General features: G+C 35.6%; 60 protein-coding genes and 1 other annotated feature (1 of these 61 running past the window's edge). Of the genes, 14 read left to right on the forward strand and 46 right to left on the reverse strand.

Annotation, left to right across the window (positions count from 1 at the left end; translation table 11 throughout):
* The 6 genes from LDM90_RS04080 to rpsU all read right to left on the reverse strand — a co-directional run.
* A partial coding sequence (locus tag LDM90_RS04080; protein WP_223898703.1) for a recombination protein O N-terminal domain-containing protein occupies positions 1–135 on the reverse strand: 135 nt, incomplete at its 3' end.
* Between the two features lies 1 nt (position 136).
* Complete coding sequence (era, locus tag LDM90_RS04085) at positions 137–1045, reverse strand: GTPase Era (protein ID WP_223896547.1); 909 nt, start codon at positions 1043–1045, stop codon at positions 137–139.
* Positions 1045–1566 carry an rRNA maturation RNase YbeY gene (ybeY, locus tag LDM90_RS04090; protein ID WP_223896546.1) on the reverse strand — a complete coding sequence of 174 codons (522 nt, stop codon included), beginning with the start codon at positions 1564–1566 and terminating at the stop codon, positions 1045–1047. Before ybeY ends, era begins: the two co-directional genes overlap by 1 nt.
* A 5-nt stretch (positions 1567–1571) precedes the next feature.
* Entirely contained in the window at positions 1572–2522 is a 951-nt protein-coding gene (locus LDM90_RS04095; RefSeq protein WP_223896545.1) for a PhoH family protein, read from the reverse strand.
* A gap of 24 nt (positions 2523–2546) precedes the next feature.
* Positions 2547–2990, reverse strand: coding sequence for a GatB/YqeY domain-containing protein (locus LDM90_RS04100; RefSeq protein ID WP_034979771.1), 444 nt, complete (start codon positions 2988–2990; stop codon positions 2547–2549).
* Between the two features lie 138 nt (positions 2991–3128).
* A complete protein-coding gene (rpsU, locus tag LDM90_RS04105) occupies positions 3129–3305 on the reverse strand; it encodes a 30S ribosomal protein S21 (protein WP_009560161.1) in 177 nt (58 codons plus the stop codon).
* A 174-nt stretch (positions 3306–3479) separates the two neighbouring features.
* Between rpsU and LDM90_RS04110 the strand changes: the two genes are divergently transcribed.
* From LDM90_RS04110 to LDM90_RS04130, 5 genes are all read left to right on the forward strand, one after another.
* Positions 3480–4307, forward strand: a complete 828-nt coding sequence (locus tag LDM90_RS04110; RefSeq protein ID WP_034979765.1) for a pyruvate, water dikinase regulatory protein — start codon at positions 3480–3482, stop codon at positions 4305–4307.
* Positions 4308–4402: 95 nt separating this feature from the next.
* A complete protein-coding gene (locus LDM90_RS04115; protein WP_223896544.1) occupies positions 4403–5386 on the forward strand; it encodes an ABC transporter transmembrane domain-containing protein in 984 nt (327 codons plus the stop codon).
* On the forward strand, positions 5353–5553 hold the full coding sequence (locus tag LDM90_RS04120) for a P-loop NTPase family protein (RefSeq protein ID WP_223898696.1): 201 nt from the start codon (positions 5353–5355) through the stop codon (positions 5551–5553). The genes LDM90_RS04115 and LDM90_RS04120 overlap by 34 nt, the downstream gene beginning before the upstream one ends.
* 131 nt (positions 5554–5684) lie before the next feature.
* Positions 5685–6221, forward strand: coding sequence for a peptide-methionine (S)-S-oxide reductase MsrA (gene msrA / locus LDM90_RS04125; protein WP_223896542.1), 537 nt, complete (start codon positions 5685–5687; stop codon positions 6219–6221).
* A gap of 134 nt (positions 6222–6355) precedes the next feature.
* The gene (locus tag LDM90_RS04130; RefSeq protein ID WP_187160172.1) at positions 6356–7234 is read left to right on the forward strand and encodes a YitT family protein; all 879 of its coding nucleotides are present in this window, start codon (positions 6356–6358) and stop codon (positions 7232–7234) included.
* A 57-nt stretch (positions 7235–7291) separates the two neighbouring features.
* Here the strand turns inward: LDM90_RS04130 and msrB are convergent, their stop codons facing one another.
* Positions 7292–7723 carry a peptide-methionine (R)-S-oxide reductase MsrB gene (msrB, locus tag LDM90_RS04135; protein ID WP_034979756.1) on the reverse strand — a complete coding sequence of 144 codons (432 nt, stop codon included), beginning with the start codon at positions 7721–7723 and terminating at the stop codon, positions 7292–7294.
* A gap of 160 nt (positions 7724–7883) precedes the next feature.
* Between msrB and LDM90_RS04140 the strand changes: the two genes are divergently transcribed.
* A complete protein-coding gene (locus tag LDM90_RS04140; RefSeq protein ID WP_223896541.1) occupies positions 7884–9068 on the forward strand; it encodes a pyridoxal phosphate-dependent aminotransferase in 1185 nt (394 codons plus the stop codon).
* Between the two features lie 90 nt (positions 9069–9158).
* The gene (gene tpx, locus LDM90_RS04145; protein WP_034979750.1) at positions 9159–9653 is read left to right on the forward strand and encodes a thiol peroxidase; all 495 of its coding nucleotides are present in this window, start codon (positions 9159–9161) and stop codon (positions 9651–9653) included.
* 50 nt (positions 9654–9703) lie between these two features.
* On the opposite strand, the gene LDM90_RS04150 is transcribed toward tpx, so the two are convergent.
* From LDM90_RS04150 to prmA, 6 genes are all read right to left on the reverse strand, one after another.
* On the reverse strand, positions 9704–10204 hold the full coding sequence (locus LDM90_RS04150) for an NUDIX hydrolase (protein ID WP_223896540.1): 501 nt from the start codon (positions 10202–10204) through the stop codon (positions 9704–9706).
* Positions 10205–10302: 98 nt separating this feature from the next.
* Positions 10303–12144 (reverse strand): aspartate--tRNA ligase, encoded by a 1842-nt coding sequence (gene aspS / locus LDM90_RS04155; protein ID WP_223896539.1) that lies wholly within the window; start codon positions 12142–12144, stop codon positions 10303–10305.
* A 3-nt stretch (positions 12145–12147) separates the two neighbouring features.
* Positions 12148–13434, reverse strand: coding sequence for a histidine--tRNA ligase (gene hisS / locus LDM90_RS04160; RefSeq protein WP_223896538.1), 1287 nt, complete (start codon positions 13432–13434; stop codon positions 12148–12150).
* A gap of 270 nt (positions 13435–13704) precedes the next feature.
* A complete protein-coding gene (gene dtd, locus LDM90_RS04165; RefSeq protein WP_034979714.1) occupies positions 13705–14142 on the reverse strand; it encodes a D-aminoacyl-tRNA deacylase in 438 nt (145 codons plus the stop codon).
* Entirely contained in the window at positions 14142–16382 is a 2241-nt protein-coding gene (locus tag LDM90_RS04170; RefSeq protein ID WP_198211890.1) for a RelA/SpoT family protein, read from the reverse strand. Before LDM90_RS04170 ends, dtd begins: the two co-directional genes overlap by 1 nt.
* Positions 16383–16800: 418 nt before the next feature.
* Positions 16801–17745 (reverse strand): 50S ribosomal protein L11 methyltransferase, encoded by a 945-nt coding sequence (prmA, locus tag LDM90_RS04175; protein WP_223896537.1) that lies wholly within the window; start codon positions 17743–17745, stop codon positions 16801–16803.
* A 63-nt stretch (positions 17746–17808) separates the two neighbouring features.
* Here prmA and ybaK point away from each other — a divergent pair, with 63 nt between their 5' ends.
* Positions 17809–18309: a Cys-tRNA(Pro) deacylase gene (gene ybaK / locus LDM90_RS04180; RefSeq protein ID WP_223896536.1), complete on the forward strand. Its 501-nt coding sequence runs from the start codon at positions 17809–17811 to the stop codon at positions 18307–18309.
* Between the two features lie 132 nt (positions 18310–18441).
* The gene (locus tag LDM90_RS04185; RefSeq protein WP_198211895.1) at positions 18442–19386 is read left to right on the forward strand and encodes a sugar-binding transcriptional regulator; all 945 of its coding nucleotides are present in this window, start codon (positions 18442–18444) and stop codon (positions 19384–19386) included.
* Positions 19387–19388: 2 nt separating this feature from the next.
* Here LDM90_RS04185 and citX read toward each other — a convergent pair whose 3' ends face one another.
* The 18 genes from citX to LDM90_RS04275 all read right to left on the reverse strand — a co-directional run bounded on the left by citX (position 19389) and on the right by LDM90_RS04275 (position 41908).
* Positions 19389–19937, reverse strand: a complete 549-nt coding sequence (gene citX / locus LDM90_RS04190) for a citrate lyase holo-[acyl-carrier protein] synthase (protein WP_223896535.1) — start codon at positions 19935–19937, stop codon at positions 19389–19391.
* Positions 19938–20022: 85 nt separating this feature from the next.
* Positions 20023–21561 carry a citrate lyase subunit alpha gene (citF, locus tag LDM90_RS04195; protein ID WP_308443169.1) on the reverse strand — a complete coding sequence of 513 codons (1539 nt, stop codon included), beginning with the start codon at positions 21559–21561 and terminating at the stop codon, positions 20023–20025.
* Positions 21551–22465, reverse strand: a complete 915-nt coding sequence (locus LDM90_RS04200) for an aldolase/citrate lyase family protein (protein WP_109586341.1) — start codon at positions 22463–22465, stop codon at positions 21551–21553. The genes citF and LDM90_RS04200 overlap by 11 nt, the downstream gene beginning before the upstream one ends.
* Positions 22466–22762 carry a citrate lyase acyl carrier protein gene (gene citD / locus LDM90_RS04205; protein ID WP_034979687.1) on the reverse strand — a complete coding sequence of 99 codons (297 nt, stop codon included), beginning with the start codon at positions 22760–22762 and terminating at the stop codon, positions 22466–22468.
* Complete coding sequence (citC, locus tag LDM90_RS04210; protein WP_223896533.1) at positions 22752–23807, reverse strand: [citrate (pro-3S)-lyase] ligase; 1056 nt, start codon at positions 23805–23807, stop codon at positions 22752–22754. The genes citD and citC overlap by 11 nt, the downstream gene beginning before the upstream one ends.
* 21 nt (positions 23808–23828) lie before the next feature.
* Entirely contained in the window at positions 23829–24623 is a 795-nt protein-coding gene (locus tag LDM90_RS04215) for an alpha/beta fold hydrolase (RefSeq protein ID WP_223896532.1), read from the reverse strand.
* Positions 24624–26090 carry a DASS family sodium-coupled anion symporter gene (locus tag LDM90_RS04220; protein WP_223896531.1) on the reverse strand — a complete coding sequence of 489 codons (1467 nt, stop codon included), beginning with the start codon at positions 26088–26090 and terminating at the stop codon, positions 24624–24626.
* A 5-nt stretch (positions 26091–26095) separates the two neighbouring features.
* Positions 26096–26806, reverse strand: coding sequence for an RraA family protein (locus tag LDM90_RS04225; RefSeq protein WP_223896530.1), 711 nt, complete (start codon positions 26804–26806; stop codon positions 26096–26098).
* Between the two features lie 20 nt (positions 26807–26826).
* The gene (locus LDM90_RS04230; protein ID WP_223896529.1) at positions 26827–27756 is read right to left on the reverse strand and encodes an L-lactate dehydrogenase; all 930 of its coding nucleotides are present in this window, start codon (positions 27754–27756) and stop codon (positions 26827–26829) included.
* A 182-nt stretch (positions 27757–27938) separates the two neighbouring features.
* Positions 27939–29336: a flavocytochrome c gene (locus LDM90_RS04235; RefSeq protein ID WP_034979670.1), complete on the reverse strand. Its 1398-nt coding sequence runs from the start codon at positions 29334–29336 to the stop codon at positions 27939–27941.
* 31 nt (positions 29337–29367) lie between these two features.
* On the reverse strand, positions 29368–30771 hold the full coding sequence (locus LDM90_RS04240; protein ID WP_223896524.1) for a class II fumarate hydratase: 1404 nt from the start codon (positions 30769–30771) through the stop codon (positions 29368–29370).
* A 183-nt stretch (positions 30772–30954) separates the two neighbouring features.
* Positions 30955–33012: a copper-translocating P-type ATPase gene (locus tag LDM90_RS04245; RefSeq protein ID WP_223896522.1), complete on the reverse strand. Its 2058-nt coding sequence runs from the start codon at positions 33010–33012 to the stop codon at positions 30955–30957.
* Between the two features lie 97 nt (positions 33013–33109).
* A complete protein-coding gene (brnQ, locus tag LDM90_RS04250) occupies positions 33110–34483 on the reverse strand; it encodes a branched-chain amino acid transport system II carrier protein (RefSeq protein WP_223896520.1) in 1374 nt (457 codons plus the stop codon).
* Between the two features lie 623 nt (positions 34484–35106).
* A complete protein-coding gene (locus tag LDM90_RS04255) occupies positions 35107–35742 on the reverse strand; it encodes a copper homeostasis protein CutC (protein ID WP_223896518.1) in 636 nt (211 codons plus the stop codon).
* Between the two features lie 26 nt (positions 35743–35768).
* Entirely contained in the window at positions 35769–36725 is a 957-nt protein-coding gene (locus LDM90_RS04260) for a glycosylasparaginase (protein ID WP_223896516.1), read from the reverse strand.
* Positions 36726–36855: 130 nt separating this feature from the next.
* Complete coding sequence (locus LDM90_RS04265) at positions 36856–38271, reverse strand: DASS family sodium-coupled anion symporter (protein WP_223896515.1); 1416 nt, start codon at positions 38269–38271, stop codon at positions 36856–36858.
* A 4-nt stretch (positions 38272–38275) separates the two neighbouring features.
* Entirely contained in the window at positions 38276–40111 is a 1836-nt protein-coding gene (locus LDM90_RS04270; protein WP_223896511.1) for an FAD-binding protein, read from the reverse strand.
* Between the two features lie 12 nt (positions 40112–40123).
* Complete coding sequence (locus tag LDM90_RS04275; RefSeq protein ID WP_223896510.1) at positions 40124–41908, reverse strand: FAD-binding protein; 1785 nt, start codon at positions 41906–41908, stop codon at positions 40124–40126.
* A gap of 206 nt (positions 41909–42114) precedes the next feature.
* On the opposite strand from LDM90_RS04275, the gene LDM90_RS04280 reads away from it, so the two are divergent.
* Complete coding sequence (locus LDM90_RS04280) at positions 42115–43008, forward strand: LysR family transcriptional regulator (protein ID WP_223896508.1); 894 nt, start codon at positions 42115–42117, stop codon at positions 43006–43008.
* Positions 43009–44009: 1001 nt separating this feature from the next.
* Positions 44010–44231, forward strand: a complete 222-nt coding sequence (locus tag LDM90_RS09530) for a transposase (RefSeq protein ID WP_444542931.1) — start codon at positions 44010–44012, stop codon at positions 44229–44231.
* 83 nt (positions 44232–44314) lie between these two features.
* On the opposite strand, the gene LDM90_RS04290 is transcribed toward LDM90_RS09530, so the two are convergent.
* The 6 genes from LDM90_RS04290 to LDM90_RS04315 all read right to left on the reverse strand — a co-directional run bounded on the left by LDM90_RS04290 (position 44315) and on the right by LDM90_RS04315 (position 48676).
* Positions 44315–45034, reverse strand: a complete 720-nt coding sequence (locus LDM90_RS04290) for an MIP/aquaporin family protein (protein ID WP_198211922.1) — start codon at positions 45032–45034, stop codon at positions 44315–44317.
* Between the two features lie 261 nt (positions 45035–45295).
* Positions 45296–45667, reverse strand: a complete 372-nt coding sequence (dhaM, locus tag LDM90_RS04295; protein ID WP_198211924.1) for a dihydroxyacetone kinase phosphoryl donor subunit DhaM — start codon at positions 45665–45667, stop codon at positions 45296–45298.
* A complete protein-coding gene (dhaL, locus tag LDM90_RS04300) occupies positions 45664–46248 on the reverse strand; it encodes a dihydroxyacetone kinase subunit DhaL (protein WP_223896506.1) in 585 nt (194 codons plus the stop codon). Before dhaL ends, dhaM begins: the two co-directional genes overlap by 4 nt.
* Positions 46249–46264: 16 nt before the next feature.
* On the reverse strand, positions 46265–47260 hold the full coding sequence (gene dhaK, locus LDM90_RS04305) for a dihydroxyacetone kinase subunit DhaK (RefSeq protein ID WP_223896505.1): 996 nt from the start codon (positions 47258–47260) through the stop codon (positions 46265–46267).
* A 175-nt stretch (positions 47261–47435) separates the two neighbouring features.
* Positions 47436–47918, reverse strand: coding sequence for a nitroreductase family protein (locus LDM90_RS04310; protein WP_223896504.1), 483 nt, complete (start codon positions 47916–47918; stop codon positions 47436–47438).
* A gap of 32 nt (positions 47919–47950) precedes the next feature.
* Complete coding sequence (locus tag LDM90_RS04315) at positions 47951–48676, reverse strand: SLAP domain-containing protein (RefSeq protein ID WP_223896502.1); 726 nt, start codon at positions 48674–48676, stop codon at positions 47951–47953.
* Positions 48677–48882: 206 nt separating this feature from the next.
* On the opposite strand from LDM90_RS04315, the gene LDM90_RS04320 reads away from it, so the two are divergent.
* Positions 48883–49743 carry a glycosyltransferase family 8 protein gene (locus LDM90_RS04320; protein WP_223896501.1) on the forward strand — a complete coding sequence of 287 codons (861 nt, stop codon included), beginning with the start codon at positions 48883–48885 and terminating at the stop codon, positions 49741–49743.
* 161 nt (positions 49744–49904) lie between these two features.
* Positions 49905–50186, forward strand: a complete 282-nt coding sequence (hbs, locus tag LDM90_RS04325; RefSeq protein WP_034979630.1) for a non-specific DNA-binding protein Hbs — start codon at positions 49905–49907, stop codon at positions 50184–50186.
* Positions 50187–50252: 66 nt separating this feature from the next.
* On the opposite strand, the gene LDM90_RS04330 is transcribed toward hbs, so the two are convergent.
* The 5 genes from LDM90_RS04330 to LDM90_RS04350 form a co-directional block, all read right to left on the reverse strand.
* A complete protein-coding gene (locus LDM90_RS04330; protein ID WP_223896499.1) occupies positions 50253–50954 on the reverse strand; it encodes a methionine ABC transporter permease in 702 nt (233 codons plus the stop codon).
* The gene (locus LDM90_RS04335) at positions 50947–52011 is read right to left on the reverse strand and encodes a methionine ABC transporter ATP-binding protein (protein ID WP_223896498.1); all 1065 of its coding nucleotides are present in this window, start codon (positions 52009–52011) and stop codon (positions 50947–50949) included. The genes LDM90_RS04330 and LDM90_RS04335 overlap by 8 nt, the downstream gene beginning before the upstream one ends.
* Positions 52012–52038: 27 nt before the next feature.
* Complete coding sequence (locus LDM90_RS04340) at positions 52039–52890, reverse strand: MetQ/NlpA family ABC transporter substrate-binding protein (RefSeq protein WP_198211933.1); 852 nt, start codon at positions 52888–52890, stop codon at positions 52039–52041.
* A 45-nt stretch (positions 52891–52935) separates the two neighbouring features.
* Positions 52936–53175 (reverse strand) — a binding site (T-box leader).
* Between the two features lie 58 nt (positions 53176–53233).
* Positions 53234–53422, reverse strand: a complete 189-nt coding sequence (locus LDM90_RS04345) for a hypothetical protein (protein WP_223896496.1) — start codon at positions 53420–53422, stop codon at positions 53234–53236.
* Between the two features lies 1 nt (position 53423).
* Positions 53424–53933 (reverse strand): dihydrofolate reductase, encoded by a 510-nt coding sequence (locus LDM90_RS04350; RefSeq protein WP_223896494.1) that lies wholly within the window; start codon positions 53931–53933, stop codon positions 53424–53426.
* A 178-nt stretch (positions 53934–54111) separates the two neighbouring features.
* Between LDM90_RS04350 and LDM90_RS04355 the strand changes: the two genes are divergently transcribed.
* Positions 54112–54420: a TipAS antibiotic-recognition domain-containing protein gene (locus LDM90_RS04355; RefSeq protein ID WP_198211938.1), complete on the forward strand. Its 309-nt coding sequence runs from the start codon at positions 54112–54114 to the stop codon at positions 54418–54420.
* A gap of 31 nt (positions 54421–54451) precedes the next feature.
* Here the strand turns inward: LDM90_RS04355 and pnuC are convergent, their stop codons facing one another.
* The 4 genes from pnuC to LDM90_RS04375 form a co-directional block, all read right to left on the reverse strand.
* Positions 54452–55165, reverse strand: coding sequence for a nicotinamide riboside transporter PnuC (gene pnuC / locus LDM90_RS04360; RefSeq protein ID WP_223896493.1), 714 nt, complete (start codon positions 55163–55165; stop codon positions 54452–54454).
* Between the two features lie 139 nt (positions 55166–55304).
* Positions 55305–56468: a cation:proton antiporter gene (locus LDM90_RS04365; protein ID WP_223896488.1), complete on the reverse strand. Its 1164-nt coding sequence runs from the start codon at positions 56466–56468 to the stop codon at positions 55305–55307.
* A gap of 214 nt (positions 56469–56682) precedes the next feature.
* Complete coding sequence (locus LDM90_RS04370; protein ID WP_198179105.1) at positions 56683–57009, reverse strand: AzlD domain-containing protein; 327 nt, start codon at positions 57007–57009, stop codon at positions 56683–56685.
* A protein-coding gene (locus tag LDM90_RS04375) for an AzlC family ABC transporter permease (protein WP_223896487.1) crosses the window boundary here: on the reverse strand, positions 56996–57671 show its 3' portion. The gene runs 32 nt beyond the window's last position; 676 of the gene's 708 nt are visible here — the last part of the coding sequence; its start codon lies off the right edge, out of view — the gene reads right to left on this strand; it ends in the stop codon at positions 56996–56998. Before LDM90_RS04375 ends, LDM90_RS04370 begins: the two co-directional genes overlap by 14 nt.

The raw sequence follows: 57671 nt of genomic DNA on the forward strand, positions 1-57671 counted from the left end.
TGATTTTAGAGCACCGCGGGCAAGAAGTGTAATTATGCCAATTTTTTCGGTCATTATTTTAGCCAATAAATCAGCTTCATGATACTTTTGTCTTTTAAAAATTATCCCTTGCACTTCTCTTAATTGACGAGCCATCTCAGGCAAGATCCTTAAGGTTATAACCAATTTGCCTTAAAAATTGAGGATCAGAACGCCAATTATGCTGGACTTTTACCCAAAGATGCAAGTTAACTTTTTCACCTAATAAATCTTCAATTTGTCGTCTGGAATTGATACCAATTTGCTTAAGCATCTTGCCGCCCTTACCAATGATTATTCCTTTTTGGCCACTTTTTTCTACATAAATAGTGGCCTCTATTTGTAGCTTATTGTTCTCATGCTTGTTCATTTGTTCCACCCAAACTGCAGCAGCATGAGGAACTTCTTCAGCTGTAAACTTTAAAATTTGTTCACGAATCAGTTCTGCAACCATAAAATATTCAGGACGATCTGTTATTTGATCTGTGCCATAATACTTAGGTCCTTCAGGTAAATATTGATATAAAACCTGAATTAGATCACTAATTCCAACTCCCTGAGTTGCAGATATAGGCAAAAACTCCTTAAAAATATTTAGCTTACGATATTGATCAATTATTGGTAAAAGTTCATTTGGATTAACTTGATCTACTTTATTAATAAGGAGCACAATGGGAACTTTTGACTTTTGCAATATTTCCGCAATATAAGCATCGCCTTTGCCCATTTTTTCCGGTTCTACCATAAACAAAATGAGGTCAACATCGTTCAAGCTAGATAAGCTGGCTTTATCCATGTAATTATCTAAATCAAGGTGTGGCTTAAATATCCCAGGTGTATCAATAAAAATTGCCTGCATTTCATCAGTTGTATAAATTCCAGAAATTTTATTACGCGTAGTTTGTGGCTTACTGGAAGTAATTGCTACTTTTTGCCCTACTAGATAATTCATTAAAGTAGATTTACCAACATTAGGTCTTCCTAACAAAGCAACAAATCCAGATTTTATTTTCTTGTTTTCAACCATTATTTACCTCTGCCTTCATCCAACTGATCTGGATATAATGGCAAACCATAATCTTCCAACACTTTTCCTTGTATTTTAAACATGGTTTTTGCCTCGTTTTGTTCAATATGATCATATCCGTTAAGATGCAAAAAGCCGTGAACTAAAGTATAACCGAATTCACGATCCCAACCTGTACCATATTCCTTACTGTGTCGCATAATAACGCTTGGACACATAAATAAATCACCAATATCTTCAATGAATTCAGGCTCATCAAACACACTAAAGTCGATTTGATCTCCCCCATCTTCAATAGCAAAAGAAATCACATCAGTTGGTCTGTTTTTACCGCGATATTTTTTATTAATTTCATTACTGCGTTTTTCATCAATGAAATTAATACTCATTTCTAAATTGTTCTTTTTATTTATTTCCTTTTTAGCAAGCAAAAGGAGATTGGTAATCCACTTTTGCCAATCACGTTTTTCATTTTCAAGAAAACCAACTTCATCATTAAAAGTAATATCTATTGAATCCATTAAATCTATTTTTCTTCCTTTTCGTAGGCATTAATAATTTTAGCAACAACCGGATGACGAACAACATCATTAGCTGAAAACCAGATAAATTTAATTTGTTCAATTTTCTTCAAAATACGTTCAGCATCTATTAAACCACTGTGTTGTTTACCGGGAAGATCAACCTGCGTCATATCACCATTAACGATCATTTTCGAATTAAAGCCTAACCTGGTTAAAAACATTTTCATCTGCGCATCAGTAGTATTTTGAGCTTCATCAAGAATAACAAATGCATCATCTAACGTACGTCCACGCATATATGCTAATGGAGCCACTTCAATAACTCCTCGTTCCATTAAATGATCAGTAGTATTTGTCCCTAAAATAGCATAAAGCGAATCATAAATGGGTCTCAGGTATGGATCAACTTTTTCTTTAAGATCACCAGGTAAAAATCCCAGTGACTCTCCAGCTTCAACTGCAGGTCTGGTCAAAATAATCCTTGAAACTTCACCCTTTTTAAAAGCTGCAACAGCACAAACCACGGCGATAAACGTCTTACCGGTACCAGCAGGACCGATTCCAAATACTACATCATTTTTTTCAATGGCTTCGACATATTTTTTCTGTCCCATATTTTTGACTCTAATCGGCTTGCCTTTAGCATCCCGAATTAAAATCTTTTTATATAGGTCAGGAAAATATTCAGTTGTTCCCTTATCAGCCATTTTCATTGCGCTGACAACGTCAGCAGGACCAATATTAATATTGGCACTAACAACGCTATCTAAAGCTTTCAGAACAGCTAAAACTTTTTTGATGTCATTGTCATCACCTTGAACAGCTACACTGTTGCCAGTATCAACTACACTGGCATTATATCCAGTTGATAAAAGACTTAAATTCTTATCATTAATACCAACTAATTTTTGGATGTTCTCAGGATTTTTGGGGATAAAATTGGTTTGGGCCAAATAACTCTGCTCCTTTTCTTGTGCCTATTTCAACTGTTTGCGCACCGCATTAGAAGCTGCTTTACCATCAGCTTTACCTTTAATTTTAGGCATTAAAACTTTCATTACTTTACCAAAATCCGATTTACCTTGAGCATTAACTTCGGCAATTGCCGATGAAACGGCTTGATTGAGCTCTTCTTCCGTCATTTGTTTAGGCAGATAGCTTTCAACAATTGCCAATTCCTGTTTGGTTTCATCCGCCAAGTCTTTACGATCAGCCTTGGTAAATTCATCAATTGATTCTTCACGCTGCTTTTTTTCTCGGCTAAGAACCGTCAATTCTTCTTCAGCGGTCAAATCATGACCTGCTTTAATTTTTTCATTCATTAAAGCAGACTTGATCATACGAACAGTGTTCAGTCTAACCTTGTCGCGAGCTTTCATCGCTTCTTTCATGTCTGACATTATTTGCTCAGATAAACTCAAATGAATTCCCTCTTTCTTCACAAAATCTAGGTAAATTATAACAAATTTACACCCTAGTTTAAATTAAATAAAACATTAAACTTTAATTATTGTTAATAAAAAACGACTTCTACCTGCTTGATAAAAGTCGTTTATAAATTAATAATGTCTGCGCTTCCGAGCAGCTTCAGATTTAAGCTTCCTACGAACGCTAGGTTTTTCATAAAACTCGCGCTTGCGGTATTCTTGTAGTGTACCGCTTCTAGAAACGGAACGTTTAAAACGACGAAGAGCATCATCAATAGACTCGTTTTCGTGAACGACTGTCTTTGCCATATGTGATCCCTCCTTCCATTTCTTGACGTTACCGTCATACATTTAACTAAATTATATCAAACATCACCGGTGGGTCAATACAAACGTACAATATTTTTAAAATTTTTCATAGAAAAAACTTAACCTGTTAATGATTTTTGTTAAATTGTATAATTGAAGAAAAAGGAGTAAATAATGGCTGAAGAAACAACAAAAAAAGAAGTCAACATAATAATAATTTCAGATTCTGCTGGGGATACTGCTTTTAATAATGCTGTTGCCGCAGCTGCCCAGTTTCCTGATGCGCAAATTAATTATAGAAGATATCCGTTTATAATTAATAAGGAGAAATTAGAAGAGACCTTTGAAGAAATAGTTCAATATCCAAATTTATTGCTTATTTACAGTCTGGTAAAAGATGAAATGCAAATACCAGTTATTCGGTTTGTTAGAGAACACCATATTCAAAGTGTTGATATTTTATCTCCTGCTATCGAATCGATTCAAAAATTAACTGGTTTGAAACCGCAACAAAAAATAGGTGCTCAGCATAAAATGAATCAAAAATACTTTGATCGCATTTCAGCTATGGAGTTTGCGGTTATGTATGATGATGGCAAAGACCCTAAGGGGTTTTTAGAAGCTGATGTCGTACTTTTGGGAGTATCGCGTACGTCGAAAACTCCCTTATCATTGTTTTTAGCTAATAAAAATCTCAAGGTTGCAAATCTGCCATTAGTTCCAGATACCCATATCCCGAAAGAAATATATCAAATTGATCCTAAAAAAATTATTGGTTTGACAAATGACCTTTCTGTGTTAAATGAAATCAGACGTGAAAGAATGATTTCCTATGGTTTAAATCCCGATACCTCCTATTCTAATATCGATGCCATAAAAAAAGAATTGGATTCAGCACAAAAGCTTTATGATCAGCTTGGTTGCTTTGTAATAAATGTTGCTCACCGTTCGATCGAAGAGACTGCAGCAATTATCATGAACCACTTAGGAGTTCAAAACTAATTTTTTCTTTGTTTGCATTGTTTTCATTATTTAACTTCCATATAATTAATTTAATATTAAAAAATTAAACTATTGAAGCCAACTGAGGAAAAATAATGACAAACAAACAAGCTAATAAATCAATCAGAAGAGTGGTTGTTCTCAGACTGATCTTAATCGCTATTTTTGGCGGAATCACAGCATTAGATGGCATCATTAGCCCAATCCTAATTGGTAAATTAATGGATAATATCAGTAAAAAAGAATTTTCTACTTCGTTCGTCCTATTAGTAGTATTTTTACTGTGTTTTGTTTTAGTTAACACTTCTTTTTGGATTTGGCGCCTATTAAGCCTGAATATCAGAAGAATTATTAACAAATGGCTGAGAAGTCAGGCAGTTGCAAACTACAATGATCATCCACAACTACAGTCGAGTAAAATTTTAAATTTTATCAATGTCACTATCAAACAATTTGAAAACCAGATCATTGATTCTGTAATTATGCTCATTTATTGCATTGAGCAAGCAGTAATAACTTTATTCTTCGTAATTAGGATCAACCCTATTTTAGGCCTTACCTATTTAGCATTAGGTCTTATACCAGCATTAGTTCTCTTTGTTTTTAAAAAATGGCTAAGTAAATCAACTGACCGTTGGAACAAGTCATACCAGCGTTATTCACTGCACACCACTGAATATTTTAACGGCTTTTATACCATCAAAAGATTTGAAAGCTTGTTAATCTTTAAGGATAAACTGAGCAATCTCTTAAATGATGCGGAAAATAAATATTATCAAATGGATGCGGACAAGGAACATTCACGATTTGTTTCTAACTTGCTCTATTCGTTATCTACCATTCTTTCTTTGGGTTTGGGCGTGTACTTTGTCAGCATTGGTCAATTAACTGCTGGTGCATTAATGTCCTTTTATTTAGCAGCAGACAGGGTTACAAGTCCCATAATTAGTTCTATTCAATTCACTAACCAGTTACTTTCTAGCCGACCATTAATTGATTCATGCAAAAATATTATTTCTAACAAAGAAAAACCAATTAACATATCGTGTCTCAAAAATTTACAGATGATACTGTGCTAGAAATTGATGATGAAGCATTATCAGGTTTAGATAAAGAAAGCTACAGGCAATTTTTTGACTTGATTCTCAATTTCCCGGGCACAGTGATTGATATTGAACACAATGTTCAGCCCGCATTTGCTAAAAAATATGATAAAGTAATAGAACTTGATCAGTATGCTTTATGATAAAGAAAAGATTTAAGTTAATTATTTACTAAGTTTAATAATTTTAAGCTCATCAATTGCAGTAAATTACTATACAAAATAAAATGGAGTAAAGCAGTAATCTGATCTAGCAATAGAAAGCGTGTAGTTTTATGTATGAAAATAAAGAAAAATTAGATACAGCTATTTTCGCCGGTGGTTGCTTTTGGTGTATGGTAAAACCTTTCGATTCCCTTCCCGGCATTAAAAAAGTAATTTCGGGTTATACCGGTGGACATGTGCCAAATCCAACCTATGAAGAAGTGTGTACGGGTGAAACGGGACACACTGAAGCAGTAGAAATCACTTATGATCCTAAAATTTTGCCTTATGAAAAGTTGCTTGACTATTATTGGCAAGTAACTGATCCCACTGATGCATCAGGACAATTTCAAGATCGTGGCGATAATTATCGCCCCGTAATTTTTTATAATTCAGATGCGCAAAAAGAAGCAGCAGAAAAGTCCAGAGCAGATTTGCAAATTAGTGGCAGATTTGATGAGCCAATAGTTACTAAAATTGAACCTGCGAAGCCATTTTATCCTGCTGAAGATTATCATCAAGATTTTTACAAAAAAAATCCCCTACGTTATAGTATAGAAGAATCTGGTGGCAGAGAAGATTTCATCAAGAAACATTGGCAAAATTAATCAAAGATAAATTAAAAACCTCTTTAAATTTCACGTAAATGTGTTAGTATACTTAAGAAAAATACTAGTTTTTATATAAAAACTAGTATTTATTATTTTTAATTAGCATTTTTTCAAAAAGGAATAATTGAATAATGGACCAGCTTGACGCATTTAATCGGCGCTATAATCTACTCTCTAAAATTTCTGCCTCATTTTTCTATTCTTTAGCCGTAGCTGTGGCTTTAAATTTCTTTTGGACACCAGGACACATGTATTCTTCTGGAATAACTGGTTTTGCCCAATTAATCAATACTATGAGCGAACGTTATTTACCTGTTACTTTATCAACTTCGGCTTTATATTTTGTTTTGAACTTACCTTTGCTTTTGCTTGCCTGGATAAAAATTGGACATAAATTTACGTTTTTTACAGTCATTACAGTCATACTCGGATCAATTATGATGCGAGTAGTGCAACCAATTAACATGCACATTGATCCACTTGTCTGTGCAATTTTTGGTGGTATGATCAATGGTTTGGGAACAGGCTTTGCACTTAAGAACGGGATATCTACAGGTGGACTTGATATTATAGGCATAGTCATTCAGAGAAAAACAGGAACCAGTTACGGTAAAATCAGTATCTTAATTAATTTAATAATTATAGCTGCTGCTGGATTTGCTTTCGGCTGGACGCGTGCATTATATTCTGCCCTGACAATTTTTATCAACGGACGCGTAATTGATGCCGTTTATACTCAACACCAAAAGCTGCAGGTAACCATCGTTACAGAACAGCCCCATGCTATTATTGATGGAATTCAGGAAAAAATGCACCGTGGCATCACTATTTTTCATGATGTTGAAGGAGCTTACAGTCATAATGAGAAAAAAGTTTTGATAACTGTGATTGATCGCTATGATATGTACGATGTCTTACACATCGTGAAAAAAAGTGACCCTTATGCGTTTATGAGTGTAACAGAAGTAGAACGTGTTTATGGCAGTTTTAAGGAACAAGAAATAGTTTAATGGATATTAAAAAAGGACATGACTAGGTTTAGCATGTTCTTTTTTACATAATTTTTATTATTTAAAGAGCTTTTTATATTCTCCATAGCCTTTTTGCTCTAACTGATCATAAGGTATAAAATCTAAAGCTGACGAATTAATGCAATATCTAAGTCCTCCTTTATCAGTTGGACCATCATCAAAAACGTGTCCTAAATGAGAGTCACCTTCAGGACTCTTGACCTCTGTTCGTTCCATGTTATGAGATTGATCACGGTGATAAACTAACTTTTTTATAGGTCGTGTAAAACTAGGCCAGCCACACCCTGCATCATATTTGTCTTCACTTGAAAAGAGTGGTTCACCTGATACAATATCAATATAAATTCCTTTTTGATAAAAATCATCGTATTTTCCTTTGAATGGATAATCAGTTGCAGCTTGTTGAGTCACTTGGTACTGATCTGGAGTTAACTGCTTTAGTCTCTTATCTTTCTCATTTTGATCCATATATCACACACTCCTTACTTTGATATATTCAATATAACAAAAATAAACAAGCATGTACTAATTTTAAACTCAGTAAAATAATACTTTTTCTTAATTTTATTTACGTTCAGGCTGGGTTATAATATGGTTTCAAGAAAAATAGGAAGGATCTTATTATGTTATGCCACATTTAGCAAAAAACTTATCTGCAAAAATAAATTCTAGAATTAGAAACTTGCCTAATTCTGAAATCAGATCTTTTAGTCAAAAAATTTCTCAAATTCCTGGAATAATAAAATTAACTATTGGTGAGCCCGATTTAAATACTCCCGAACATATAAAACGAGCGGCAATTAATGATATTAATAGCAATGACTCTCATTATGCTCCAGAAGCTGGAAAGGAAAAATACTTAAGTTCCGTCAGCAAATATTTAAAAAAGAGTTTGGGTGTAAGCTATGATCCTAAAAGTGAAATTTGTGCTATTGTAGGTGTTTCAGAAGGACTGAATATTGCCGCCATGTCTTTGCTAAATCCTGGTGAGAAAATCATTGTTCCTACTCCTGTTTGGGAAGTTTATTTTGGTATTATAAAAATGGCCGGTGGAATACCTATTCAAGTTGATACTTCTGCTGATAATTTTCTTTTAACAGCCAAAAAGCTGACTGAAACGCTTGAAAATGAAGGCAAAGGAGCAAAGGCCGTTGTAATAACTGACCCCTCTAACCCAACAGGTCGAGTATACTCAGAGCAAAACTTACAAGAGTTGGCAGACGTTATCACTAAATACGATATATTTGCAGTAAGTGATGAAATTTATGCGGAATTAATTTACGGTGAAAAAAAGCATTACTCTCTTACACAGATTATTCCTGAAAGAACTGTTTTGTTATCGGGGCTGTCAAAAAGCGTTGCAATGACTGGTTGGAGAATTGGTTATATCGCTGGTCCTGCTGAGTTAATGAAGTCAATGATCAAAATACATTCATTCATGATTTCTTCTGTAACTGATAATGTTCAAATTGCAGCTTCAGAGGCATTAGAACATGGTGATCAAGACTATATTGAAGCCAGGGAAAAATACCAAAAGCGTTTGTATCTTCTTCAGGATGGTCTAAAGAAGAACGGCTATACCATGGCTACACCAGAAGGAGCTTTTTATATTTTTGCTAAAATACCAAGCAAATTCGGCTGCGATGATGTCGCATTTGCTGAAGATTTGGCTGAAAAAGCAAAAGTTGGGGTAACACCTGGAAGTTATTTTGGTGCTGGAGGTCATGGATACGTTCGCTTTTCATATGCATCTTCTGAAGAAAAGCTCAAAGAGGCTATTAAGCGCATTACTGATTACACTAATAATAACTAAAAAAGCTAATTTCTTGGGGTATTCAACTCTAGTAGTTTAAAATTTATAGTGTAGTCGTTTATATTTTTAACAAGAGAAAGGGTTAAGATTATGCAAGTAACAATGAAAAGTCAACCTCTGTCAACAAATGGCGAACCACCAAAAGTGGGAGAAGAATTACCAAGTTTCAAGGTAAAGCAGGCAGACGGTTCTATTGTTTCAATGGAAGAATTAGTTGACAAGCCTACTTTAATCAGTGTAGTACCTAATATTAATACCAGCGTCTGCAGTATTTCTACTAAACGTTTTAACGGTGAAGTTGATAAGTTTAACGGTATCAATTTTTATACTATTTCTACCAATACTCCAGAAGAGCAGAAAAACTGGTGTGCAGCTGAAGGCGTTTCAAAGATGAAACTCTTGTCTGATGATTCTTTTGATTTTGGTAAAAACATGGGCTTATTTATTGAAGCTAATAACTTAGATTCCAGAAGCGTTTGGATCGTTGATGCAGATAAAAAAGTTTTGTACCAAGAACTTATTCAGGAATTAACTAACGAGCCCAATTACGATAAGGCTTTAGATTTTTTACAAAGTTTAAAATAATCTAGTTAAAAGCGGTTAAGGAAATGATTTCCTTAACCGCTTTTTTTACTTTAAAAAACAGGTTTATCAAGTACAATCCACTTATCAAAAGTTTGATCTGCTAAATCAAAATTATCTGGGTTTAATAAAAATTGCTTGGCTTTAACTACTAAAGGCGAAGAATTTGCAATACTTATCTTTGCTAATGGTATGCTGATTGCTCCTAAAGAGTCTTGACCGGCAAATTGTTTAACTTCTCCTTGAACTTTACCAATAGTTTTCTTTATTTCATAAAAAACGCAAATATGTTGATTAAAATGCCATTGTTCATAATCCCAAGGGTATTTAAACGAAGTAACACCAATTTGTCTGTAATCTTGAACTATTAGGCCTGTTTCTTCATTTACTTCACGCTTAACTGTATGGTTTAATGATTCCCCTTCTTCTAAACTACCTCCTGGTAAGTCGTAGCGATTAATATAAGGACCACCATGTTTTTTAATCACTACCAACATTTTTGAATCGCCAATAATGCCATAACAACCAAAAGCTCGATGAAATTGATTAGTCATATGAATTCCTCCTAATTCAGGTCATTTTTTTAACAATAAGTGAACAAAATAGCATGAAGAGCATAATTCTTCATGCTATTTTTATTTTTGTCTTCTCTTTAATCCCAACTGGTATTTTGTGCAGCATCTTTTTCGGCTTGTACTTTCAAGTTTGCTTCAATTTTAGCTACATCGTCTTGATACTTATCTTCGACCTCAATACCCAAATCAGTTAATTGTTGTTCAGATACAGGAGCAGGTGCATGCATCATTGGTTCTGAAGCATTGGCATTTTTCGGGAATGCCAATACATCACGGATATTATCTTTTTCAGCAAGCAGCATTGCAAAACGGTCAAGCCCGATGGCAAGTCCAGCATGTGGTGGAAAGCCCATATCCAAAGCTTCAAGAAGGTAGCCAAATTGTTCATAGGCACGTTTTTTGGTAAAACCGAGTGCTTTAAACATTTTTTCCTGAATTGAACGCTTATGAATACGTATTGAACCTCCACCCAATTCATCACCGTTCATAACTATATCATAGCTGCGAGCGTGAGCCTTGTGCGGTTCAGTATCCAATAATTTAATACCTTCATCATCGGGCATAGTGAATGGATGGTGCGCTGCAATCCATCTACCGAATCCTTCATCATATTCAAATAATGGCCAATCAACCACCCACACAAAGTTAAATACATGTTTTGGAATAATATTTGTTTCTTTAGCGAATTCACGACGCAAATGGTCAAGCGAGTCGCAGCAAACTTTCCATTTGTCAGCAATAAATACGACTAATTCGCCGCCTTGCAAGTTAAATTCATTGATTAAAGAAGCTTTATTTTCATCAGTTAAGAATCGAGAAATTGGACCAGAGAACTCACCATCTTCAAATTTGACCCAAGCCAAACCTTTTGCATGGTAGCGCTTAATATAGTCCTGCTTTTTCTCAATTTGTTTGCGAGAGTATTTTTGAGCAGCATCTTTAACTGCAATCCCTTTAACAAAGCCACCATTGGCAATAGCACCAGAGAAGACTTTAAAAGCACTATCCTTAAAGATTGGACTTAAGTCGTGAATCAACATGCCAAAACGAGTGTCTGGTTTATCTGTTCCGTAATTATTCATTGAATCTGTCCAAGAAATGCGGTCAATTGGAGTTTTCAGATCAATTCCCATTACGTCTTTCATGATTTTCTTGAGCAAGCCTTCAGTGTAGTCTTGTACCTGCTGTTCATCGGTAAAAGAAGTTTCCATATCAATCTGAGTGAATTCAGGTTGCCTGTCACCCCGCAAATCTTCGTCTCTAAAGCATCTAGCTAACTGATAATATTTATCAAATCCCGCTCCCATCAATAGCTGCTTGAAAAGCTGGGGAGATTGTGGCAGAGCGTAAAAACTGCCAGGATAAATTCTAGATGGTACCAAATAATCACGAGCACCTTCAGGTGAAGACTTTCCTAAAATTGGTGTTTCAATGTCAATGAAACCATTTTGATCAAAAAATTCATGTGTTGCTCGTAAAATTTTTGACCGTAAAATGATAGCATTTTGCAAGTTGGGTCTACGCAAATCCAAATAGCGATACTTTAGCCGAGTCTGTTCGGCAACTTCAACATTATCTTTAACTTCAAACGGCGGATTCTTGGCTTTGTTCAGCACATTGATTTCTTTAGCCTCGACTTCGACTTCTCCCGTTTTCATGTCAGGATTAATACTTGAACGCTTAACTACTTTACCTTTAACCTGAATTACATATTCATTTCCTAGTGAATCTGCAATAGCCATTAACTCTTGGCCTGAATCATGATTAACTACAACTTGGACAAGACCTTCTCGATCGCGTAAATCAATAAACACCAGATTACCTAGATTTCGCACACGTTGTACCCAGCCGTACAAATTTACACTCTGATTAATAAATTTTGATGTGATATTACCACAATAGTCAGTTCTTTTTTCCATTTTTTATTCCTTTAATTGTTTTATTACCGCATTCATATCTTCGAGATCGTTGAAATTAAACTTAAATGTTTTAGCATCAGCAAGTCTTTTAACATTTAAAACTTCGGCAGCTAACTCTTTGTCGCCAAGTGTAATGACGTATTTAGCTTTAGCTCTATCCGCTTTTTTAAATTGGGCTTTTAACTTCTTTTGATCAACATCATATTGAACTTTTAAACCTTGCTTACGCAACAAACGAGCAATTTCGACAGTTTTTACTTCGGTTCCTTGACCAATATTGGCAATAAAGAAATCAATACCCTGATCTTTAAAAAGTTCGGGATTTTGTTTTTGTAAAACCAGCATCAAGCGTTCTTCGCCTATACCAAAACCGACTGCGGGTGTTCTTGGTCCGTCAAATTCCTCTACTAAATTATCATAGCGGCCACCACCTACAATTGCAGATGCAGATTCCCAAATACTTTTATCTTCTACCATAAATTCAAAGATTACACCAGTATAATAATCAAGTCCGCGAACTAAATCATTATCAATCACATAATTAATTTTTAATTGGTCCAGTATCTTTAGAATTTGGTCAAAATTTTCTTTTGATTTTTGATCCAAATAATCAACTATTTTAGGTGCTTTAGGCAAAAATTGCTTATCCTGTTCATCTTTGGAATCTAAAATACGCAAAGGGTTCTTTTCTAACCTTCTCTTTGAGTCTTCTGAAAGCTTTTCTCTGACAGGCTTAAAATAATTGACCAGTGCATCATGATAATCTTGACGAACTTGTGCATTACCCAGCGTATTAATATGTAACTCATAATTTTTTACACCGAGTTTGGCTAATAAATCATGAGCCAGGACAATTGTTTCTACGTCAGCTAGTGGATTAGAAGAACCAAAGCTTTCAATTCCTATTTGGTGAAATTCACGTTGACGACCTGCTTGAGGTCTTTCATAACGAAAAGTTGATTCAATATAATAAACATTTAAAGGCTTCGCTACTTCTGGTGCATAAAGCTTATTTTCAACGTAAGCACGCACAACTCCAGCTGTCCCTTCAGGTCTTAAGGCAATGTGTCTGCCACCTTTATCATTAAAATCATACATTTCTTTTTCAACTACATCAGAAGTTTCACCACTTGAACGTGAAAAAACATTGTAATTTTCAAAGCTGGGTGTGCGAATTTCGCGATAATTTGCTCGTTTAAAAAAGTCACGTAAAATTTGTTCCACCTTTTCCCATGAACCAGATTCATCTGGCAAAATGTCAACTGTTCCTTTAGGTCTTTGAACTCTCATTTAATCATCCTTTTAATAAAAAAACGTCCTTGAACAAATCAAGGGCGCTCTGATTTAGCACGGTACCACCTTTTACCTGCTGCGAATAACGCTCGCGATGCGATCATTATCTGGTAAAGGGGTCACAGTTAGTTTTTTACCACCCTTCCACTAAAAACAGGTGGTCTCTGAATAAAAATACTAAACTTCAGTCTTTGTCATTGATAATTCTTTTTTAGAATATAGTTTTCCTAGCAAAAAGTCAACCTGTAGTACTACTATGCATGATATTTACAAATCCAATACAATTGTGAAAGGACCATCGTTTTGTAAATCAACCTGCATGTCAGCACCAAATTCACCTGTTTCTACAGTTAAACCCAGTTTCTCCAATTCTTCATTAAACTGTTCCCATAACTCTTTTGATTTTGGTGGTCTCATTGCATTGATAAAACTTGGTCGATTGCCTTTTTTGGTATCTGCTAACAATGTAAACTGACTGACACTTAAAATCTGTCCGTCTACGTCTTTAATTGCTAAATTAGTTTTACCATTTTCATCTTCAAATATACGCATTTTAGCAATTTTAGCTGCAGCTTTTTTAACAACGTCAGCTCCATCGCCTTCTTTTAAACCAACTAGCAGTAATAAACCCTTGGAAATTTGTCCTACTGTATTTTCAGCTATTTTTACACTAGCCCTGTTAACTCTTTGAATCACAACCCGCATTAATTATCAGCCCTCCTTGTCTGGTATACGTCTGGTATATCCCTTAACTTTGTCAAAATTCCATCTAATTGAGCTGAATTGTTGACTGCCACTGTAGCATATATATGGGCAATATTATCTTCGTTAACCTTACCAGAAATATTATTAATATTCGGTGTTAACGTATTTAACTTTGTAATAACATCAGTAAGCAGCTTTCCTCGGTTGTAACCAAAAACTTCAATATTGGCATTAAATGCCTGAGCACTGTTTTCTTCAACATTTTCCCACTGAACTTCGATCAGTCTGCCCTTGCTTTCGTCATTATTTACAATGTTGCGACAATCTGTTCTATGAATTGTCACGCCCCGACCTTTAGTAACATAGCCGACAATGTCGTCTCCTGGTACTGGGTTGCAGCACTTGGCCAAATGAAGCATCAGGTCACTTATGCCTTGTATCATGACACCATTTTTGTGCTTGATCTTCATTGCCTTAGAATCTTTTTTACTTGGTGGATTTTCAGAAACAGATTTTTGCCCAGAATTCAGAATTTCTTCTTCAAGTTGCTGTTGCTTTTTCTTTTCATTTTCGTGCCGGATATCCGCAGTTAGCCTGTTGACCACACCAATTGCCGAGAGATCACCAAAGCCGATTGAAGCATACATTTCATCAGCAGTGTGGTAATTTATTTGCTCTAAAAGAGGCTCGATATGTTCTTTAGACATAAATACTTTGGGTGAAAGTCCTTGCTCACGCAATTTGTCTGCAACCATTTGCTCGCCCTGTTCAATACTGTGGTCACGATCAAGATTTCTAAAGTAACGGCGAATTTTATTGCGTGCACGTGAGGTCTTAACCAGATCTACCCAGTCTCGTGATGGAGTGGCATTAGATTGAGTCATGATTTCAATGACATCACCATTTTTTAACTTATAATCTAATGGTACTAATTTGCCATTGACTTTAGCTCCAACTGCATGGCTACCCACTTGAGTATGGATTTCATAAGCAAAATCTAAGGTAACTGAACCTTTTGGCAGTTCATAAACTTCACCTTTAGGAGTAAAAACATAAACGCGATCAGAGAAGATCTCGCTTTTAACGCTTTTCATGAATTCATCAGCGTCTGAAGTTTCATCTTTTAATTCTAAAATTTCACGGACCATGTCCAATTTTTCATTTGAACTGGTTTGTTCTACGCCTTTAAAATTTCCCCTCTTATATGCCCAGTGAGCAGCCACACCGTATTCAGCAACTTCATGCATTTGTTCAGTTCTGATTTGTATCTCAAGAGGTCTGCCACCAGGGCCAATAATCGTAGTATGAAGTGATTGATAACCGTTAACTTTAGGTACAGCAATATAATCTTTAAAGCGACCTGGCATTGGTTTCCATTTAGTATGAACAGCACCCAAAACCGCATAACAGTCTTTAACTGTTTTAACAATCACACGTACTGCTAACAAGTCATAAATTTCATTAAAATCTTTATGCTTGTTGACCATTTTCTTATAAATAGAATAGATGTGCTTTGGACGACCATATATTTCATACTTGATTCCCAGACTATCCAAGCTTTCTTTAAGTGTCTTGATCGCATCTTGAATATATTTTTCTCTTTGACTACGTTTAAGACTCATTAAATTAACAATGCGGTAATATGCTTTTGGATTTAAATAATGAAAACTCATATCTTCGAGTTCCCATTTAACTGTTCCAATACCCAAACGATCGGCTAAAGGCGCATATATATCCATTGTCTCCGATGCAATTCTGCGTTGCTTATCAGGGCGTAAATGCTCTAGTGTATGCATATTATGCAGTCTGTCTGCCAGCTTGACCATAATCACACGAATATCTTTTGCCATTGCAATCAACATTTTTCTGTGATTTTCAGCTAGAAATTCTTGGTGTGATTTATATTGGTATTTATTTAACTTAGTAACGCCATCTACTATAAAAGCTACATCTTTACCGAAGTTTTCTTTAATATCGTCATTGGTCACTGGGGTATCTTCTACAGTATCATGTAAGAATCCCGCAGCTACTGTATCAGGGTCAAGACTTAATTGAGCAAGAGTGCCGGCAACTTGGGTAGGATGAACGATGTACGGTTGTCCAGAAGCTCTTTTTTGATCTTTATGAGCATTTTCAGCAAATTTATATGCTTTTTCAACAAATGCAATTTGATCATCATTCATATATTTTTTACAGGTATCTATCACCTGCTCATGTGTCATTTCAATATACTTTGACATAGAATATCGCCCCTTCTAGCATTAACCATAGATTTGATTATCCATTAAACCAAATATTTCCAAAATCAGGTAAATTAACCCAAATAAAAAATTGTAATTGGCATATTTCAATAAAACAATTAAGCAAAAACAGCCCGGCATAAACAATAGCCAATAGTGCCTTAAATTAAGTGCTTTAATCAATTTGCCAATGTGATAGCTGATTATGCTGTTGAGTACTATAAATAAGAGACCCACACGATAAATAGTCCCTATTGAAAACAGGCTAAATAAGAGTGGCAAAATCATGACTAATATACTCCAGCAAATTACTGGTGTTATCTTATAGCTATTTAACTTTTTAAAAAAAGGAATATTTTTTAGTTTATCAATCAACTTGTCAGTTCCTTACTAATTTAATTATCTATTATAACTCTTTTTAGTTATCTTTTCTTTCAATAATTAGCCCAATCCAACGTCCCTGCTGCATTGACAATATAATATGGAACCCATTTACGGTCAATGCCTTCTTGATTTTTTCAATCTGGTCACAATCTATCCCAGAAAAAATCACTCTTCCTTTTAAATTTAAATGTTCATTCAATTCTGGAATTAAATCAAGTAAAATTTCAGCTAAAATATTTGCTACAATAATATCATATTTACCCTTAACTTTATTTAATAAATTCGTCTTCTGTAGTTTTATATTATTTAAATTGTTTAAAGATATATTCTCATTAGCAGCAGTTATTGCCTCGTCAGATATATCCGTTGCTAAAACCGATCTCGCTCCTAAAACAGATGAAGCAATAGCTAAAATTCCAGAACCGGTGCCAACATCACAAACAGTCTCTGGCTTGATTAAAGTTTGTTCCAGTCCTAGCAATGCTAGTTGAGTGGTCTTGTGTGAACCTGTTCCAAATGCTAGGCCTGGATCAAGCTTAACTACTTTCTGGTCTTTAAATGCAGGCTCATATTCTTCCCATTCAGGTACTATTGCAAGGTGTCTAGAAAAGGCAATTGGATGATAAAATTTTTGCCATACTGTATTCCAGTCTTCATCTTTAATATAAGAAGCACTCACTTTAGCCTGGCCTATTTTCAAACCATAGCTTTTTAATTCAGACAACTTTTTTTGGTACTTTTTAACTAAATCAGCCTTATCTTGTTCTGTGTCAAAATACGCTAAGAATTGCATATCCTCAGGTAAATCTTTTATTTCGTCTAATTTAACAATAGTTGAATCAGATTCCCAACCTGCTTGTTCGAAGTCCGAACGACTTCGTGTTTCAGTGCCCAAACAGTGCAGTACATCATGACTATATATATTTAGTGCATCTTCAACTTCATGACTAGTTTCTATTTTAATAATTAATAATTTCATTATTTTTTTAACTCCCTTTTTATTTTCCCTATTATCAATGCTATCATTAAAAAGGTGATCATAATGTCAAAAAAGAAAAATAAGATTGAAAAAACACTTGTTGAAAAAATATTGGATAGAAATAAAATCTCTTATCGCCAAGCAGAATTTGCTACACATGAAGACTCAGGTGGTGTGGCAAAAATGGATACATCTATTTTAAACGAGAAAGAGCACTTGGTCTATAAAACTCTCGTGTGCTTCGGAAATAAGACACCTGCTTTAGTAGCTGTAATTCCAGTAACTGAACATTTAAGTATGAAAAAACTAGCAAAAAATTCAGGTAATAAAAAATGTGAAATGTTGCCTCTGAAAGATTTAGAAAAGACTACCGGTTATGTACATGGTGCCAATACTCCTATTGGGATTTATTTTAAACATCACTTTCCCATTTTTTTGGACAATAGTATGGTTCGTGAAGAAAATGTTGCTGTTTCAAGTGGCAAAATAGGACGTAGTGTATTTCTAAAACCTCAAGATTTGCAAAAAATTACACATGCAAAGTTTTGTGATTTACTTGAATAAAAAAGTCAAATTTAGATTTCGTCTCATTTACTAAAAATTTTTCTCCTTAAAAGTTACTTAAGTTATAGTATTAAAGCTTTTTTTCTAATATAATTAAAACAAATGTAAAGTATAAAGAATAGGAATAAGCAAATGACATTGTTAACAGATGAACAACTTGCGAATATCGCACATGACTATTTTTTGAGCAAGCTGAACATTGCAGAAATCTCGAAAAAGTATAATCTCTCTCGTTATCTTATAGCTAAAGCAATAGAAGAAGCCGAAGATAAGGGAATTGTGAAAATTAGTATTTATCAAAGTCCTAAACGGGCACAAAAACTTGAGCGTGAATTCCAAAGACTCTTTGATTTAAAAGAAATTTATATCTTAGAAGATAAAGAAACCAAAAATCAAGATAATGAAATGATTGTTAACTTTGCAGCTAAACAAATACAGAATTATATTAATTCCGCTCATGTCATTGGTTTAACTTGGGGAACTCTCTTAAGAGACATTATTGATGATTTTTCAGTAGAAACGCGTGATGATTTGACTTTTGTACAGTTGTTAGGTCAAGTGGTTAATGCAAGCAAGCGTAAACTGCCATTGATTCAACATGCTGCCAATAAGTTCAGCGCAAAATGTCTAACTTTTCCTGCCCCTCTTTATGCGATTGATCCAACTTTAGTAAAAAAGGTTCATAAAGAACCATATTATGAATACATAGAAAAATATTTCTCACAGCTCGACCTAGTATTTGCAAGTATCGGAACATTCCAGTCGTTAGAATCAGGTCAATTCTTTATGGATCATTATGCTGACAAACTTTTTGCTGGTCTGGAGAAAAATCAATTAGCAGGAATTATTTTTGGCAGGCCTTATGATATTAAAGGACGCTTTTATAGTCCCATTGAACCACATATATCTGGTATCAGCCTCTCTAATATTTTTGCAATTCCTGATCGCTTTGTAATTGTTAGAAATCGCTTTAAAGAAGATGCTCTTTTGGGAGCGTTAAGGACAGGCGTAATTACTCACTTGATCACTACTAGTGGAATAGCAGAAAGAGTTTTACATAAGAATGACACTCTTTAGTTTTAATCAGACGTTATCTCCTGTCTATACAAATTAGTGATATAATTTTGTAATTCCGTGACTGAATGTCTTCTCGAACGAGCACATTCTTTGGCAGGTCTTGAACATAAAAAACATCTGCGAACAGGCATACCCAATTCTTTGCGGGATATAGCCTGTTTTTGCTTATTAATCAACACATCAGCATCAAAAAGTCGATTTAGTTTTTGATGATCTTCAAATTCAACTGCTTTTTCTTTTACAACTCTGTAGTTACTATTAACAAGGTAAAAATTTTCTGGACCAGTTACTTTTTCCCAATGTTCATAAAGAATAAAAGGCAAATTACTGCTTTGAAAAATTTTTTCTAAATCAAAAATACCTTCGGCAAATATTTTTTCTAAATAACAATTGTTTTTAATAGGTCCGGGAATATTCAATTTAACATCCAATAGTGTAATCTTTGGAAACTTTTGCAAAATTTCTTGCTGAAGCTTGACTCGTTCATCTTTATTTTCCAGTACTTCAGCTATACTCTGAGGCTTACCTTCAGCAAAAATTGTTTTTACCATCTGACATCCTCCTCTTTTTATATTATAGCCAAAAAATGTGAGAACAAGTTAAAGCTCATTCTCACACTTTTTTTAAAATAAATAATTAGTCTTTTACTTGCTTAATAGTATCAATAATTGTGCCGTCTCGATACTGAATAAGAGCAACAGTCCGATCAGTATATGCCAGTGGTTTTGGAACTCCAACTTGTTGTTGAGCCATTTTTTGAAGTTCCCTAATATCAACTACATTAAGTTCAGGCACTTTGGCAAAAGCATCTATGAGATCCTTACGACGTGGATTAATTGCAATTCCTCTTTCAGTTACCAAAACATCAATTGAATCACCAGGAGTTACAACTGTTTCAACTGCTGGAACAACAGTCGCATTTCGTCCGCGTACCAATGGAGCAGTAATAATAGTCATTTTGGCTGCAGCTGCATCTTGGTGACCACCAACAGCACCACGGATAACACCATCAGAACCGGTCATTACGTTAACGTTGAAATCTGTATCAATCTGTAAAGCCGAAAGAATAGCAACATCTAAATTATTAACTACTGCCCCTTTATTGTGAGGATCGGCGTACCAAGATGCATCAATCTCTTGTTGATTTTTATTCTTAGCCATTGATGCAGCAGCACCTTTATCAAAATCCTGTACATCCATAATTTTTTTGACCAGGCCTTCCTCAAGTAGGTCGGTTGTGGGCTTGGTAATGCCACCTAGAGCAAACGATGCTGTGATGCCATCTTTTAACATTGATTCTCTTAAATATCTAGTCACAGCAAGAGCAGCTCCGCCAGATCCTGTCTGAAAAGAAAATCCTTGCTTATAATAAGGTGAATTAGTAATTACCTGATTAACGGTTTGCGCAATCTTCAGCTCTTTTGGATCTTTAGTAAAACGAGTCGCTCCTGAACCAATTTTATCCGCGTCACCTATTTGATCAACCTTAACAACGTAATCGACCTGAGTTTGTTTAATAGAAGCAGGAGTATTTGGATAATCAACAATGTTGTCTGTCAATAAAACTACTTTATCCGCATATTGAGAGTCAATCAATGCGTAACCTAAAGAACCGAATACAGCATCTCCTTCTTGACCATTAGCATTTCCTGCAGGATCAGAATTGGGAACACCTAAAAAAGCAACATCAATTTTGATTTCTCCTTCTTCAATTGAACGAGCCCGATTGCCGTGAGAACGGAAAATTACCGGATTCTTAAGTCCACCGTGGGAAACAAAATCCCCTAAGCTGCCTCTCATTCCAGAAGAAGTAATATTGGTAATGACACCCTTTTTAATTGCTTCAATTACTTTGTCATTCATAACACCAGTCAAAGAAGAAGGAGCTAAAGTCAGATCTTGATAACCCATTTTAATAATTAAATCCATTACTTTGTTAAAAGCAAAATCGCCATTTCTAAAGTGATGGTGAAACGAGATAGTCATACCATCTTTTAGCGTCTTTTTGATAACTTCTTCTAAAGAATCGACCACTTTTGATTCGCCGGTGGTAACTTGCACTTTGGGTGCAACTCTCTTTACTTCAGGATTGCCAACTACAACAGACTTAAATGGTTTTAGATTCATATCAGTCATCAAATCATCTGGCAAATTGCGCTTTACTTTATTCTCCAATGTAATTACCCTCCTCATCAATTAAATTCGAAGCTTTTGCTGTTTCAATAACACGATCAGCTTTTTCAACTACAGGTTTGTCAACCATCTTACCGTTCATCGAAATTACTCCAGAACCCTTTGCTTTTGCTTCCTGAATTGCATTTTGCACAGCAAGAGCATTTTCAATTTCGTCTTTAGTTGGGTTGAATACTTTATTAACCATTGGAATTTGACGGGGATTGACCAAAGACTTACCATCATAACCAAGTTCATAAATATATTTTGTCTCGCGGTAAAATCCTTCTGTGTCATTCATATTTGAAAAAACTGTATCGAAGGCATAAACATCTGCAGCTCTAGCAGCTTGTAAAACCATATTACGAGCAAATTCAAGTTCACGTCCGTCAGGATAACGGTGAGTGTGCATATCAGCAGTATAATCTTCGCCAGAAACTGCCAAGCCCATCATCAAAGGTGTTGCAGTAGCAATTTCAGGTGCATTAAGAACACCTTTGGCACTTTCAATCGCAGCCATTACTCCAATAGAACCTTTTTCAACGCCATATTCTTCTTCTGCCTTTTCCATATCTGCTACTAATTTTTTAATCATTGCAGCTGATTCTGTTTTTGGCAGACGAATAACGTCAACGCCAGCTCGAACCATTGCCTTTACATCTTCGTCATAAAAAGGAGTATCTTGACCATTAATTCTGACAACTACTTCTGCACCACCAAAGTCAACAGTTTTTATAGCATTAAATACTAACATTCTCGCTGCATCTTTTTCAGTTAGAGATACTGCATCTTCCAAATCCAACATAATAGAGTCGGCACCATAGATACCGGCATCCTTAACCATAGCTGGATTATTTCCCGGCACAAACATCATAGTTCGACGCAAACGATTTTTTACGTAAGTCATTTATTGTAGTACCTCCAATCTTGGTTTATCTGTGGTTTCGGTTGCTCTTTGAGCTGCAGCCAATGTACGTGCAGCAATTACGCAGTCAAGAGCGCCTTTATCAGTTGCTTTAACCTTTGCATTTTCAATTCCGAATTTTTTAAGTACATCTGTTATTACTTTTTTGATCTGATCCCCGTAAGATTTGGCTACTTCGGATTCCAAATCAATTTCAACGCCATTTTGACCAGCTGATACCATTATTTGAATATCTGAAGATTCTAAAGTTCCTGCCACTCCAACAGTCTTAATTTCCATTGATGTTCATTCCTTTCTTTATTCTTTCTTGTAAAATTTGATAGTTTTTATTAATAAAATCAAAAGTAGTTGGTGGAACTAAATTTGAAATTTCTTTTAAATTATTACTTTTGATCAGCTGACGGACTCGTGTAGCTGTAATTATTTGATCGTTATTGCAAAAGCGCTTAACAATTTCAACGTCAATTTTCGGACTAAGTGTGTTTTTTAAGCTTTGATTATAGAAATTAGTTGTTCTTGAAAATGGTTCAGTACCTAAATAACGCTTTTTTATTGCCAATTTCGATGCAATAGTATTTCTAAAAATTAATGCATCAATTTCTGTTTGCGTAGCGATCAGTTCATCAGGTGATTTTAAAAAGTATGCCGGAAAAGTTGATTGAGAAACTAAATAGTCCCCACCACTAACTACTAACACATTTTTGTACTCAGATGTTCCTTTTTTTACAAGTTCCATTCTTTCATTCGTTTTAAATAACGAAGCATCCGTAGCAACAACAAACACGTATACCAGATCATTCTCGCTACTAGCAAGTTTTACCAGCCCTTGATGACCTAAAGTAAATGGATTAGCGTTCATGACAATTGCTGCAACTTTTTTATGATTTTGGTCTTTTATTATGGGAATTTTTGCCAAAAAATCCTGAATATTTGGTGTGCCACTCTCTAAAAAAGCAGCCTCATCAGTATGAGCTAGTTCCTTAAAGTTTAAATGAGAAAAACTGGATGAATATTTTGACTTAGTGAATACAAACGAATGATAAATTCTTTGACTAAAAAGATATTCTTGTAGTGCCGAAACTATTTGATTAAATCTTGCTCCCTGAACAGATTCATCATTTGAAACCGCAATATATTTGAGAACATTTCCAGCAATGCTACCTGTGCCTACCAACTGACCATCTTCATCAATTAGGCCAACTGTATGATCAATCACAGCAACTTCACGAGAGCTAAAATTGTTAATTCCTTGACTAATCAGGAATTTTTGCCACCTTTTTTTGGTTTCCGGTAAAGTTAAAAAAAGTTCTACGGTTTTATCCATTTGTTTCATTCTCACTTTGAGTTAAATCTTTTTTAAGAAATTCGTAACTTCTTTATACATGCTAGGAGGCTGTTCAGCCTGAATTAAGTGTCCACAATTTTTAATAACTTTTGCGCTAATTATTGCATTTAACTTTTCCATGGCAAAGGCGAAGTGATAGTCAAAAAAGGGAGAATTCTGTCCTGCTAAAACCAGCATTGGGATTTTTAAATCAATTAAAACATCTCTCCAATCCTGCTCAGCATGATCTACACGACAAAGATAATTCTCTTCAGCATTATATGGATATTTTTGGGTTTCCATTTTGGCCTTTTTAAACATCTCATCATTAATATGAGCATAAATGCCATTGCCAAGATCCGCCTTCAAATAATCCGGGTAATTCTGCCAAGTTAAATCTTTAAAACCATACTCCCAAGAGCTATCTCTGATCATCTTGGGGGGTTGATCCAAATCGATAATTGCCTGTAGCCTGTCATAGCCAAACAATGAAACATAAGCCCAAATATTTGCTGCACCCATTGAATTTCCAATAGCAATAATATCTTTTAAGTTTAACTTGGCAATCAGTTCCTCTAAATCAGCCGCATGCCGACTGATACGCTGTCCTTTAAATGTTCTTTGTGAACGTCCTTGATTACGCGGATCTATTACGATAAAACGATAATCAGATGCAAAGAGTTTAGCAACTTCTTCCCATAATATTGCGGTGCTTCCTATACCGGGAACTGCCAATACAGGTTGTTTGCCTTTTCCAGTATCATAATATGCTATTCGTATACCATCATTAGTGATAAAACTCTTCTCATTAAGCATTTACCAGATTCCGATAACTTTCATCCATAAAGTTCCAATTACACCAAAAATCAGTAAATAGATAATTCCTAAAATAAAGTTGTATTTCCACCATTCACCTTGTTTAATGTAACCTGTAGTAGCTAAAATTGAAGCTGGTCCATTGGCATAGTGAGTGGTTGAAGCATTGAAAGCACCTGTAAATGCAAGCAGCATTGCAGAAAGTCCCAAAGGAGCACCAGTAGCTACTGCCACTGACAAGAATGGTAAATATAAGGCAGTCATATGAGCGGTTCCACTAGCAAAGAAGTAGTGGGTATAAAACATTAATATTACCAAAACCACTAATACTATTTGCCAGCTGATGCCGTGAAGACTTGTTTGAATAGTCTTTGAGAACCAGTCAATAAAGCCAAATGAAATAAGTTTACTTGCCATAAAAATTAAAATTGACAGCCAAATCAAAATATTCCAGGCACCAGTTTGGTTTAAGGCATCTTTCATGGTTAAAACACCAGTTAACAGCAACAAACCGACCGCTAGAAAAGCAACGAAAGTTGAATCTAATTGAGGAATATCAAAAACGCCAGATAAAACCCATAAAATTATGGCTAGTAAAAACACCATTGACATAATTTTTTCTGGTTTTGTAACTGGCCCCATGTCCTTTAAATGATCAGTAGCCCATTTTTCAGCATTAGGAGTTTCTTTTATCTCAGGTGGGAAAATTTTATAAATCACAATTGGAATGACAATAGTTGCAACAAGTACAGGAACTACAGCTGCTGAAAACCAGCTAATCCAGGTCATGTTATAATTTTTCTGCGCTGCCATTTGTGAAGCAACCATATTTGGTGCTGCGCCGGTAATAAAGAGGGCAGTTGAAAGAATATTGGCATGAAAGGCCATAAAGCTGAGGTAGGCACCGATTTTCTTGCGGGAAGGATCATTAGGATATGAATCATAATCTTTAGATATTGATTCGGTTACGGGCCAAACGACTCCTCCAGTTCTGGCACTGTTTGATGGAATCAAAGCTCCTAAAATTAATTCCAATCCAGTAATGGCATAGCCGATACCAATGGATTTCTTGCCGAAACGTTTAATCATCCAATAAGCTATACGGTTGCCCAGCCCAGTTTTACTAATACCATAGGCCATGATGAAAGCCATAGCAATTAGCCAAGAAGCTGAATTACTAAAGGCACTGAGAATTCCTGTTGTTACTTTACCTGTTTTAGGATCTGCAATGTCCTTGATTGGGGCTAAACCAACTAAAACCGTTACTATAAGTCCGATTAAAGTGGTGCCGCCTATTGGCAAAGGCTTAGTGATACATCCAACAATAGTTGCCACGAAAATAGCAAACATCTCCCAGGCTGGAGCTGATAAACCTGCAGGACGCAAAGGCGTGATGCACCAGAGTATAACACCAACAGCCAGGGGTAAGATAAATCCCTTGTAATTAACTTTTTCTAGTGTTTTCATTTTAATTACCTGTAATTTTCCGGGCGATAAAAATCGTCGATAATTTCATAATTTTTATTCTTCAGTTCTTCATCAAGCCAATTTATATTTCCTGTGCCATCATGAAAACTTGCTGCTTTGGCATCATCTTTTTTGTGAAAATCCTGGACAGCTGGAAGTAATTCACTTGCTTCTTCTAAAGCAATTTTTATAACACCATCGGCATCACCTAAAATCACGTCACCAGGATTAACACTCACATTCCCACAAGAAATTGGAACATTTATTTCTCCTGGGCCTTCTTTATATGGTCCATCAGGTGTCGTGCTAACCGCATAAATGGGCAAGTCCCAATCACGCAAACTATCTATGTCACGTATTGGCCCGTCAACTACGACTCCAGCAACATGTCTTTGGTCGCGTAGCCAGGTCATCATCACTTCGCCAATAACGGCCCTGGTATTGTCATTCTCATTGTCAATGACAACGATATCGCCTTCATGACAATATTTTAAAGCTGCATAAATGGTCAGATTATCACCTGGACGATTATGAACTGTAAAAGCTGGCCCACACATTTCCTCATGAGGATTGGACATAAGCTTAATTCTCGGTGCCATTGCACCTGTTCTATTCATACAATCAGCCACATTTGACGATGGCAATTTTTTGTATGCATCTATTACCTCTTTTTGTGGAAGTTTTCTTTTTAAAAAAATTCTTTTTCCAACCTGCATTCGTCATGCCTTCTTTTTGGTTAATCTAAAGCAATATTATCTAGTACTTCCTGCATTTTTGAAGCTGAGTTGAGCATCTTAGCTTTTTCAGTTTCGGAAAGCTTAGTCTCAAGCACCTGACTAATTCCGGCACCATTTATTACAGTAGGTGTTCCTAGATAAAGCTCATTTTTAATTCCATATTCACCCTTAATTGGTGCTGATAAAGGCAAGGCGATTGATTGATTAGTTAATATAGCAGAAACTATCTGGGTCAACATCATCGCAATGCCATAAAATGTAGCACCTTTATTTTCAATTATTTTTCCTCCCTTTTTACGAATACCTGATTCTACTTGATCCAGCACAGAGTTGTCAATACCGTCAAAATCTTTAAGTGGCTTGCCACTAACTGTTGACTCATCAAAGTTTTCGAAAGAAGTATCACCATGCTCTCCTAAAACCATAGAATTAACTTCAGCAACAGGAACATGTAATCTTCGTGCTAAATCTACCTTTAAACGTGCTGAATCAAGGGAAGTACCTGTCCCAATAACCTTATTTTTAGGGAAGCCAGATAATTTCTGGGTCAGCGTTGTTAAAATATCAACTGGATTAGCGGAAACAAGGAAAATGCCATTAAAGCCTGATTCAACTACAGGTTGAATTATGCTTTTTAAGATATTAACGTTTTTATTAACTAGATCCAAACGACTTTCTCCCGGCTTGCGCGGAACACCAGCGGTGATCACAACAACATCAGCGTCTTTTGCATCAGAGTATTCTCCAGAATGAATATTACATTCTCCTGTAAAAGGCAATATATCTTCCAAATCCATTGAATCACCCAGTGGACGTTTTTTTACCACATCGCAAATAACCAGCTCGTCAACTCTAGTATGTTGCAATAAATCGTTGGCAAAAGTTGAGCCTACTGCTCCATCACCAACTAGTAAAACCTTTTTATTCATAACGTCATTTCCTTTCAATTTTTATAAATGTAATCCTTTACATTTATAATTATAAAATTACTTTTTAGTTTTTTCAATATTTAAAATAAATAATTTAAATTTTAATTTTTTAAAAATATAAAATGATTTTCATCTTTCAAATAATATAAAAAATGCTTAGAATTTCTAAGCATTTTTAGTAGTTATTTATGTTGTCTGGTAAACTCTGCCATTTGTATCCCTGCCTGTCGGCCAAATATGACAGTTTCAGCTATTGAGTTTCCTCCAATTCTATTATTGCCATGCAATCCTCCTGAAACTTCACCTGCGGCATAGAGCCCTGAAATAATGTTTCCGTCTGAATCCAAAACTTCAGTTTTTGGAGTTATATGAATTCCACCCATAGTATAATGAATAGCTGGATTAATATGAATAGCAAAGAAAGGACCTTGTTCGATAGTGCGATCCATTCCAGTAGTCCGCTGATATTCACTATCATCTTTATTCTTCACAGCTTCATTCCATTTTGAAATTGTTTTCTTTAGATTATCACTGTTAACACCAATGTTTTCTGCTAATTCCTCAATGGAAGATCCTTGATTGACTAATCCTACATGATCATAAAACTCGACAGCGGTGAAATTATTACGGATCGTTTGATCAAACAGAAGATACGCTCCATCCTCATTTAACTTAGTAATTGCATCAGAAACTATTTTCCGTGTGTTGAGTTCATTAACAAATCTCTGACCAGATTTGTTAACTAAAATTGCCCCTTCGCCACGTAAACCCTCACCTATTAAATAGACGTGATCAGTATCTGTTTGGGCTGTAGGATGAACTTGGATAAATTCCATTTGTTCCAATTGAGCATCAATTTTGGCTGCTAATTTGAGTCCATCACCTGTAGCTCCAGGTTGATTAGTTGTTTTATAATTTGCGAGATCTGGACGATATTTTTGTATTAAATCTTTTGAAGAACCAAAGCCACCAGAGGCCAGTAAAATTGCTGTAGCTTGAACCTTTTTGACTCCTGAATCAGTTTCAACTTCAATTCCTACAACTTTTTTCTGCTTATCTTGTAGTAAACTAATTACACGAGAATTATTAAAAATAGGAATATTTTTTTCTTGAATTTGCTTCAAAGCCCCTGTAACTAAATAATTTCCAACGGGTGCCATTGAGGCAGGCCGGTGAGCCCTCTTTTTACTCATACCACCTGTTATTGTTAGATTTGTAAGCTCAATCCCATGGTTCATCAGCCAGTCAATTGCTACGGCAGAGTGGTCAACAAAATATCTTAAAAGGTCACGGTCATTTAATTTGCCTCCACCCTTTAAGGTTTCCTGATAAAAATCTTCTTTATTGTCTATAATCCCTTCATTAAGTTGAACTAAACTTTCAGAAGCATTCATTCCAGATGATGCCCTATTGGTATTTCCACCAAGGTCAGCATTTTTTTCAAAAACAGCAACATTGAGTCCGAGTTCTTTTGCCTGAATTGCTGCTGTTAAACCAGCTCCACCGGCTCCAACGATTACAGCATCATAACGGTCTTTAATTTCTGCACTGCCGTTAGGCGTAAAAACAAATTTACCCATTTATTTTTCTCCTCTAAAAACATTAAAATAGTTATTTCTCAGGATTAGTTTGAGATACATTGGTCATCTCCATGTAATCCATCCACTTATCATATTCTTCCTCTGTTAATTTGCCACTATCTAAAGCTGCTTCCTTAAGTGTTGTACCTTCCTTATCTGCAGTTTGGGCAATTTTCGCAGCTGCATGATAACCAATGTGTGGTGACAGAGCTGTAACAGTCATCAAAGAGCTTTCAAGCAAGTCATCCATCTTTTGAGCATTAACTGTTAGGCCCGCTATCATTTTATCAGCAAACCCCCTGATAGTACCAGCTAAAATATCACATGAATCAAGAAAAGCTGCAATCATAATAGTTTTATAGACGTTCATTTCAAAATTTCCTTGTGAACAGGCAAAAGTAATAGTAGCGTCATTGCCAAAAACTTTTGCGGCTGCCATGGTTACAGCTTCAGCTTGTGTAGGGTTAACTTTGCCTGGCATGATTGATGATCCAGGTTCATTGGCTGGAATGTTGAGCTCGTGATAGCCTGCCCTTGGACCAGAAGCTAAGAATCTAATGTCCTGTGCTATCTTGAACATATCAGCAGCTAAAGTTTTCAATGCACCATGAACAACATCAATTCCAGAATGATGAGCTAAGCCCCAAAACTTATTGGTATTAACTTTAAATTCATGTCCGTAAACTTGGGACAATTTACCGGCAATTTTTTCAGTCATCCCAGGTGCAGCATTAAGTCCAGTGCCAACAGCTGTCCCTCCAATTGCCAGTTCGTACAATGTTGGTTTAAGTTCTTGAATATAATTCAAGTCATGTTTTAATGCAGAAATATAACCCGAAACTTCTTGGCCAAAAGTAATTGGAGTGGCATCTTGCAGATGAGTACGACCTACTTTAACGGTTTTCCAATACTTATTTTGTTTTAGTATAAGTTCATCAATTAGGTGTTGCACAGCTGGTTCAAGTTTATCCAGTGCCTCAACAGCCACAATATTCATTGCTGTAGGGTAAGTATCATTAGACGATTGTCCTCTATTAACATCATCATTAGGTAAGATATGCAAATTTGGATGCAACTTATTAGCCAAATTTGCAACAACTTCATTCACATTCATATTACTTTGAGTTCCAGACCCCGTTTGCAATACATGTAGTGGAAAGTCTTTGCGTAGTTCATGGTCATCTAATTTAAGCAAATGGTCAACAGCATCCTCAATTGCTTTTCCTTTTTCTTCGGGTTCGTCTCCTACTTCTACATTTGATTCAGCGGCAGCTTTTTTTAAATGTAAAAATGCACGGATAATCGCAAGAGGCATTAATTCACCGCTGGGGAAGTTATTGCGACTGCGTTCTGTTTGCGGTCCCCATAGAGCTTCTTTTGGTATTTTGACAGGACCGATAGTATCACTTTCAACACGATATTCTTCTTCGCTCATGTTAAGTCTCCTTATTTAATGCTAACATTCTTCTAATAATAAATTTTATATTACTCTCTCACTCATGATACAGGTTTTTTGGACTTTTTTCAATATTTTTAAATAAAAGGGCTATCATTTTAAAAATTAAAAATTTGTTTAAAAATAAAAAAAGCGCTCCCAAGGAGTGCTTAATCTTAAGTGTTATATTTTCAATGTTTCTGCGTTGATAGCTACTATTACTGTTGATAGGGACATTAAAATTGCTCCAACGGCCGGAGATAATAAAATTCCCCAAGGAGCTAATACTCCAGCTGCTAAGGGCAATGCCACAATGTTATAGCCGGCTCCCCACCATAAATTTTGGACGGTTTTTCTTTGAGTATGCTGGGCAAGATTTAAAAAGCTAATAATGTCAAGTGGGTCACTATTTACCAAAATGACATCCGCTGAATCCACAGCAACATCTGTTCCTGCTCCGATAGCAACGCCGATATCTGCTTTTGCTAAACTTGGAGCATCATTTATGCCATCCCCGACCATCATAACCTTATTGCCTTTTTCTTGAAGTTCTGCAACAATTCTTTGTTTGTCAGCAGGCATCAAACCCGAATGAACTTCAGAAATGTTAAGTTTGTGAGCAATGTTTTGTGCAACTTTTTCATTGTCTCCTGTGAGCATTACTGGTGTGATATTAAGATCTTTAATTTGCTTAATTAAAGAAGCAGCGTTCTTCTTAATTTCGTCTCCAACAGCAACATATCCTAAAAGATCATTCCCCTCTACTAAATAGCTTGAAGTGTAGTTTAAAGCATCCATTTGGGGAAAATTGTTCACTAACTTTCTAGCAGATGTTTCGTTTACTAGTTGAAATTCCTTTCCATTTAGAGTACCAGAGACCCCTTTACCATCTAAAGTTTTACTATTTGTTAATGAATATAGATTAATATTCTTTTCTTTAGCAAATTGTAAAATGCTTTGAGCAATCGGGTGATTTGAATCTTGCTCAAGTGAGGCAATAAGCTTAATTACTTCATCAGCACTATAATTTTTATCCAAACTATCAAATTTTCGAACTTGAAATTTTCCTTCAGTTAAAGTTCCAGTTTTATCTAAAAGCAAATAATTGATTTTTGAACTGATGCTGATGACATTGCGATTTCTAATTAATAAGCCATTTTTGGCGCCAATTGAAGTACTTCTCGCATTAACTAAGGGAATGGCCAACCCCAAAGCATGAGGGCAGGCAATAACTAAGACGGTGACCATTCGTTCTAGACCAGCAGATATACCACGCAGACTAGTCCAAACGATTAATGCTATAATCCCAAAAACAAGTGCCGCATAAAATAACCAACTGGAAACTTTATCGGCCAGATTTTGCAATTTTGATTTATTCATTTGTGAAGACTGAACCAGTTTATTCACATTAGCTAAAAAACCGGAATTAGCAGAACTAGTTACTTTAACCGTTAATGTACCAGAACCATTAATTGAACCACCGATCACCTTATCGTTTTCTTTGCGGGTAATTTCTCGCGATTCACCGGTAACTAGCGATTCATTTACCTGACTTGAACCACTTAGAATGACCCCATCTAGAGGTATGCTCTCTCCTGCTTTTACTAAAATAACAGCATTCTTTTGCACATCATTAATAGCCATATCTTTAAATTGACCGTTATTTTGGACATGCACTTTATCAGGCAAAAGCTTTGCTAAATCATGCACAGAACTATTTGCGTTCATCACTGAATTCATCTCGATCCAGTGACCTAAAAGCATAATCAAAATTAAAGTAGCCAATTCCCAGAAAAAATCCATTACTTGAGCTTTACTGTTTAATAAATTATTTTTCACAAAAGCATAAATACTGTAAATATATGCAGTAGTTATTCCCAGAGAAATAAGAGTCATCATTTCAGGCTTCTTGTCTTTTATCTCGTAAAAAGCACCTGATAAGAATGGTTCCCCTCCGTAAAAGTAAAGTATAGTCGCAAAAATAACCACTACCCAGTCAGACCCGGTGAAAGAAAACTGGAAAGGCAAATGAACGCCCATTGCAGGTGATAAAAAAATAATTGGCAATGATAATAAAACGGAAACCCAAAACTTTTTCTTTAAGTTTCCCATGTGCATCATGTGACCACCATGCATCATCATATCATGATTACCCATTTTCATTGATGAATTATTATTCATCGAATGATTCATATTTTCATTATGGTTCATATTCATATTATTCAAAATATTCAGCCCCATTCTATACAATCACCAAAATTGCTCTTTTCTTTAATCTACTTTTATAAACAGGTGATGTCAAAATATCAGCTTAATTATTTGAATTATATTTGCACAACTAAATACTTTTTGCTTTTTTATAAAAATGAATAATAAACCCAACAGCTAATCCAATAACAGCCGGAATTACCCAGTCCATACCAATATCTGCGAATGGCAAGAAGCGTAATTGCAATGACCTTAACTGTAATGCCCATGACTGTTGACTAATTACAGCAGGAAAAGAAGCAATCATGTCTAAGATTGCAGGAATGAATGTAAAAACTATTCCCCAAAAATAAACAATTGGATCACGATCAAATAACGAACTCGTAATTGACAGAATGATTAAAACCATTGCAATAGGATATAAAAACATTAGCATTGGAGTTGACCAGGAAATGATTGTATCCAAGCCAAAATTAGCTGTGATGAAAGAAACAAGAGTCATAATTGTCAACCAACCATGATAGCTGATTTTGTTGAAACTGCGGTGAAAGTCCTGTGCAAAAGCGGCTATTAAGCCTACAGCGGTTGTTAAACAAGTTAGTGTAACCAGTGTAGCAAGTAAAGCATGACCAAAATTGCCCAAATAATAAGTAACTATTTGGTTAAAAACAGTGCCACCTTCAGCGGAAATTTTAAAATGATTTAAAGTAGTTGCTCCTACCCAAATTAGTCCAATATAAATAATACCTATTGCACTTGTAGCGATCACACCAGCTCTAGCTGTAACTTTCGCATTGCTTTTAGCAGAAGTTTTCCCCAGCTGCCTTACCGCCGAAACAATTGTATAGCCAAATGCTAATCCAGCCAGAGCATCCATTGTGTTATAGCCTTCTAAAAAGCCATTGAAGAAAGGAGCGCTTTGATAAGCTGCTGTTATGCTTTGATTTTTAGCCGCACCCATGGGTGAGATAGCTGCCAATAAAAAAACCGAAAATAGCAATAGCAAAAACAATGGATTTAAAATTTTCCCAATACTTGTCAAAATCGTAGACTGTTTATACGAAATAATAAAAGCTAAAATAAAAAATATTGCAGAGAATATTAAGAGTGCTGGCTTTGTGGCAGATTTCGGCAAAACTGGTTGCAAACCGACTGAAAATGAAATGCTTGCCGTACGAGGCGTGGCAAATAAGGGTCCCAGAGTTAAATGGATTAAAACCATGAAAACTAGAGCAAAAATGTTACCCAGTGGCCTGCCAATATCATAAACTCCTTTTGCATGACTTGCGCTAATAGCCAAAACAGCCAGTAAAGGTAAAAGCACTGCCGTTACCAAAAACCCAAAAGTAGCTATTCCCCAATTTGCTCCTGAAAGCTGACCTAAATGAATCGGAAAAATCAAGTTGCCTGCACCAAAAAACAGCCCAAACAACAATGATGCTACTACCAAATATTGCTTCCATGTTAAAGGCTTTGTATTAACATCTTGCTCAATTTCTTCCATTACAATTCCTCCTAAACAGAATCACAGATAAATTTAATAATGATAAAGGGTTGGCTAGATTATTTTGGGGAATAAAAAAGCACCCTTGATTTAAAATCAAGGGTGCTTTAGCACGGTACCACCTATATTACTGCACTATAAATCAAAAAATGACAAATAGCATAGTCACTTCACGTACGGCAAGAATGCGATACGCTAACACGTTAATGGGTGTACCCAATAATAGCTACTAAAATTCACCATATAGCTCAAAGTTACTTTCAGCTTGCCATCACGGTCCGTTCTCAGCAACAGGACTCTCTTAAACGCTACTTGTAAGCTTACTTATCTTTTCTTCGCTTTATCAATATTAATAGTATTTTAATCAATGTCTTATTTTCTGTCAACTAAAATTTTGAAAAAATAGTGAAATTGCCTGAAAAAATAATATACCAAAGGATGTTTTTGAAATCATAATAAGCTAGGTTGCATCATACATTTATTTCAGTAATCTAAAACCGCAATCAAAAAGCAAACTAAGAATAAAGTCAGAGAAGTTAGCACTGAACGGATATTAACGATTATTTTTCATATTAAACCTGATAAGATATTTCAAGATAAAATAACTTTTAGTCCCTTTATGTCTAAACAATTTTCGAACCATGAAGTTCATTTAACTGCAATTTTTTGGCAATATCATCTCTATTTTCGGTTGTGATGCCTCCACCTGGCAAAATTTCTATACGATCATTCGCCCATTTAATTATTTCTTTTAAATGGAGTATTGTTGCCAAGATAGGTTTGTCTAATTTTCCACCATGTGTCAAAATTCTTTTGACTCCTTGATCTGCTAACCAGTTTAATTCTGTTTTCTGTTTATCATTTGATATGTCATCAAAAGCCATGTGCATAACGACTTCAACGTTTAAGGAACGAGCTAGTGTAATTAGATGTTTCATTTGAATTCTATTTATTTGATTATTGGTGGTCAAACATCCAAAAGCCACTCCTTGAGCACCCAGTTTGGCAGACGCTTCAATGTCATCAGCCATTATGCCGATTTCATTTTCACTATAAACAAAATCTCCACCTCTAGGTCTAATCATTATGACAACCGGTATTTTAAAATTCTCAGCATAAGTGACAGATTTCTTTATTACGCCATAGGAAGGCGTAGTGCCACCCAACGCCAAATCATTATTCAGCTCTAATCTGTCAGCACCAGCCTTAATTACATGAGGAATATTATAAAAATTTTCAACACACGCTTCTTTTAGCATTTTATTCTCTTTCTTTTAGTTAAACGTTACTCGACCGGAGCATTGATTTGTTTTTGATAATCATCTAACCAAGACTGTGAAATAGGCTCAATCTGAGTCTTTTGATTTTTTCCAGGGTTAGCCATTAAAATTTGAGCTTTTTGTTTTTCATTAGCAACACAAAAAGGAAATTCCACATTAGTAGCTACTCCCCACTCACCTTTTCGATTTAAAGCAATTAAAGAAATTTCCCCTACTTGACCATAGCGCTGTTTTAAATCTTCACAAAATGGGTAAAGTGCTGTGTCACAAGCTTCTTGAGGAGACTGACCTTTTGCCATTCTGCGAACTATTTCATATGAAAGACAGCCTTTCATAATATCTTCTCCTAACCCTGTTGCCGTGGCTGCTCCAATATGACTGTCAACATAAAATCCAGAACCCGATAACGGTGAATCACCAATTCTACCATCTTTTTTCATAAATAATCCTGAAGTTGATGTAGCTGCAGCCATCGATTCAGCTTGATCAAGTGTGACTGCTCCAACAGTATCATGTCCATCATAGGGATGCAGTCCGGTTTTAAACTGCTCTTTTACCTTATTTTGCCATATTTTTTTTGCTCTTTCTGTCAGCATGTTAGTCATTTCAAAGCCATTTTGCATAGCAAATTTAGTGGCGCCTTCTCCGACTAAAAAGCTGTTAGTTTTATTTAAACTCAATTTTCTGGCTACAGAAACAGCATGCTTCACATTTTCAATAGCGGCTACTGAACCTTGTGCTAAAGTATCACCATTCATAAAGGCGGCATCCATCTGAACAACTCCATCTTCATTAGGAAGTCCGCCATAACCTACTGATTTATAAAGAGGATAAGATTCAACTTTCTTTATTAAGTTTTCAACTGCATCCCCTGCGCTCTCACCGTTTTGCAACATACTGCTTGCTTTTAACAACCCATCGTATGACATGCTCCAAGTTGATATTACAGCCCAATTTTTCATTATGATCTTCCTTTTTATTCAGTATAGTAATAATAGTAAACTAGACTCCTTAAACTAACAAGCTACAAAATTAAAAGATAAATTTGGGTCAAAAATAAAAGCTTTGAACCAAAAATTCAAAGCCTTTTTATTACCACATGCCGATAATTTTAGTCCAAATCAGACCGCCGCCTAACCAGATGATGTTAAGTACAACACCAATTATGGCGCTTAGTTTCCACCAATCTTTGTTAGAAACATAGCCTGTTGAAGAAAGCAAAGCAGCAGGACCTGCCGAATAGCTTGAAGTTGACAAGTATAAAGAACCGTCCAAAGCTAACATTAACGCTGCCATCATAGGCGGCACTCCGGCACCAATCGCAATTGAGAGAAATCCTGCGTAAAGAGCAGAAATTTGTGTAGAAACACTTGGAAATAAATAGTGGAGGTAGAAGTAAACCAAGAATAAGATTACCAGTACTAAAACCCAGTTCATACCATGAAGTGCACTACCTAAAGTCTTTGAGAACCAAGGGAAAAAGCCCAAAGTCATTAATTTTTGTGACATCAACATGATAATTGAAAGCCAAGTCAAGATGTTCCAAGCAAAACTTTGACCTAAAATATCCTTAACATTAATGACGCCAAATACCAATAGTAATGCAACTGCAATAAAGCTGACCAAAGTAGCGTCAATTCCAAACTTAGAACCTACTAACCATAATGCAACCGACAGGACAAAAACCACACCCATAATTTTTTCTGCAGCCGTCATTTTGCCTAATTCTTGTAACTTTTTGTTTGCCCAAGCATGAGCATTAGGTGTTTCTTTGATCTTAGGCGGATAAATTTTATATAGAATAAAAGGTACTAATATTAAGGAAATTATGCCCGGTACAATTGCAGCTACAAACCATTGCATCCACGAAATGGTAACGTTTTGCGTCTTTGCTATCCCTAATGCCACCATGTTTCCGGCTAAGCCAGTTAAAAACATTGTGGAAGTAACGATGTTAACTTCGTATTCTGTAAAGACAAGGAATGAACCCATGTCACGCTCAGTTCCCTTTTTAGGATCTGAACCCATTTCTCTTGATAAGTTATCAATAATTGGGTACATAATACCGTTAACACGAGCGTTGTTACTTGGGATACCAACTGCCAGAACAGTTTCCACTAGGGATAAGGCATAAGCCAAACCTAAAGTTCTCTTGCCAAAAGTTTTGACAAAGAAGTAGGCAATTCTTTTACCAAGACCTGATTTAATAAAGCCGGCCGCCATAAACATACACATAGCGACCATCCATGCGGTGGAATTACCAAAACCGGCAGTAACTTCTTCCATCTTAAAAATACCGGTTAATGTGGCAATCACCACCGCTATTATTGTAGTTGCCATCATTGGTAATGGTTTAGTCACACAAGCAATTATAGTTGCAATAAATATGGCGAAAAGGTGCCAGGCTTGAACGTTAATTGCCGCTGGTTTTAATGGAGTTAACAGCCATAAGACAATGCCGATAGCTAGTGGCAAAACCCACTTTTTCCATTGAATTTTATCTAACATTTCTTTATTCTCCTTTAGAACTATTTTGTGCTTTCTTAATTGCCGCATTTACGGCTTCCTTTAAAGCATTAGTTGTGGTAGAAGCTCCTGAAACTGCATCAACGTCGGTAGAATTATTGCTTACCATTTCTTGGAGTATACGGTCAATGGCTACAGCTCCAATTCCTTCCGTTTCATGATTTTCCAGTACTTCAATTTTTTTGATTTCATTATCAAAATAGGTCACGCGAACCAAAATCCTGCCGCCAATACCTGCTTCAGAAGATCCTAGGAACTGATTTTGTCCCAGCTCAATTTGATCGTCCTTTTCACCATCCAAAAGATCATTAATTTGCGGCAACTTCTCCGTTAAATTAATCGAATCCTCAATTGGATCCAACTTGGCAGCATTTTTTCCAGCAATTTTGCCAAAAATCAAGCATTCAGCTAAGTTGCCACCGCCCTGATAACGATTGACGCACATTCCGCCAAGCTCACCAGCTGTGTAGAGACGTTTGATTGGTTGATTGTTGACATCAAGCACACGGGCTAACTCATCATGTTCTGGTCCACCTTGGGTATTAAGCACTGCGGGAGCCAATTTAACTGCATGGACGTCATCTTTTAAATCGAAACTGGTCATTGACTCAGGTGCACGACCAAATTCCAGATCCTTGCCTTTAGTGGCAAACTCGTTAAATTGCGAAACAGTATTTTCCAGATTTGCGGTCGGTACATTCATTTTTTGAGCTAATTCAGCCAGTGAACCGGCACTAACAACCTTGTCAAAGAACTTACCGTACTTGAGCTTTCCTTGTTTCTGTTCTAAGACAAACTTTTGATATTGCTGATTATCAAAGACCAACCAAGCATTGTCGTAAGCGTGAGGCAATAGATAGTCTCCATGTTCAGCTATGTGACCATGTCTGAATTGGGCATCTTCACGCATAAAGCGGGTGCCGTCGTCTGCCATCGCAAAAATCGCACCTGATTTGACATTTTGCCAACTGCTAACTTGCCGACCACGCTCATTTTCACCTTCAGCAATTACGTAGCTGGGAACGATGCCTAATGACTCATAATTGCTCATATGCCACATTTTTGCTCCAACTTCTGCTGTCATTTTAATCCCGTCACCCTTATTATAGAGAGTGCCCAGTGGGGTTAATTTTGTGACGTGCAGGTAATCCTGCTGCATCTGTTTATTATTTTCAAAGCCACCTGTAGCAACAATTACTCCTTTGCGAGCATGAATATAATATTGTTTCTTGTTACGATTAATAATTACTCCAGCTATTTCACCAGTTGCTTTGTCCTGCAATAAATGCTCTGCTCTGGAATTAAGCCAGACATCAATGTTGGCAGCATTCTTGACTACTTGAGCTCGAATTACTTTCCATAGCTCAGCATCAAAGTCTTGATTATGAACTAGTGCAAAATCAAAGGTTTCAGAACCGCGATATTCAGGATACTCACATAAATTCTTTTTCTTTGCTAAATGGTCACCCGGTTGATTATCACGTGACCAGATAAAAGGATCAATACCAAAATACTTTTTAAAATATTGCGGCATATTAACAAAGCCATCAAGATAAGCAGCCATTGTTTTCTGATCAAAATTATATGGCGCTGCCAGCTGCTCATAATATTCAGCAATCTTCTCTCTATCATGTGCCATAGCAACATGCTGTGCTGAATAACGGGTGTTACCACCCTCATGACCATAAGGAGCAGCGTCAACTAATAAGACTTGAGCACCATTTTCTGCCGCAAAACGAGCTGCTGTGCCTCCGGCTCCACCGAAACCTAAAACGACTACATCATACACACCATTCCACTTAGTTTTTTCGTTGATTTTCATTTTTGCTCTTCTTTACTGCTTTTCAGCATTCTCAATTGCTTGGTTGACAGCTTCTTTAAAAGCAGCACTAGTTGTACTTGCGCCACTGACCGCATCAACCTCTGTAGTTTGTTTTTCGATCATTTCATTAGTTAGAACGGGAATTGCTTTACCTCCCAGATAAGGAGTTTCTTTTTCTTGCAGTGTTTCAATTTGAGAAATCTTATCACCTGACATCGTAACGCGCACCACAATTGGGACATCATTAATGCCATTTTCACTAATTCCAATTCCCTGATTAGGTCCAGCTTCAAAATCAGTTGAAGAAGCATGAGCGTCAGATTTTAGATCAGGGTTTTCTGAAGCACCTGTAACTACATCAACTTCAGCCATTTTTCTTTTTGGCCACGCAGCATTTTCTCCTGCAATTTTGCCAGAAATTAACAAATCAGCAATACTGTTTGCACCAATATATTTAGTAGCAAAAATATCTCCTAATTCGCCAGCTTCATATAAATGAGGAATAACATTATTCTCCATGTCCAAAACTTCGCAATTCTCATTACGACGAGCGCCACCATGTGTGTGCAGAATGTTGTGGCGAATTGGGATAGCGTAATATGGGCCAGCGCCAAAAGCACGCATTGTTTCAATTTTGCGATTTAAAAACATATCACGCTTTTTTTCATTGACTAAAAAGTTAAAATCACTGACAGCTTCAGCTAATTTTGGTGCAGCAATCTTGCCAGCTAATTTGGCAATACTTTCTGCTTTTATGGCATAGGTAATCAGGCTCTTAATTTGTTCAGCCTTATCTGAATCGTCATTAGCTAGTTGCTCAAATTGTCTTTGATCCATGATAATATGTGGATGATTTTGGTTAGGCTGCATAATCCAGTTGCCATGGTTGTATTTATATCCATGACGATCCTCTTCGTCTTCACGGTAATACCGTGTGCCGTCATCGCCAGCAACGAAAATACTGCCATTAAATAAATTCTTCCAGTTGATCATATAGGCAAATTTTTCTCTGGGCTCGCCTTCTCTTAAAGAAAAACCATGTGAGTCATAGTTGGACATATGCCACAGTCTAGCACCAGCTTCAACTGCCAAATCAATTCCTTTACCTTGATTATACAAAGTACCAATTGGAGCTAAAGAACCTTGACCTAAAAATGTTTGTACCATATCTTGATTATTTTCAAAGCCACCACATGAAAGAACTACACCATTTCTGGCAGCCACATTTCTATTTATACCTTGATGTTTAATTTGCACACCTAAAATGGTTTTAGTGTTGGGGTCCTGAATTAAATGTTGTGCAGGACTTTCAAACCAAACATCTATTTTGTCTAAACGCTCGTAAACTTTTTTACGTAATAATTTCCAGAATCCGCCATTATACATACCAGCAGTCATGCTTTGCGAGCGCATAGTTTCTGCATGCTTGTATTCCGGATATTCTCCTTGAGGTCTTCTGCCGGTGTATTGTGCTTCAATGCCAAAATATTTTTGAGAGTACTCCTTCATCTTCAAAACATTATTGACAAAAGCGTCTAAATCTTTTGGATCATACTTAAAGGGATAATAAGTTTGCTTATAATATTTACGGAGATCATCAAAATTATCGCTCCAAGCAAAAGCACCACCGGCATATCTGGTATTCCCACCTTCATGACCTTCAGGAGCTGAATCGATGAGCAGAACGTGCGCATTATTATCTGCTGCAAATCTTGCTGCACCAGCGCCAGCTCCACCGAATCCGACTACAATTACGTCGTAAACGGCGTCCCATTTGAGAGTTGAATCGTAGATCAAATTTTTCACCATCACTTTCTTATAAACTTTTCTTAACGTAAATATATCTTGACCAACATTTTAAGTCTAATTAAATTTTTTAAAGGAAATAGTTCAGTTTCATAATACAAAAGTCTATTGCAGCAACTTGTTATTGTACATTAAAGTTAAATTTAATATAATTTAATCAGATATATTTATAAATTTTATTTATTTAGGAAGTACTCATGAACGAAAAAGACTTATTATATTTTTGTAAATTAGTCGAAACTGGTAACTATACAACCACAGCCGCATTCTTTGACGTTACTCAACCCACAATTTCCATGGCAGTAAAGCGGTTGGCAGATAAGTTCGATGATCCACTAATATTGCAAAAAAATCGCAAAAGTAAAATAACTTTGACCGATGCCGGCGACTTGCTTTATAAAAGAGCGAAAATACTTTTGCAGGACATCGCAAGCATCAATTATGATGTGATGCATGCCAGTGACAAGAAAATTCGGCTTGCCTTTTCTGGAGAAGCTGGTAGCCTTTACATTGCTGATATTATTCAAAAATTTTATCAAGCAAATATTACCGATTTAATTGAATCTAGAATTGAAAGGTCTGCTAACGCATTTTCTGACTTAACCGATGGCACTGTGGATGTAGCAATATATTCGTGGATGGTTCCTATTAATGATCCTGAATATTTTATTCATAATTTGCAAAGAACTGAACTAGTTATTATTACCAGTACCAGCGACAAATGGAAAGATGTCCATCAAATTAACGCATCAGACTTGCGCAACCGCAAGTTTGTTGCTCGCAAAAGAGGCTATTTAACTAGAGAATGTTTGGAGCAGGAAGCGAAATTGGGCGATTTTACGCCACAGATTTCATACACTGCTACTACGATGAGAATGATGATTGAATTAGTTAAACGCAATGTAGGTATTGCTCTTGCTATGGAAAGCAGCTTAAAAGAGGTTTCTGATATTCATGTCATTCGGTTAAAACCGGGTCAAAAACTGTGGGCATACATGCAGATTGCAATGAGAAAAAGCTTTATACCTAATAAGTATCAGCGCAAAGGGATTGAAATACTGCGACATTTTAAACCAGAGGAATATAAATAATTTTGGCTCTATAATTTATCCTGTTAATGCTCTATCCTTGTGATAAGCTATTAATAGGTTTTTTATTATATAAAAAGGGACATCTTTCCCCTGCTTCTTGTAATAAAATATTAACATCACTCAATATTTTTAGAAGTTTTGAATTATGTCCTCTTTCAATAGTTAGATTAAATTTACTCTTAATATTAAAGATCAAAACATTGTTTTTGAAGATTATTTTTTCCAATTGGCTAAACGACCATAAGCAAAAAGTTTACCAAGCTGTCTTACTGCAACCAAGCCGCTCCTTTCTGTAGCTAGTAGAAGCTGCAGCACAATGGCAGATTGAAAACCAAAGTTCGTTACCCTGCTGCCAACGATAGTCAGCCAGTCATTATCAGACTCTTTAAGAAGAGTCTGGTGTTACATCTGCAATAAACGCTCAATTGCCAAACAGATTTGGTAGGCAAATACTGATGTATTTCCCGGCATTCTAAGCTTAAAATTCTAACTGCTTTAAAAGGTGTTCGCTCAATGACCAGCATTGCTAGGAAAAACAATCTCTCTGTCAATACGGTGCAAAGAGAGTACAGGCTACTGCTCGCATCAGTTTAATAGCAGCTATGACTATTTGCATGAGCATCTGTCCTCCGACGAGTTTAAAGGCGTTGAACGCACCTTGCATTTATTTGTCATGATGCCCACAAACAAGAGGTAGGCCAAATTCTCCGAGCGCACTATAAAAAACAATTACTGCCTATTTTTAAAAGATCAGCAAAGAAGACAGACTCTTTAAATTGCCGTTAAAACTTAATCGTTAAGAAGTTGCAGCTGCTTGACAAGATTCATCTGCACTACAAGGACAATCTAACGCAAGAGCAAGTAGTCAACCATGGAATATCCTGCAGTGAGGAGCTCACTAATGCCTATAACATGCTGCAAGCATTTTATGATGCATTGGCCATTAAACACCCGCAAGCAATTAAAAAATCATTAATGCCAATGAAGAAGTTGGCTGGCAAATGCATCAAGCCCTGTTAACTTTTAAGCCCAATCTGAAAACAGTAATCAAAGAGATAACATGGAATTATTCCAACGCGTGCTTAGAAGGTTTCAATCCCAAAAACAAACAAATTGAGCGTATAGCTTTTGGCTATGCCGATTTCCACAATCTGCTAACCAGGATTAGACTGGCAGAAAACAAGGTAAAAGAAAAAGAACCAAGCAGTTTATTTGCTGCTTGATTCTAGTCATTTAATCTTTATCAACAGAATTTTACAAAGAGCCAAAAAAGTTCACGACTTTTAAAGTCATGAACTTTTTCAACTTAAGCAATAACGTTGAACAAAAATGCGGCAATTCCGCCACCTAAAAGCGGTCCAAAAATTGGAACCCAACTATAAGCCCAATCAGAACCACCTTTATTGGCAATTGGCATAAACTGATGCGCAAGTCTTGGTCCCAAGTCACGAGCCGGATTAATCGCGATTCCAGTTGGTCCTCCTAAGGACAAACAGATTGCTGTAATTAAAAATCCTGCCAATAGTGGATTCAATCCTGGTGCCAATTTGGCATTGGTTAATCCCAACAAGCCAAATACCAAAACAAACGTAGCAATCGCTTCAGTAAAGAAATTCCAAGCATAGTTTCTAATGGCTGGTGTCGTAGCAAAGGAACCTAAAATGCCTTCTTGGTCAGTAGTTTCTTCCCAGTGAGGAAAATAGGTTAACCAAACTAAAATGCCACCGATAAAACCTCCAGCAATTTGAGCCAGCATATATGGCAAAACTGAAGACCACGGCAATTTGTTTGCAATAGCCATTCCTAATGACACTGCCGGATTAAAATGTCCTGGGCAAAGCCAACTAACACAAAATACTCCGAAAGTTACAGCAAAACCCCAACCAAAAGAAATAACGATCCAGCCACTGCCTTTTGCTTTCGACTTGTTCAAGTTGACACCGGCACAAACGCCATCTCCAAGCAATACTAAGATGATAGTTCCAATGAACTCTCCCACTAATTGCATTGTTAAGCTATTATTCATTTTTTAATCTCCTACTTTGATTATCAGGCTGCATAAGCCTTAAATAATGTTTAGTAGTAAATTACTCCCTAACAAAATATATTATAAAATCTCGCTTGTGTAAACCCTTTCTTTAAATAAAATAATTTTCAAAAAATTGTTTAAGCAACTGTTATTTAAATTTGGCTATTATATAGCATTTATATTTAATTTTTTAAAAATGTTCGTTATATTTTTATAACTGTTATTTTTAGCAAGGTATTTTAAATGGAAGCTTTAAGCCTATTTTTTTATTTTTAAGCACTCAAGCTGTTTTTCTATTTCAGATAAATTAACTCCGGCTTCAATCAGAGTGGCTGCTGTGTATGCCCCTTCGATGAAGGCCACATCATATAAGTGAATTTTTTTGGAAGTCATTTCAGTAGCTAATTCAATATTCATTTTGGCACTGCCTAAATCATAAAAAGCCAAAATTTCATCGGCTTTATTGTCAGAAAAAGCCTGCAAAACCTTGTCCATGCTGGTCCCTATATCTTCTTCATTTGTTCCGCCAGCAGTTGTGATTGATACATCTTTTGCAACTTGATCTAAAAGTTTAGTCAATCCGATAGGTATTTCAGGAACATGTGATACTAACGTAATGCCTAAACTCATAGTATACCTTCTGTTTCCAATAAAGCTTCAAAGAGATAGCCACTAGATTGCGAGCCGGGATCAACATGACCCTTTGATCTCTCTCCCAAATATGAAGCACGTCCCTTTTTTGCAACTAAATCTTTAGTTGCATCTACAGCAGAATCAATTTTTTCTTGAGTTAAATTATGCGCTTTTACTTCAGGTACAAGCACTGACCAAACATCAACCATCGTTTTGTCTCCTGGTTCAGCACCGCCACGTTTTTTAATACCAGCCAAAGCGGCATCCAGTAATTCATCAATATCATCGCTAGTAGCGCTTTTCTTGGCCATTTCTAAAAAAGCTGTACCATATAATGGACCTGATGCTCCACCAACAGTAGAAATAAGAGTCATTGCAATTTGTTTAAAGGCATCAGTAATAGTTTTTGGCTCTGAATTCAGTTTTTGACTGACAGCATTCATGCCTCGGCTCATATTAAACCCGTGATCCCCATCGCCAATTGCAGTGTCTAAATCGCTTAAAAATTGCTTATTCTGCTCAATTTTTGCGGAAAATTTATTGATCCATTCAACTACGTTTTTAACCGTTAATCCCATATTATTTCCTCCTCTTTTACCAAGCTATCGTTTCAACTGGTTGATTAAGATAATCAAGCCACTTTTCATTAGCTAACTCAAAAATTGTGAGTGAGATACCAGCCATATCGAGCGATGTCATGTAATTACCAATTTTGATAAAAGCTGGTTTAACATTAAATTCCGCCAATTTATCGAGCAAATCATTACTAAAAATATATTGCTCCATCAAAGGAGTCGCACCCATGCCATTAACTAAAACAGCATACTTTTTATTTTGCTCTAAATGCATTTCATTATTTAACTTACCCACTAATTCAGATACTAAGTCTTTAGCAGGTTTGATTTTTTCACGACGATAGCCAGGCTCTGAATGAATGCCAACTCCAAATTCGATCTCGTCATCTTTTAATACAAAACCAGGTTTACCAGTTTCGGGGTTAGTAGCAGCCGATAGAGCTACAGCAATTGTGTTAATATTAGGCAAAACTTTTTTAGCTGCTGCATCAATTTCGTCCAGACTTGCACCATTTTGAGCCATAGCTCCCAGAATCTTATGCATAAACAAGGTTCCTGCAACTCCACGTCTTCCTTGTGTGAATGTACTGTTTTCTACAGCAATATCGTCATCGACTACAATTGATTTAACTTTAATGTCATCCATGTCAGCCATATCTTTTGCCATATCAAAGTTCATGACATCCCCTGAATAATTTTTTATAACTAGAAAAACACCTTGCCCCTGATCTACTGCTTTGATTGCTTCGTAAATTTGATCTGGAGTTGGAGATGTGAAAACCTGACCGCAAACTGCTGCACTTAACATCCCTTTACCTACAAAACCTGCATGAGTAGGTTCATGTCCTGAACCTCCCCCGCTGACAATACCTACTTTCCCGGTCATTGAATCCTTATCTGCTCTCACAACAGCTTCGGTATCTTTAACTTGGGAAATAAATTGTGGATATGATCTGACCATACCTTTGACCATTTCAGGTACAACATTTGCTGGGTCATTAATAATCTTTTTCATGTAATTAGCTCCTTAATTAAATAAATGTAACGCTTACATAACTATTATACCAAGTAACATTTATATAAACCATTTGTGTTGCAATAAATTAAATATTTTGCGCAAAATAAAAAACTTTAGCACGCTTCATCAATAAAAGTATGGCTAAAGTTTAATACAAAACTATAAAATAATATTATTTTCTTGTAATCTTATACCTGCTAGATCTATCATCATTAGGATGTTCTGCAGCATGTCCACAGGCAACAATGACACAGGTTTCAAAATTCTCCGGAACACCTAGCTCTTCTTCCAAATTTTTGGCAGAATTTAGTACACTAGCCGCATTCATTAGATAAACCGAACCCAGGTTGAGTTCTGCCGCCTCTACCATTATGTTTTCTGCAGCAACAGAAGCGTCTCTTTCACCAAAATCATTATTCTTTTTGACATTGATGACAAATAATAAAGGAGCATTATAGCAAGCGTTACTTGTAACTTGTTCTATTTTTGCTAATAATTCTTCACTCTCAACCACGGTCATCTGCATCACGTCAGTTTGGTGCATGCCACAAGGAGATGCTTGAAAAGCGTTGATCAACTTAGCAATATCATCTTGAGCAACTTTTTCAGTCGTATATTTTCTGACAGCTACTCTTTTTAAAACAGGATCAGTCATTTATGTGTCCTCTATGAAAAACAAAACCTAAATTATTTAATGACAGCTTTACCAGTCTTATGAACTAAATCAGACCATTTTAAAAACTGTGTTTCAGATATTCCTACTAACTTTTTACCTTTAATCTTCTTAGTACTATATACAAAAACTGTTGCACCTTTTTTAACGTATGAATATTTATTTCCTTTTACCAGAAGCTTGCCTTTGCTATCGTAAACTTTAGCATTGCGTTTTACTTTATAGCTGGCAACTTTAAAAAGCTTTACATTACCTGGCTTTACGTATTCTTTCTTCTTAGTTTTCTTGCCATTTAATGATATTTGCAGATAACTCTTATTTTTAACTGTAGTAAAACCGATAACCGAAAGAATTGTTCCTTTTTTCAGTTTTTTGTTTTTAATTCTTTTACCCTTACTGTCATATATATAGGCATTTCTCTTTAATTTGACAGTTTTTTGTAAATACTTTATCGCACTAATTGAATTAGTTTTATTTTTCTTGGGCTTCTTTGTCGTATCTGTTGTAGAAGGCTTATTTGTACTGTTAGTTGTATTGGATTGTCCATTATTGGTTTTACTTTGATCTGTAGTATTTGACGTATTCGAATCTCCCTTTGTAGTATTAGAAGTTGTATTATTAGTCTGACTTTGATTAGTTGAATTTGCATCAGTTTCTGCAGCCAAAACTGGTTTAGTGGTACTTAATCCCAAAGTCAAAGATGCAATTCCAGCTAGACTTAACAAAAGTTTTTTCTTCATTTTGACACCTCATTATTGAAAAACTTATTTATATACATTCTACTACTTTGAATAAATAATTTCTTTTACAAAATCGAAACAATTAATTTACGTCTTTGATTTGTGATATATCATTTTCATAGCTTATATTATGAGGTACGTTACATACTTTTGCTTTATACTAAGAAATAGTGAAAACATAATAATGTTATTAAAGGAAGAAATTCATGAAAAAGTCGCAAAAAGAACCAATTGAAATATTAGTCACTATTGACCAAAACTATATCAAACCACTCGAAGTTATGATGTATTCCCTTAGGCTTAACAATATAACTGAAGAGTTTCATGTCTGGCTAATTTACGATAACATCAACCTGCACGCTCTGAATAAATTAAAAAAATTTGGGCTAAAAATAGGAATTAAAGTATCCACCTTAACTATGAATAAGAATATTAAATTTCCTGATTCATTACTCAACTTGCATGATTATCCGAAAGAAATGTATTTCAGATTACTTTCAAGTAAAATTTTGCCACCTGATTTACATCGTATTATTTATCTTGATCCTGACATATTAGTTATTAATTCAATAGTTCCTTTATGGGAGTTAGACCTTAAAGGAAAAATGTTTGCAGCTTCAGTTCATGAAGGGTTAACAGATATTATGAGTTCAATTAATAATATCAGGCTGGGCACATCAACCGGCTACTTTAACTCTGGAATAATGTTAATGGATTTAGATCAAATGCGTACAAAAATTAAAATCGAAGAAATTACTCAGGCAATTGAAGAGCATCATGATACTTTAATTTTGCCAGATCAAGATATTCTCAATTACTTATATGGCGAAAATATTTTAAAAATTCCAGAAACCCGCTGGAATTACGATGCCAGAGCTTTCTCAGTTTACTTAACAAGGAGCACAGGCGAAATCAATACCGAGTGGGTCATGAAAAACACCTCAATTTTACACTTTTGCGGTAAACCAAAGCCTTGGCAAAAGGAGAAACATTCTCGGTTTAAGCCACTCTATCTTAATTATTTGCAAATGGTCAACCGCTTGTTAAAACAGCAAAAATTAACGTAACATTTAGCTTTTTACTGTTGAAGCTTGCTATATATGTGCTAAAATAATAAAAGTTGCCGAATATCAAGCGACACAATGCTTTAGGTGGATTAGTATAGAAAAAATGCAAACTATTTAATAGCATTGAATGTGTAATATTTTTTATAGAAAAGAGAAGAATTATGGCTTCAATTAACAAGTCTGAACTTACTAAAGAAGTTTCAGCAAAGACAGATCTTAAACAAAAGGATGCAGAAAAAGTTATCGATGCTTTAATCGAATCAATTAAGGATAACTTGGCTAAAGGCGAAAAAGTTCAAATCATAGGTTTTGGTTCTTTTGAAGTACGTAATCGTGCAGCTAGAAAAGGCAGAAACCCACAAACTGGTAAAACTTTAACCATTCCTGCAACAAAAGTACCTGCATTCAAGCCTGGTAAAGCATTGAAGGATGCAGTTAAGTAATTCTACAATTAAATACGAAAAAAACAACGAGTTTTAACTCGTTGTTTTTATTTTGTTTTAAAATTTTTAGCGATTTTGATGATTCAATCTGTTGGCAAAAAAATCACCAATAACTTGAACAATAAATATTAAAATAATAACTAAAACTGTCGCAATAAGAGTAACGTCATTGTCGGACCGATTATAGCCATAAGAAATCGCCGTATTTCCTAGACCACCAGCACCAATCGCTCCTGCCATTGCAGTTAATCCAATTAAACTAATAACTGTTACTGTAGTAACACGAGCAAGTTCAGATCTAGCTTCATTTAAATAAACGTTAAATACGATATCCCAGATTGTAGCACCTAAACTTTGTGCAGCTTCTATTTTACCGTAATCTACACTTTCTAAAGCTACTTGAACTTGGCGAGCATAAAAGGGTAGTACGCCCAGAGTTAAAGGTACTAGCATTGCCTTAATACCAATCTGCGTATGAACAATTAATTGAGTAAGAGGTGAAATAAAAGCTAATAAAATAACAAATGGAATAGCACGAAAAATTGAAACAATTTTATCACAAAGGTTAAACCAAAATTTATTAGGCCTGATGCCGTCACTCTTTGTTAGGACTAAAACGATACCAAAAACCATTCCCAAAATGCCGCCAAAAATTCCGGCCCAAAAAGTCATATACAGAGTTTGAATAATGCTGGTACCCCAGCCAGTGTCTCCTAGCCAGCCTAATTGCACAACATTGGGAAAAGCTTTGCTAAACCAACTACTCATATAGATCCCCCTTTTCGTTTAAACGAGTGACAGCAACTTTTTCTTTTCTTAAATAAGCAACTGTCTCCTGCTGTTTTGTCTTATCTCCTTTGACTTGAACAAGTAAAGTACCAATTGGCTCATCATCAAGCAATTCAACATTGCCATATAACATGCTGGCTTCAACTCCTACTTCACGGTATAAATCAACAACAATTGTTTTGGTGACATTAGCCATGCTATATACAAGTTGATAAATGGCCTCATTATCGTTGTCAAGCTTATCAATATTAAGAGATTTCAAAGTGCTGATTACTTCCAAAGAGCCACCCACGAAACTCTTGGTCAAATCATTTTTAGGATGTAGCACAACATCCCTTAAACTTCCTTTTTCAACAATTTGTCCAGACTGCATTAAGGCAACTTTATTACAAACTTTCTTAATAGCCGCCATTTCATGGGTTATCAAGACAATAGTTAAGTTAAGATCTTTTTGGAGCTTTTTGAGCAATGTCAGAATTTGAAGAGTATTTTGGGGATCAAGTGCACTAGTAGCCTCATCTGAAATCAAAATATCTGGTTCATTCGCTAAAGCTCTGGCAATAGCAACTCTTTGTTGCTGACCTCCGGAAAGCTGCACTGGATAAAAGTTTGCTTTATCTCTTAAATCCACTAAATCTAATAATTTTAATGATTTTTTCTTAATTTCTTTTTCTTTTAATCCAGAATGTTTCAGGGCAAAGGACACGTTGTCAACCACGCTTATTTCATTTAATAAATTAAAATTTTGAAAAATCATGCCAATTTTTCTGCGAGCTAGTTGTAAATCTTTGTTAGCTATTACCTGTTTGCCATCTTTGACAAAATCGGTTCCGTTAACTTTAATATTACCAGCTGTTGGTTTTTGTAAAAGGTTGACTGTTCTGACCAAGGTAGACTTACCTGCTCCGGAAAAGCCTACAACTCCGAAAATATCACCTTTTTCTACAGTTAGACTAACATCATGAACTGCTTGCACAATTTTGCCTTTTTTATCAGGAAAATCTACACTAACGTGTTCAAAATCAATAATACCCATTACAATCTTCTCCGATCATTAAAATTTTTACTTCAATTTAATGTCCCAAGCACTTCTAGTCATATTTCCATAATATTTCTTTTGTATCCGTTTAGTTTCAGCGGTTTGATAACATTTGACTACTGCCTGGTAGTCCTTGTTCTTTGCCTGACCTTTTTTAGCTACAATTATATTTATCCATTGATAAGAGTCCTTATTAACTGGCTCAACAAAGATTGTCTGTTTTTCGCCCAAACCAGCAGGACGAGCAAAGTCATTATTAATAACCGCTGCATCTACAGAATTGATTATACGTCCACATTGATCTGCGCTAATTTCCTTAACTTTGATGTTTTTTGGATTCTTCACAATATCTGCAACGGTCATAAGAACTTTACCCTTGCGTAATGAAATTAAACCGGCATTTTTCAAAACGAGTAAGGAACGAGATTCATTACTTGCGTCATTTGGAACAGCAATTGTAGCACCTTTTGGCAGTTCACCTAATTTATGATATTTCTTTGAATATAGCCTAATTGGATTTATGTCAGTTCGTCCAATAGCCACTAATCCACCATGGTTGGCTTTATTCCAAGCGTTAAGAAAGGCATAATGTTGGAAAGCATTTAAGTCGATGTCACCACTTTTTACTGCTTTATTTGGTTGATTGTAATCAGTGAAATTCTTGATTTTAATCGTAATACCATATTTTTTCTTGGCCAAGGCCGCAGCGTGATCCCAAATAACCTCTTTTGGTTTTGACTCACTAACTATACCTACAGTAACAACATGGTTCTTTTGATTGCTATCCCCTTTTTTGCCAAAGCTAAACCAGGCAATTGCAATAATTGCAATGGCTGCAATTACTCCAATAAATATATTGCGACTTTTTTTAGTCATTAGAAAAACCTCCCAATTTTTCAATAAAAAAAGCACTCATCCTAAACTAAGGACGAGTGCTTCGCGTTACCACCTTTAATTTGCTTATTACTCACGTAATAAACCTCAACAGCTATCTAACAATAGCTTGCAATGTTAACGGATGCAACTCCGCCACTAGCTAAATATCACTAGCAGTCATCGTTTCAAGCCCATGTTCACTACACCTTACTAACTGACTCTCACCAAACGTCAGCTCTCTTTATTAGTAAAAATAATAGCTACTCTGCTTTTCAAGATGTATTAATTATTTAATTCTTTATTAATTTAACATCTAAAAATTTTCCTGTCAACCAAAAATAAATTATTTTTTAGTTGCTTGATATGATTTTATTATTTTAAAAAAATATTGTCCCACATCAAAAGTTACAATGGCCATACCAATTACCTGCCACCAATAATTATGATTTAAGTTTTCTGCAAGTAAAAAACTGCTAATCAAAGTTAATATACAAATTATCAAAACGACGGTTGAAGTAATAACTCGTTTCATGTTACTTCTCCTTTCTCATATAAGTTAAAAATTCATAGGAATACAAATTTAAATTGTCAGGCTGCTGAAATTCCCTTTTTACTAGCTTAAAATCGTTATAATTAAGTTTTGTCATTATCACATCAGCTGTAAAAGTGGCTTTTATCTCAGTTTTTTCTAAACAATCTACCTGATTTTTCAAGGCATCAAAAACCGAGTTACCACCAATAACACAAATTTCCAGATTTTTGTGTCTATCAATCCAACTTTGTAATTCACTGATCGTAGGTATTATTAAAACTCTTTGATCAGCATGAAATTTATTTTTCAATTCCTGACTAGTTGTTAAAACAATATGCTTGCGACCAAGTAGAATATGAGGCAAGCTCATAAAAGTTCTTCGCCCCATGACAATGGGATGTCCATATGTTATTTTTTTAAAATGATGTAAGTCGGCAGGCAGTTTCCAAGGTAAATGTCCATCTATACCAATTTGGTGTTTTTCATCTTCTGCCCAAACAAAAGTAATCATTAGTTCTCCTCTGCCTTAATTATAGCGCTTTATTTATGAGATTTCTTGTCTTTTGCCCCACTTTACCAATTGTGACTTTTTAAATTTAGCTTTTTCCCACGAAGAAATTTAGACATGATTTTTCAGGATAATATTGCTATAGTTATTTAAGTATCTTAACAAATTACAGGAGGAAGTCATGGCGGAAAAAAGTCAATTTACTGAAGCAAAATATAATAAAATGAAGCAAACTGAAGCGGATCTAGTACGAGATTTACAAGCAATTGTTAAAGATCCCTCTAAAGAAGCCGACTTGAGTGATGATGTTTTTACAAAGCATCAAAACTGGCTGCGAATTATTATGCCTAATTATTCCAGCAAAATCCATTTAGGAATAGTCAATGCCTACGATAATGATACTCGCTATCAATCTTATTATGATGATAAGGCTGGCAAAGGTGCAACCAAGATATTAAGCAGAATTGTTAAAAAACATTTAGACAAATAAAAGAAGTCTTTTGAGAAAGACTTCTTTTTTGTTAGTGAAACCAGCTAAGATGCTTATCGGTAAATGCTAGTAAATCATTAGTTAAATACAAAATATATGTTAAAAATAGAGTTAGATTAGCATCCCCTTGAAACGCGGTAACACCCCATAAAATAATTGAAAGTATTCCTTGGATAGTCCAAAAATAGTATTGCTCGCGAAAATGTAATGTACACAGCAGTGAACCCGTAATCCCAATAGCACCAGCCATTGCATCGATCAAAGGTCTTGGACTAATGAAAATTTTTGTATCCATGAAATAAAGTGAAAATAGAATGATCCCAAAAAATAGCAGTGTCATAAACCATTTAGACATGCTTAAACCTTGAACATGTTTTTCAGCATTTTTAGTCCACGATGGCAACAGCAATACGGGTAAATCCAAAATAAAAATATATATGACTTGTAAAATTACATTGGCATAATTTTGGGCATAAACGGAAACAATAATGTAAATTGCAGCTGAAGTCAAACCTAAAATGCCATTTATTTGCCTGGCATTGGTGATAGCAAGAGTACAAGTGAAACCTAAAATTGCAGCAACCATTGTCATTAATGAAATTTGATCAATTGGGGACGCAACAGTTGTCCCAATGATAATACCAATCCCCAGCATTAATAAGAGATATGTTTTAAAACTCCAACCACGAATTTGATTAATGTACCAGTTTAATTTAAAAATATCAGCTTTTGGCTGAAATTTCATCAGACATTCCTACCTTCTACTTGAATCTAAGTTAAAAAAACATGTTTTTAATACTAACATAACTTTTAGTTTACCTTAAGAAATTTAACTAGTAGTTCAAATCGATGAATATGTGCGATGTTAACTGTCTGTTTTTGCCTTATTTATCTTTATCCATTTTTATTATTGACAATTTTAGTAAAAAGGGTGAAATTACAGTTGTCATGATAATTGCTCCTATCACAATTGAATACACTGCTGGCGCTAGCAAATGATTAGTCAAACCTATTTGTGCGACAACGAGTGCCATTTCACCACGCGAAACCATTCCGTTCCCAACTAACAAAGAACATGAATTGCTAAAACCCGCAATTTTTGCTCCCAAAACTGTGCCAACCAATTTTGAAAAAACACCGCCAGTTACTAAAACTATAAATAAAATATAGTCGTGTAATATTCCCTGAATGCATATATCTAAACCAATACTGACAAAAAAGACAGGAATAAAGCTGCTGTAGCCAATCACGGTAAAATTTTTCTTGAGCGTTTTCTGTGCTGAGGTACGATTCAGAGCCAAGCCGGCAAAAAAAGCACCAATCACATTACTAAGTCCCACTTTCTCAGCTCCCCAAGAAGACAGTAATACAATAATCATTGCCACCAAAGTTTCTGGAACAGGCAATGTCAGACGCTGACTTAAACCGATTAACCAAGGTATGACATAAACGCTAAGAAAAACTAATAATATAAGAAAAGCTGCCTGAATAAATAGGCTCACAATAAAGTTTTTTTCCATACTTGAGCCTTGCTCAGAAACACCTGTTAGTCCACTAACAATGCTCAAAAGTAATATTGACAACAGGTCATCTGCTACTGCTGCTCCCAAAATTGTCATGCCCTCTTTTCCTTTTAGGCGTCCCATTTCTTGCAAAACGGCTACCGAAATTGAAACAGAAGTTGCAGAAAAAGTTAATCCTAAAAATAAACTTTCAACCTGTGAAAAATTAAAGAAAATACCTGTCGCATAGGCGGTAACGATTGGGACTATCATACCAAAGGCAGCAACTAATACACTAGGACGTAAAAGCTTTTTTAGTGTTTTAATATCACTGTCCAGACCTGCCAAAAACATCAAAAAAATCACACCGATGTCTGAGAGAACTTTGATGATTCCGCTAGGATGTACCAAATTAAAAACAGCTGGCCCTATTATTATCCCAGCTAGTAATTCACCGACAACGGCTGGTAATTTTAACCCTGCACTGAATTGTCCGCCTATTAAGGTAGCAAACAAAATAACAACTAGCATTCCTAAAAATTTCATTTACATTCCCGCCTTCTATAGCAAAAAAGACCTTCAAAATTGCTCAGGCAACCCAAACCTGAGAACAATTCTTGAAAGTCTTTCACTCCAACCAAAATATTTATATTATTTTTAATAACAAATTTGATTAATAGTTATGAATTAACAACTTTTACCAGTATAACTCACAATTCTCTTAAGATAAACTTTTAGAAACGTAAATCAACTAGCAGCTTTACAAAATGAACCTTAATAGAGCTAATGAAACTATTCCAACTATCACAATCACTAAAAGTGACTTGCTGGTAATGGCTGCTATCAAAGTTGGTATTGACGCGATTAAATATTCAATATCAACTTTTGGTAATTGGCCTGGTTGAGCTACGAATAAGTTAGTAAACCACATAGTAGACATTATAACAATTGGCACAAAAGATAAAAAATCAACCACTATTTGCGGTAATGAGAATTTTTTTAATAGAAAAAAGGGCAAAACCCGTGAAAGCCAAGTTGCAACTCCACAACCGATAATTGTTAAATATATATAATTAGAAGAAGACACCTTTTATTACCATCCCCAATGTACATCCAATAATTGTTACAGCAATAATAACTAGACTAGCTGGCAAAATCATTGTTAAAATGTAAGTCAACACCAATGTCAACAAAATTACTATTACTTGTAACAGCTTATTTAAAGACTTATCATTGTTTACCTGCAAATATAACAAACCAATAAACATTGCCACATTTGCAAAATCGAGTCCTAATTGTTTTGGATCTTTAATAAAGTTGCCCAGTATGGCGCCAATCGCTGTGGCAAATATCCAAGTTTTATATGAAATCATATTTTCGGTATTGAACCAGCTAAAACTCATTTTGCCTTTAGTATAATTAATTTTATTCATCGCTAAAGCAAAGCTTTCATCAGTTAGAAGTGTGCCAATTAAAACACCTTTGTCCAAGCTGTCTTTTTTGAAATAGGGTGCAACGGTCGTACTCATCAAAATCATCCTTGAATTGACCATAAATGTAGCAAAGATAATTGAAATAATCGGACTACCTGCTGCCAACATACTAACAGCTGTAAATTCTGCTGATCCGGCATAGATTATGATCGACATTAAAATTACGGTAATAGTCGAAAAGCCAGTCGCACGGCCGACTACACCAAAAGCTGTCGCAATTCCTAAATACCCGAAAACAGTTGGAATTGTGTCAGTC

Origin of the sequence: Lactobacillus huangpiensis (assembly GCF_019972815.1) — a bacterium.
Taxonomy (GTDB): domain Bacteria; phylum Bacillota; class Bacilli; order Lactobacillales; family Lactobacillaceae; genus Lactobacillus; species Lactobacillus huangpiensis.

Excerpts from the sequence above, each read along its gene's own strand:
- LDM90_RS04130 (WP_187160172.1), top strand. The coding sequence starts at position 6,356 with ATGGACCAGCTTGACGCATTTAATCGGCGCTATAATCTACTCTCTAAA.
- LDM90_RS04225 (WP_223896530.1), bottom strand. The coding sequence starts at position 26,806 with ATGCAGGTTGGAAAAAGAATTTTTTTAAAAAGAAAACTTCCACAAAAA.
- LDM90_RS04320 (WP_223896501.1), top strand. The coding sequence starts at position 48,883 with ATGAAAAAGTCGCAAAAAGAACCAATTGAAATATTAGTCACTATTGAC.
- LDM90_RS04365 (WP_223896488.1), bottom strand. The coding sequence starts at position 56,468 with ATGAAATTTTTAGGAATGCTAGTTGTTATTTTGTTTGCTACCTTAATA.
- LDM90_RS04345 (WP_223896496.1), bottom strand. The coding sequence starts at position 53,422 with ATGAAACGAGTTATTACTTCAACCGTCGTTTTGATAATTTGTATATTA.
- LDM90_RS04230 (WP_223896529.1), bottom strand. The coding sequence starts at position 27,756 with ATGAATAAAAAGGTTTTACTAGTTGGTGATGGAGCAGTAGGCTCAACT.
- LDM90_RS04150 (WP_223896540.1), bottom strand. The coding sequence starts at position 10,204 with ATGACTAATCAATTTCATCGAGCTTTTGGTTGTTATGGCATTATTGGC.
- aspS (WP_223896539.1), bottom strand. The coding sequence starts at position 12,144 with ATGGAAAAAAGAACTGACTATTGTGGTAATATCACATCAAAATTTATT.
- prmA (WP_223896537.1), bottom strand. The coding sequence starts at position 17,745 with ATGAAATTATTAATTATTAAAATAGAAACTAGTCATGAAGTTGAAGAT.
- LDM90_RS04270 (WP_223896511.1), bottom strand. The coding sequence starts at position 40,111 with ATGAAAATCAACGAAAAAACTAAGTGGAATGGTGTGTATGATGTAGTC.
- dhaK (WP_223896505.1), bottom strand. The coding sequence starts at position 47,260 with ATGAAAAAGATTATTAATGACCCAGCAAATGTTGTACCTGAAATGGTC.
- ybeY (WP_223896546.1), bottom strand. The coding sequence starts at position 1,566 with ATGGATTCAATAGATATTACTTTTAATGATGAAGTTGGTTTTCTTGAA.
- LDM90_RS04340 (WP_198211933.1), bottom strand. The coding sequence starts at position 52,890 with ATGACTAAAAAAAGTCGCAATATATTTATTGGAGTAATTGCAGCCATT.
- LDM90_RS04220 (WP_223896531.1), bottom strand. The coding sequence starts at position 26,090 with ATGAAAACACTAGAAAAAGTTAATTACAAGGGATTTATCTTACCCCTG.
- LDM90_RS04140 (WP_223896541.1), top strand. The coding sequence starts at position 7,884 with ATGCCACATTTAGCAAAAAACTTATCTGCAAAAATAAATTCTAGAATT.
- LDM90_RS04200 (WP_109586341.1), bottom strand. The coding sequence starts at position 22,465 with ATGACTTACGTAAAAAATCGTTTGCGTCGAACTATGATGTTTGTGCCG.
- LDM90_RS04170 (WP_198211890.1), bottom strand. The coding sequence starts at position 16,382 with ATGTCAAAGTATATTGAAATGACACATGAGCAGGTGATAGATACCTGT.
- LDM90_RS04265 (WP_223896515.1), bottom strand. The coding sequence starts at position 38,271 with ATGTTAGATAAAATTCAATGGAAAAAGTGGGTTTTGCCACTAGCTATC.
- dhaL (WP_223896506.1), bottom strand. The coding sequence starts at position 46,248 with ATGGGATTAACGGTTAAAAACGTAGTTGAATGGATCAATAAATTTTCC.
- brnQ (WP_223896520.1), bottom strand. The coding sequence starts at position 34,483 with ATGGAAGAAATTGAGCAAGATGTTAATACAAAGCCTTTAACATGGAAG.
- citX (WP_223896535.1), bottom strand. The coding sequence starts at position 19,937 with ATGGTAAAAACAATTTTTGCTGAAGGTAAGCCTCAGAGTATAGCTGAA.
- dtd (WP_034979714.1), bottom strand. The coding sequence starts at position 14,142 with ATGCGGGTTGTGATTCAAAGAGTTAACAGGGCTAGTGTAAAAATAGCT.
- ybaK (WP_223896536.1), top strand. The coding sequence starts at position 17,809 with ATGTCAAAAAAGAAAAATAAGATTGAAAAAACACTTGTTGAAAAAATA.
- era (WP_223896547.1), bottom strand. The coding sequence starts at position 1,045 with ATGGTTGAAAACAAGAAAATAAAATCTGGATTTGTTGCTTTGTTAGGA.
- LDM90_RS04215 (WP_223896532.1), bottom strand. The coding sequence starts at position 24,623 with ATGCTTAATGAGAAGAGTTTTATCACTAATGATGGTATACGAATAGCA.
- hbs (WP_034979630.1), top strand. The coding sequence starts at position 49,905 with ATGGCTTCAATTAACAAGTCTGAACTTACTAAAGAAGTTTCAGCAAAG.
- LDM90_RS04255 (WP_223896518.1), bottom strand. The coding sequence starts at position 35,742 with ATGCTAAAAGAAGCGTGTGTTGAAAATTTTTATAATATTCCTCATGTA.
- msrB (WP_034979756.1), bottom strand. The coding sequence starts at position 7,723 with ATGGATCAAAATGAGAAAGATAAGAGACTAAAGCAGTTAACTCCAGAT.
- LDM90_RS04115 (WP_223896544.1), top strand. The coding sequence starts at position 4,403 with ATGACAAACAAACAAGCTAATAAATCAATCAGAAGAGTGGTTGTTCTC.
- hisS (WP_223896538.1), bottom strand. The coding sequence starts at position 13,434 with ATGAGAGTTCAAAGACCTAAAGGAACAGTTGACATTTTGCCAGATGAA.
- msrA (WP_223896542.1), top strand. The coding sequence starts at position 5,685 with ATGTATGAAAATAAAGAAAAATTAGATACAGCTATTTTCGCCGGTGGT.
- rpsU (WP_009560161.1), bottom strand. The coding sequence starts at position 3,305 with ATGGCAAAGACAGTCGTTCACGAAAACGAGTCTATTGATGATGCTCTT.
- citD (WP_034979687.1), bottom strand. The coding sequence starts at position 22,762 with ATGGAAATTAAGACTGTTGGAGTGGCAGGAACTTTAGAATCTTCAGAT.
- LDM90_RS04245 (WP_223896522.1), bottom strand. The coding sequence starts at position 33,012 with ATGGGGCTGAATATTTTGAATAATATGAATATGAACCATAATGAAAAT.
- LDM90_RS04355 (WP_198211938.1), top strand. The coding sequence starts at position 54,112 with ATGGCGGAAAAAAGTCAATTTACTGAAGCAAAATATAATAAAATGAAG.
- LDM90_RS04185 (WP_198211895.1), top strand. The coding sequence starts at position 18,442 with ATGACATTGTTAACAGATGAACAACTTGCGAATATCGCACATGACTAT.
- LDM90_RS04315 (WP_223896502.1), bottom strand. The coding sequence starts at position 48,676 with ATGAAGAAAAAACTTTTGTTAAGTCTAGCTGGAATTGCATCTTTGACT.
- LDM90_RS04335 (WP_223896498.1), bottom strand. The coding sequence starts at position 52,011 with ATGGGTATTATTGATTTTGAACACGTTAGTGTAGATTTTCCTGATAAA.
- LDM90_RS04280 (WP_223896508.1), top strand. The coding sequence starts at position 42,115 with ATGAACGAAAAAGACTTATTATATTTTTGTAAATTAGTCGAAACTGGT.
- LDM90_RS04350 (WP_223896494.1), bottom strand. The coding sequence starts at position 53,933 with ATGATTACTTTTGTTTGGGCAGAAGATGAAAAACACCAAATTGGTATA.
- LDM90_RS04110 (WP_034979765.1), top strand. The coding sequence starts at position 3,480 with ATGGCTGAAGAAACAACAAAAAAAGAAGTCAACATAATAATAATTTCA.
- LDM90_RS04240 (WP_223896524.1), bottom strand. The coding sequence starts at position 30,771 with ATGAGCGAAGAAGAATATCGTGTTGAAAGTGATACTATCGGTCCTGTC.
- tpx (WP_034979750.1), top strand. The coding sequence starts at position 9,159 with ATGCAAGTAACAATGAAAAGTCAACCTCTGTCAACAAATGGCGAACCA.
- LDM90_RS04290 (WP_198211922.1), bottom strand. The coding sequence starts at position 45,034 with ATGAATAATAGCTTAACAATGCAATTAGTGGGAGAGTTCATTGGAACT.
- LDM90_RS04310 (WP_223896504.1), bottom strand. The coding sequence starts at position 47,918 with ATGACTGATCCTGTTTTAAAAAGAGTAGCTGTCAGAAAATATACGACT.
- pnuC (WP_223896493.1), bottom strand. The coding sequence starts at position 55,165 with ATGAAATTTCAGCCAAAAGCTGATATTTTTAAATTAAACTGGTACATT.
- LDM90_RS09530 (WP_444542931.1), top strand. The coding sequence starts at position 44,010 with ATGCATCAAGCCCTGTTAACTTTTAAGCCCAATCTGAAAACAGTAATC.
- dhaM (WP_198211924.1), bottom strand. The coding sequence starts at position 45,667 with ATGAGTTTAGGCATTACGTTAGTATCACATGTTCCTGAAATACCTATC.
- LDM90_RS04260 (WP_223896516.1), bottom strand. The coding sequence starts at position 36,725 with ATGAAAAATTGGGCTGTAATATCAACTTGGAGCATGTCATACGATGGG.
- citC (WP_223896533.1), bottom strand. The coding sequence starts at position 23,807 with ATGGATAAAACCGTAGAACTTTTTTTAACTTTACCGGAAACCAAAAAA.
- LDM90_RS04235 (WP_034979670.1), bottom strand. The coding sequence starts at position 29,336 with ATGGGTAAATTTGTTTTTACGCCTAACGGCAGTGCAGAAATTAAAGAC.
- LDM90_RS04330 (WP_223896499.1), bottom strand. The coding sequence starts at position 50,954 with ATGAGTAGTTGGTTTAGCAAAGCTTTTCCCAATGTTGTGCAATTAGGC.